Origin of the sequence: Stenomitos frigidus ULC18 (genome assembly GCF_003003795.1) — a bacterium.
GTDB classification, from domain to species: Bacteria; Cyanobacteriota; Cyanobacteriia; order Leptolyngbyales; family Leptolyngbyaceae; genus Stenomitos; species Stenomitos frigidus_A.
This window is the reverse complement of the sequence record NZ_PVWK01000158.1, coordinates 1-57,671: the sequence shown is the minus strand read 5'-3', so window position 1 is coordinate 57,671 and position 57,671 is coordinate 1. Positions and strand designations below refer to the sequence as shown.

At 51.1% G+C, this 57,671-nt stretch carries 55 protein-coding genes and 1 pseudogene (1 of these 56 running past the window's edge); 26 read left to right on the top strand and 30 right to left on the bottom strand.

From position 1 onward, the window contains the following. The 4 genes from C7B82_RS29300 to C7B82_RS29285 form a co-directional block, all read right to left on the bottom strand. On the bottom strand, positions 1 to 593 hold the beginning of the coding sequence (locus C7B82_RS29300) for an ABC1 kinase family protein (RefSeq protein WP_339375275.1). Its footprint begins 1,465 nt before the window's first position; only the first 593 of its 2,058 coding nucleotides appear in the window; the start codon lies at positions 591 to 593; its stop codon lies off the left edge, out of view. An 83-nt stretch (positions 594 to 676) separates the two neighbouring features. Then, a complete protein-coding gene (locus C7B82_RS29295) occupies positions 677 to 1,003 on the bottom strand; it encodes a DUF6825 family protein (protein WP_106260683.1) in 327 nt (108 codons plus the stop codon). A 223-nt stretch (positions 1,004 to 1,226) separates the two neighbouring features. Continuing rightward, positions 1,227 to 2,690 carry a serine/threonine-protein kinase gene (locus C7B82_RS29290; protein WP_181357762.1) on the bottom strand — a complete coding sequence of 488 codons (1,464 nt, stop codon included), beginning with the start codon at positions 2,688 to 2,690 and terminating at the stop codon, positions 1,227 to 1,229. Between the two features lie 205 nt (positions 2,691 to 2,895). Continuing rightward, positions 2,896 to 5,973: a CBS domain-containing protein gene (locus tag C7B82_RS29285; RefSeq protein WP_106260680.1), complete on the bottom strand. Its 3,078-nt coding sequence runs from the start codon at positions 5,971 to 5,973 to the stop codon at positions 2,896 to 2,898. A 111-nt stretch (positions 5,974 to 6,084) separates the two neighbouring features. Here C7B82_RS29285 and psbZ point away from each other — a divergent pair, with 111 nt between their 5' ends. From psbZ to C7B82_RS29270, 3 genes are all read left to right on the top strand, one after another. Next, positions 6,085 to 6,273, top strand: a complete 189-nt coding sequence (gene psbZ, locus C7B82_RS29280; RefSeq protein ID WP_106260678.1) for a photosystem II reaction center protein PsbZ — start codon at positions 6,085 to 6,087, stop codon at positions 6,271 to 6,273. A 133-nt stretch (positions 6,274 to 6,406) separates the two neighbouring features. Further along, positions 6,407 to 7,018: a 6,7-dimethyl-8-ribityllumazine synthase gene (ribH, locus tag C7B82_RS29275; RefSeq protein WP_106260677.1), complete on the top strand. Its 612-nt coding sequence runs from the start codon at positions 6,407 to 6,409 to the stop codon at positions 7,016 to 7,018. A 497-nt stretch (positions 7,019 to 7,515) separates the two neighbouring features. Then, complete coding sequence (locus C7B82_RS29270) at positions 7,516 to 9,369, top strand: FAD-dependent oxidoreductase (protein WP_106260675.1); 1,854 nt, start codon at positions 7,516 to 7,518, stop codon at positions 9,367 to 9,369. Between the two features lie 49 nt (positions 9,370 to 9,418). Here the strand turns inward: C7B82_RS29270 and C7B82_RS29265 are convergent, their stop codons facing one another. From C7B82_RS29265 to C7B82_RS29255, 3 genes are all read right to left on the bottom strand, one after another. Continuing rightward, positions 9,419 to 9,703, bottom strand: a complete 285-nt coding sequence (locus tag C7B82_RS29265; RefSeq protein WP_106260674.1) for a DUF1816 domain-containing protein — start codon at positions 9,701 to 9,703, stop codon at positions 9,419 to 9,421. Between the two features lie 111 nt (positions 9,704 to 9,814). After that, positions 9,815 to 11,095 carry a 23S rRNA (guanosine(2251)-2'-O)-methyltransferase RlmB gene (rlmB, locus tag C7B82_RS29260; RefSeq protein WP_106260672.1) on the bottom strand — a complete coding sequence of 427 codons (1,281 nt, stop codon included), beginning with the start codon at positions 11,093 to 11,095 and terminating at the stop codon, positions 9,815 to 9,817. Between the two features lie 38 nt (positions 11,096 to 11,133). Next, the gene (locus C7B82_RS29255; protein WP_245940155.1) at positions 11,134 to 11,637 is read right to left on the bottom strand and encodes a Mini-ribonuclease 3; all 504 of its coding nucleotides are present in this window, start codon (positions 11,635 to 11,637) and stop codon (positions 11,134 to 11,136) included. 328 nt (positions 11,638 to 11,965) lie between these two features. Here C7B82_RS29255 and C7B82_RS29250 point away from each other — a divergent pair, with 328 nt between their 5' ends. Then, positions 11,966 to 13,117, top strand: a complete 1,152-nt coding sequence (locus C7B82_RS29250; RefSeq protein ID WP_245940154.1) for a hybrid sensor histidine kinase/response regulator — start codon at positions 11,966 to 11,968, stop codon at positions 13,115 to 13,117. Between the two features lie 83 nt (positions 13,118 to 13,200). Here C7B82_RS29250 and C7B82_RS29245 read toward each other — a convergent pair whose 3' ends face one another. Next, entirely contained in the window at positions 13,201 to 13,794 is a 594-nt protein-coding gene (locus C7B82_RS29245) for a sulfite oxidase-like oxidoreductase (protein WP_106260669.1), read from the bottom strand. Between the two features lie 34 nt (positions 13,795 to 13,828). After that, a complete protein-coding gene (locus C7B82_RS29240; protein ID WP_106260667.1) occupies positions 13,829 to 14,008 on the bottom strand; it encodes a 50S ribosomal protein L32 in 180 nt (59 codons plus the stop codon). Positions 14,009 to 14,271: 263 nt separating this feature from the next. On the opposite strand from C7B82_RS29240, the gene lnt reads away from it, so the two are divergent. The 4 genes from lnt to C7B82_RS29220 all read left to right on the top strand — a co-directional run bounded on the left by lnt (position 14,272) and on the right by C7B82_RS29220 (position 17,736). Further along, on the top strand, positions 14,272 to 16,035 hold the full coding sequence (gene lnt / locus C7B82_RS29235) for an apolipoprotein N-acyltransferase (RefSeq protein WP_106260666.1): 1,764 nt from the start codon (positions 14,272 to 14,274) through the stop codon (positions 16,033 to 16,035). Between the two features lie 378 nt (positions 16,036 to 16,413). Next, entirely contained in the window at positions 16,414 to 16,740 is a 327-nt protein-coding gene (gene clpS, locus C7B82_RS29230) for an ATP-dependent Clp protease adapter ClpS (protein ID WP_106260664.1), read from the top strand. Between the two features lie 186 nt (positions 16,741 to 16,926). Next, positions 16,927 to 17,223, top strand: coding sequence for a DUF2103 domain-containing protein (locus tag C7B82_RS29225; protein WP_106260663.1), 297 nt, complete (start codon positions 16,927 to 16,929; stop codon positions 17,221 to 17,223). 9 nt (positions 17,224 to 17,232) lie between these two features. Continuing rightward, on the top strand, positions 17,233 to 17,736 hold the full coding sequence (locus tag C7B82_RS29220; RefSeq protein ID WP_106260661.1) for a GNAT family N-acetyltransferase: 504 nt from the start codon (positions 17,233 to 17,235) through the stop codon (positions 17,734 to 17,736). Between the two features lie 79 nt (positions 17,737 to 17,815). Here C7B82_RS29220 and C7B82_RS29215 read toward each other — a convergent pair whose 3' ends face one another. Both C7B82_RS29215 and C7B82_RS29210 read right to left on the bottom strand, forming a co-directional pair. Then, positions 17,816 to 18,130 (bottom strand): hypothetical protein, encoded by a 315-nt coding sequence (locus C7B82_RS29215; protein WP_106260660.1) that lies wholly within the window; start codon positions 18,128 to 18,130, stop codon positions 17,816 to 17,818. A 150-nt stretch (positions 18,131 to 18,280) separates the two neighbouring features. Beyond that, a complete protein-coding gene (locus C7B82_RS29210; protein WP_245940153.1) occupies positions 18,281 to 19,030 on the bottom strand; it encodes an MORN repeat-containing protein in 750 nt (249 codons plus the stop codon). A 436-nt stretch (positions 19,031 to 19,466) separates the two neighbouring features. Between C7B82_RS29210 and C7B82_RS29205 the strand changes: the two genes are divergently transcribed. Together C7B82_RS29205 and C7B82_RS29200 are read left to right on the top strand one after the other, a co-directional pair. Next, positions 19,467 to 20,939 carry a DUF3370 domain-containing protein gene (locus tag C7B82_RS29205; RefSeq protein WP_106260656.1) on the top strand — a complete coding sequence of 491 codons (1,473 nt, stop codon included), beginning with the start codon at positions 19,467 to 19,469 and terminating at the stop codon, positions 20,937 to 20,939. Between the two features lie 257 nt (positions 20,940 to 21,196). Next, the gene (locus C7B82_RS29200) at positions 21,197 to 21,886 is read left to right on the top strand and encodes a lysophospholipid acyltransferase family protein (protein ID WP_106260655.1); all 690 of its coding nucleotides are present in this window, start codon (positions 21,197 to 21,199) and stop codon (positions 21,884 to 21,886) included. A gap of 49 nt (positions 21,887 to 21,935) precedes the next feature. On the opposite strand, the gene C7B82_RS29195 is transcribed toward C7B82_RS29200, so the two are convergent. The 6 genes from C7B82_RS29195 to C7B82_RS29170 all read right to left on the bottom strand — a co-directional run bounded on the left by C7B82_RS29195 (position 21,936) and on the right by C7B82_RS29170 (position 28,984). Next, positions 21,936 to 22,361, bottom strand: coding sequence for a GNAT family N-acetyltransferase (locus C7B82_RS29195; protein WP_106260785.1), 426 nt, complete (start codon positions 22,359 to 22,361; stop codon positions 21,936 to 21,938). A gap of 159 nt (positions 22,362 to 22,520) precedes the next feature. Beyond that, complete coding sequence (locus C7B82_RS29190; RefSeq protein ID WP_106260653.1) at positions 22,521 to 22,757, bottom strand: hypothetical protein; 237 nt, start codon at positions 22,755 to 22,757, stop codon at positions 22,521 to 22,523. A gap of 98 nt (positions 22,758 to 22,855) precedes the next feature. Next, positions 22,856 to 24,229: an AmpG family muropeptide MFS transporter gene (locus tag C7B82_RS29185; RefSeq protein ID WP_106260652.1), complete on the bottom strand. Its 1,374-nt coding sequence runs from the start codon at positions 24,227 to 24,229 to the stop codon at positions 22,856 to 22,858. Between the two features lie 103 nt (positions 24,230 to 24,332). Further along, positions 24,333 to 24,947, bottom strand: coding sequence for a transcriptional repressor LexA (gene lexA, locus C7B82_RS29180; protein ID WP_106260650.1), 615 nt, complete (start codon positions 24,945 to 24,947; stop codon positions 24,333 to 24,335). A 204-nt stretch (positions 24,948 to 25,151) separates the two neighbouring features. Then, positions 25,152 to 27,428, bottom strand: coding sequence for an amylo-alpha-1,6-glucosidase (locus C7B82_RS29175; protein ID WP_106260648.1), 2,277 nt, complete (start codon positions 27,426 to 27,428; stop codon positions 25,152 to 25,154). 632 nt (positions 27,429 to 28,060) lie between these two features. Then, on the bottom strand, positions 28,061 to 28,984 hold the full coding sequence (locus C7B82_RS29170) for an RluA family pseudouridine synthase (RefSeq protein ID WP_245940152.1): 924 nt from the start codon (positions 28,982 to 28,984) through the stop codon (positions 28,061 to 28,063). 378 nt (positions 28,985 to 29,362) lie between these two features. Between C7B82_RS29170 and C7B82_RS29165 the strand changes: the two genes are divergently transcribed. From C7B82_RS29165 to C7B82_RS29155, 3 genes are all read left to right on the top strand, one after another. Beyond that, complete coding sequence (locus C7B82_RS29165) at positions 29,363 to 30,094, top strand: C40 family peptidase (protein ID WP_106260645.1); 732 nt, start codon at positions 29,363 to 29,365, stop codon at positions 30,092 to 30,094. A gap of 71 nt (positions 30,095 to 30,165) precedes the next feature. After that, positions 30,166 to 31,185, top strand: coding sequence for a glycosyltransferase family 2 protein (locus C7B82_RS29160; protein WP_106260643.1), 1,020 nt, complete (start codon positions 30,166 to 30,168; stop codon positions 31,183 to 31,185). A 209-nt stretch (positions 31,186 to 31,394) separates the two neighbouring features. Then, positions 31,395 to 31,664 carry a GlsB/YeaQ/YmgE family stress response membrane protein gene (locus C7B82_RS29155; RefSeq protein WP_106260642.1) on the top strand — a complete coding sequence of 90 codons (270 nt, stop codon included), beginning with the start codon at positions 31,395 to 31,397 and terminating at the stop codon, positions 31,662 to 31,664. A gap of 236 nt (positions 31,665 to 31,900) precedes the next feature. On the opposite strand, the gene C7B82_RS29150 is transcribed toward C7B82_RS29155, so the two are convergent. Beyond that, positions 31,901 to 32,092 carry a hypothetical protein gene (locus tag C7B82_RS29150; RefSeq protein ID WP_106260784.1) on the bottom strand — a complete coding sequence of 64 codons (192 nt, stop codon included), beginning with the start codon at positions 32,090 to 32,092 and terminating at the stop codon, positions 31,901 to 31,903. A 535-nt stretch (positions 32,093 to 32,627) separates the two neighbouring features. Here C7B82_RS29150 and C7B82_RS29145 point away from each other — a divergent pair. From C7B82_RS29145 to dnaA, 5 genes are all read left to right on the top strand, one after another. Beyond that, positions 32,628 to 33,575, top strand: coding sequence for a GDSL-type esterase/lipase family protein (locus C7B82_RS29145; protein WP_106260640.1), 948 nt, complete (start codon positions 32,628 to 32,630; stop codon positions 33,573 to 33,575). A gap of 72 nt (positions 33,576 to 33,647) precedes the next feature. Then, the gene (locus C7B82_RS29140; protein ID WP_106260638.1) at positions 33,648 to 34,298 is read left to right on the top strand and encodes a chromophore lyase CpcT/CpeT; all 651 of its coding nucleotides are present in this window, start codon (positions 33,648 to 33,650) and stop codon (positions 34,296 to 34,298) included. A 163-nt stretch (positions 34,299 to 34,461) separates the two neighbouring features. Further along, positions 34,462 to 36,159: a SpoIIE family protein phosphatase gene (locus tag C7B82_RS29135; RefSeq protein ID WP_106260782.1), complete on the top strand. Its 1,698-nt coding sequence runs from the start codon at positions 34,462 to 34,464 to the stop codon at positions 36,157 to 36,159. Between the two features lie 3 nt (positions 36,160 to 36,162). Continuing rightward, the gene (locus C7B82_RS29130) at positions 36,163 to 36,615 is read left to right on the top strand and encodes an ATP-binding protein (RefSeq protein ID WP_106260636.1); all 453 of its coding nucleotides are present in this window, start codon (positions 36,163 to 36,165) and stop codon (positions 36,613 to 36,615) included. Between the two features lie 477 nt (positions 36,616 to 37,092). Continuing rightward, entirely contained in the window at positions 37,093 to 38,499 is a 1,407-nt protein-coding gene (dnaA, locus tag C7B82_RS29125; protein ID WP_425443684.1) for a chromosomal replication initiator protein DnaA, read from the top strand. Between the two features lie 295 nt (positions 38,500 to 38,794). Here the strand turns inward: dnaA and C7B82_RS29120 are convergent, their stop codons facing one another. Beyond that, positions 38,795 to 39,622, bottom strand: a complete 828-nt coding sequence (locus C7B82_RS29120) for an ABC transporter permease (RefSeq protein WP_106260635.1) — start codon at positions 39,620 to 39,622, stop codon at positions 38,795 to 38,797. A 240-nt stretch (positions 39,623 to 39,862) separates the two neighbouring features. Here C7B82_RS29120 and C7B82_RS29115 point away from each other — a divergent pair, with 240 nt between their 5' ends. Next, entirely contained in the window at positions 39,863 to 40,471 is a 609-nt protein-coding gene (locus tag C7B82_RS29115) for a DUF3172 domain-containing protein (protein WP_106260633.1), read from the top strand. Between the two features lie 115 nt (positions 40,472 to 40,586). Continuing rightward, entirely contained in the window at positions 40,587 to 40,739 is a 153-nt protein-coding gene (locus C7B82_RS32845) for a hypothetical protein (RefSeq protein ID WP_181357771.1), read from the top strand. A 14-nt stretch (positions 40,740 to 40,753) separates the two neighbouring features. Here the strand turns inward: C7B82_RS32845 and C7B82_RS34865 are convergent. Beyond that, positions 40,754 to 40,831 (bottom strand): annotated as a pseudogene (locus C7B82_RS34865) (hypothetical protein); the annotation flags it as partial. 144 nt (positions 40,832 to 40,975) lie between these two features. Here C7B82_RS34865 and C7B82_RS32840 point away from each other — a divergent pair. Next, positions 40,976 to 41,149: a hypothetical protein gene (locus tag C7B82_RS32840; protein ID WP_181357760.1), complete on the top strand. Its 174-nt coding sequence runs from the start codon at positions 40,976 to 40,978 to the stop codon at positions 41,147 to 41,149. A 37-nt stretch (positions 41,150 to 41,186) separates the two neighbouring features. Here C7B82_RS32840 and C7B82_RS32835 read toward each other — a convergent pair whose 3' ends face one another. After that, positions 41,187 to 42,836: a TIR domain-containing protein gene (locus C7B82_RS32835; RefSeq protein ID WP_181357759.1), complete on the bottom strand. Its 1,650-nt coding sequence runs from the start codon at positions 42,834 to 42,836 to the stop codon at positions 41,187 to 41,189. Between the two features lie 660 nt (positions 42,837 to 43,496). Here C7B82_RS32835 and C7B82_RS29100 point away from each other — a divergent pair. Beyond that, positions 43,497 to 43,838: a transposase gene (locus C7B82_RS29100; protein ID WP_219904760.1), complete on the top strand. Its 342-nt coding sequence runs from the start codon at positions 43,497 to 43,499 to the stop codon at positions 43,836 to 43,838. 113 nt (positions 43,839 to 43,951) lie between these two features. Here C7B82_RS29100 and dapF read toward each other — a convergent pair whose 3' ends face one another. After that, positions 43,952 to 44,788, bottom strand: a complete 837-nt coding sequence (gene dapF / locus C7B82_RS29095) for a diaminopimelate epimerase (protein ID WP_106260630.1) — start codon at positions 44,786 to 44,788, stop codon at positions 43,952 to 43,954. A gap of 167 nt (positions 44,789 to 44,955) precedes the next feature. Between dapF and C7B82_RS29090 the strand changes: the two genes are divergently transcribed. After that, positions 44,956 to 45,171, top strand: a complete 216-nt coding sequence (locus C7B82_RS29090) for an Hfq-related RNA-binding protein (protein WP_106260629.1) — start codon at positions 44,956 to 44,958, stop codon at positions 45,169 to 45,171. Positions 45,172 to 45,223: 52 nt separating this feature from the next. On the opposite strand, the gene C7B82_RS29085 is transcribed toward C7B82_RS29090, so the two are convergent. Beyond that, positions 45,224 to 47,290 carry a S9 family peptidase gene (locus C7B82_RS29085; RefSeq protein WP_106260627.1) on the bottom strand — a complete coding sequence of 689 codons (2,067 nt, stop codon included), beginning with the start codon at positions 47,288 to 47,290 and terminating at the stop codon, positions 45,224 to 45,226. Positions 47,291 to 47,777: 487 nt separating this feature from the next. Between C7B82_RS29085 and fba the strand changes: the two genes are divergently transcribed. Continuing rightward, positions 47,778 to 48,857, top strand: a complete 1,080-nt coding sequence (gene fba, locus C7B82_RS29080) for a class II fructose-bisphosphate aldolase (protein WP_106260626.1) — start codon at positions 47,778 to 47,780, stop codon at positions 48,855 to 48,857. 154 nt (positions 48,858 to 49,011) lie between these two features. Next, the gene (trpB, locus tag C7B82_RS29075) at positions 49,012 to 50,268 is read left to right on the top strand and encodes a tryptophan synthase subunit beta (RefSeq protein ID WP_219904759.1); all 1,257 of its coding nucleotides are present in this window, start codon (positions 49,012 to 49,014) and stop codon (positions 50,266 to 50,268) included. A gap of 112 nt (positions 50,269 to 50,380) precedes the next feature. Here the strand turns inward: trpB and C7B82_RS29070 are convergent, their stop codons facing one another. After that, positions 50,381 to 51,004 carry a 50S ribosomal protein L25/general stress protein Ctc gene (locus tag C7B82_RS29070; protein WP_106260624.1) on the bottom strand — a complete coding sequence of 208 codons (624 nt, stop codon included), beginning with the start codon at positions 51,002 to 51,004 and terminating at the stop codon, positions 50,381 to 50,383. 98 nt (positions 51,005 to 51,102) lie between these two features. Next, on the bottom strand, positions 51,103 to 52,461 hold the full coding sequence (locus C7B82_RS29065) for an adenylosuccinate synthase (RefSeq protein WP_106260622.1): 1,359 nt from the start codon (positions 52,459 to 52,461) through the stop codon (positions 51,103 to 51,105). A gap of 249 nt (positions 52,462 to 52,710) precedes the next feature. Between C7B82_RS29065 and C7B82_RS29060 the strand changes: the two genes are divergently transcribed. Beyond that, positions 52,711 to 53,769, top strand: coding sequence for an adenosine deaminase (locus C7B82_RS29060; protein ID WP_106260621.1), 1,059 nt, complete (start codon positions 52,711 to 52,713; stop codon positions 53,767 to 53,769). 86 nt (positions 53,770 to 53,855) lie between these two features. Here the strand turns inward: C7B82_RS29060 and psb27 are convergent, their stop codons facing one another. The 5 genes from psb27 to C7B82_RS32830 form a co-directional block, all read right to left on the bottom strand. Continuing rightward, the gene (gene psb27, locus C7B82_RS29055; RefSeq protein WP_106260619.1) at positions 53,856 to 54,263 is read right to left on the bottom strand and encodes a photosystem II protein Psb27; all 408 of its coding nucleotides are present in this window, start codon (positions 54,261 to 54,263) and stop codon (positions 53,856 to 53,858) included. A gap of 269 nt (positions 54,264 to 54,532) precedes the next feature. Further along, the gene (gene pstB / locus C7B82_RS29050; RefSeq protein ID WP_106260617.1) at positions 54,533 to 55,342 is read right to left on the bottom strand and encodes a phosphate ABC transporter ATP-binding protein PstB; all 810 of its coding nucleotides are present in this window, start codon (positions 55,340 to 55,342) and stop codon (positions 54,533 to 54,535) included. Positions 55,343 to 55,506: 164 nt separating this feature from the next. Continuing rightward, the gene (gene pstA, locus C7B82_RS29045; protein WP_106260616.1) at positions 55,507 to 56,445 is read right to left on the bottom strand and encodes a phosphate ABC transporter permease PstA; all 939 of its coding nucleotides are present in this window, start codon (positions 56,443 to 56,445) and stop codon (positions 55,507 to 55,509) included. Positions 56,446 to 56,547: 102 nt separating this feature from the next. Further along, positions 56,548 to 57,474, bottom strand: a complete 927-nt coding sequence (gene pstC, locus C7B82_RS29040) for a phosphate ABC transporter permease subunit PstC (protein ID WP_245940150.1) — start codon at positions 57,472 to 57,474, stop codon at positions 56,548 to 56,550. Continuing rightward, the coding region (locus C7B82_RS32830; protein WP_219904758.1) for a hypothetical protein at positions 57,455 to 57,671 on the bottom strand (217 nt) is incomplete at its 5' end. The genes pstC and C7B82_RS32830, both read right to left, overlap by 20 nt.

Below are 57,671 nucleotides of genomic sequence, written 5' to 3'. Positions count from 1 at the left end.
GGCCCCAAATCCAGCAGGGTATCCCGAATCCAAATCGCCTGACTGCGACGACGTACTTTCTGCTTTTCCTCGGTCATGCCACCGGGGTAACTCCAGGGCTTTTTATAAAGCCATTGCGAAAAGAGCAGCAACCAGACAAACGATTGAATATCGTAAGTACGACCCAGACGAGAATAGTTTTCACGACTCCAGCGGTATGACTTATCGCCATAAGGTTTCGGCTTTGAGTTGCGATTGCCCTGTCCAAGAGGCGGTTCAGAACGTGAGCGTCCAGCTTTTTTAGCCGCTGACTCATAGCGCTCAGCCACAGCTTCTTCAGCGGCTACCGGCTCACGAGCTTGCTCGCCGAAAGGCTCTAACGGTTTTGCGAAGGGCGTAGAGTTAATCGAGGTTGATACATCGACTCGCTCAGTTAGACGATCGCCAATATGAGTTGGCGCAACCTTACCATTGACATGACTGGGCTGATCAAGAGAATAACCTGGCACCCGATGACCAGTAGAGGCACCTACACCCTTTGGGCGCGAGTTTTCACCCTCTACAGGCTCCGCAGATTGCTTAGAGGGGTCGGAGTCGTGGGAAGAAACAGACACTCGAATTCCTAAATCTTTGTTCTTAATTGTAACTGAGTGTAACTGATTTATCAGAACGAAGTCTGCTTTAAAAACGTTGGCGCTTAAGCTGGACTATTGCTGCGATAGCGCTTTAGCTCCGATCGGAGTTGGGCAACCTCTGCCCGCAGATCATCGATCGTGGCTTGCAAATCGGTTGGTTGAGTACCAAGGGGCACGATCGCGGTGGTTGTCCGCCCCTGTTTTGCGGCCTCTGCTTCCCGCTGGGCTCGTGCCAGCACATCCTCTGTAAACTGACGCAAACGCTCTCGCTGCTCTGCATCAAATTTACCCAATTCGCTTAAGGTGTCTGTCAACACGCGCTCTGTTTGCTCATAAACAGCTTCAGCCAGCGCTCTGCCAATAAAGAAAGCATCAAAGGGACTACTCATGGGAACTCTCTGCTAGAAAACTGTTGCGTTTATCCAAAATTATAGCCTGCCGATCTAGTAGACAGCTATTTTGCACAGCAAGGGACGGGCTGATTTCAAGGTTCCTGCCGGGTCGATGAGCTTGGTGTAGAAACGGGTTGCTGTACGGGGAACGGCCTGTTGTGTCTTCAGATAGCGTCTAGAAACCCGGTTTCTTTCAAGTCTCTTGTACCTGTCGCAACAGTTAACCTGGAGGCACTGGCGGTTGTACAGACGTTGCTGGGCGTGGCGCTGGGTTAGTCGGCAGTGCTGGGCTAGGGAGTGGTGATGGTGGTACAGCGGGGATGAATGGGCTAAGCGTAGGGGTTGGAGTTGCCTCGATCGGTGCTGTTGGCGAGGGGGTTGGTTTCGGTTGCGTTGGTGATGGGCGTGGCGCTGGCTGGATTGTTAGAGGGCGCTCTGGAGTAAGACTGCGCATGGGAGGGGGTTCAGGCAGGGGCGGCGCTGTCGAAAAATCAGCGGGAGCGGCTTGTAGCGGCCAATTCTGCACGGGTGGAAAGTCTTGGTTGGTTTGAAAGAACGTGGGACCAATCCCGTGAGCCGCGCTAAAGCGTAACGCCAACCCTAAACCGGCACCAAAGGCGATCGCGATCGCCGCTGTCATCATCAACGCTTTCGGCAACCGACTTTTGGACGTCGGAACAGGGCTAGCAGCAGACCATTGTGAAGGCGCAATACTTTGAGTAGTCTGAGTTACAGCTGTTGGAGCTTGCGGGGCTGGAGTTGGCGGCGCAGTTGGCGGCCCTGTGGGGTGGCTAGAGCCATTCGATGCTGCGCCTGTACGTGACAAGTCGATCGCAGCGCGCGGTTCGCCCCCATTCGTTAACCCTTGCACAGCAGGCAGCGGTTGATGCACTGGTAAGAGTGCAAACCAGTCAGCGATCGTCTGAGGCCGATCTTGTGGATTGATCGCCATGCCGCTGAGAATGGCCTGTTCGATCGCGGTACTCAGTTGTGGCTGCAGTTGGCGTGGCGGGATCAACGCTGACTGATGACGGCGCGATGCTGTCATGGGTGCCTGCCCCGTGACTAAAAAATATAGCGCTGATACAAGGCCATAAATGTCGGTGGCAGTTGTCAGGTTGACCTGCCGTTGATGCAATTCGATCGCTGCATACGGTGACAAAGACTCTGCGCGATCTGGCACCCCCAGCACTGCATAATGCGCCATGCCAAAACCCACCAGCACTACAAACGAAGCACCTTTTGGACGCACCAGGTTTTCTGGCTTGACATCCCGATGGAGTAACCCCTGACGGTGCAGCACACTAAGCGCTGCACCCGCTTGCCGGACGTACTGCACAGCCTCTAATTCTGGCAATGGTGCTCGCGATCGCACATATTCTGCCAATGTCTGACCTGCGACATAATCCATCACCACGCACGGTAGCCCAGACTCCTCAAACACCTCCAAGACTCTCGCTAGACCAGGATGCTGACATTGTGCAACCCGCCGCGCCTCTTCCACAAACCGTCGCTTCCAATGAGCGCTATCAGTTTGCGGCTGAATCTGCAATGTCTTCAGCACAACGGACTGGTTCGATGGTGCTTGAATAGCCCTAAAAGTGATCCCCAGAGTACTCTGCCCCAACAGATTTTGGAGGATATACTTGCCATTTTGCAGCGCCGTACCAGCAGTCAGGTTCATGGGCATTCGCTCCCAAGGGTCGTGACCATGCTAACGCCTCGCAGTGACCTGAGGCTAGAGAGGGGACGTGGGGAGTCGGGAATGGGGAAGCTGAGGCAGTGACCAGTGGGGCGCAACGGGAGTGGAAAAAAGGCAGAAAAGCGTGGGAGGAACTCAAAATTCTCTAGCTTGTCGGCGCAAAGCGCTACTCAAAACTCAAAACTTCTTAACGCCCCTTGTCTTTCTCCTGAGCAAACCGATCGGCTACAAATGATTCTGCTTCAGACCGGGTATGAATCACGCTATCTACAGTCGCAGCCGTCAGCGCTTCCAAGATGGCTTTAAACTGTGGCCCCGGTTTGTAACCGAGTGCCTTTAGATCGTTACCGTCTAGAAGTGGTTTGAGAGCATACCAACAAGTGAGATAGCGCCAAAGTTTACGGCGAGGTGATGCTGCCCTGTCAGCCTGTTGCAGATCAGACCGACTACGAAGAGCAATAAACGTTAATAGCAGTGGATCATACGGCTTGAGTAGTTGAATAACCTGACTGGGGCGATCGCAATGGGGTAGAGCCGTTGTCAAGGTCGTTTGGACACTGTCTAGCTGCTGCAAGCGATGGAGACTGTCAGCCGGTAGCTGGAGGTTGGCAGCAACGGCGCCACGATGCATCGGTGCAAGCTGTGCCAGCAAGACTTCGAGCCGAATCAACCACAGAGGAGGAAGGGCCGTAAGGCTAAAGGCTGAAGGCTGTAGCTTGCTTCCGCTGTGTGGTGGGCTAACGTTTTGAGTCGAATCTAACGGTGACTCGACTGAACTCGCCGATTCCTGTCTTCTGTCTCCTGCCTCCTGACCGCTGACCGCTGACCGCTCACTCCTCAACCGCCTCAGGGCACGATCGACCAACCGCAATTGCCGCCACAACGTTTCATCCATCGTCAACGTTAGGTGAATGCACTGCAAGGCGTCTAGAGCGGACAGCTTTTGTAAGGCGGGTTCCCAGTAGGGCGATTGGAGAATGTATTTGAGTTCTGCTTTGAGGCGAGTTTGTAGCGCAGGGGCAGTCAGGGGAGCGTCGGACTGTCGATCGGTTTGAATGTGAGTCGCTTGACTGTCGATCGCTTGAATGTGGGCATAGATGCCACTGTCGATCGCATAGCGAATATAGCCTTCTGTCTGAGCGTCAAGCTGGAAGCCTAACCGTACAGCAAATCTGACAGCGCGGTAGATTCGGGTGGGATCTTCGATAAAACTGTTGGCGTGGAGAACGCGGATTTGTTTTGCTTGCAGGTCGAGTTCGCCACCAAAAAAGTCGAGCAATTCGCCTGGATGTGGCTCTGTCAGACGAATTGCCATGGCGTTGATGGTGAAGTCGCGGCGATACAGATCCTGACGGATAGAGCTGGCTTCCACCTCTGGATTGGCAGCCGGATAGGGGTAAAACTCAGTGCGTGCAGTCGCCAGATCGACCCAAAGCGATTTGAATAATGGGTCGTTGTGCCAAAGTAACGCGGCAGTCTGAAACTTACCATGAACCTCTAAACGTGCATCGGGATAGAGCGTTTGCAGCGATCGCGCCATCTCCACGCCAGCGCCAACAGTCGCTGCCTGATGAAAGCCATCAACAACCAAATCCACATCCTCTAGCAGGAGTGTGCCCGTCGTTGCTTGACCCGCCGCGACTTGCCCTGCAGCGATCGTTAGCAGCAAATCCCGTACTGCGCCACCCACCAGATACAGGTGCCATCCCCGTTGTTCGGCTTCCGTTGCTGCTGCTGACAGCAATTGCCACAGTTCAGGCTTGAGACATTGACGAAGGGCAGTGAGGAGTCTAGCTTGCTTCCGCTTGGCGGTGGAGTGAGGGGTGAGGAGTAAGTTGGAAGAGAAAAGTGAGGAGTCTAGCTGGCTGTCGTTGGGCGAGGTAGAGGATGAGCCAGCGTCTCTTGTCCCCTTACTCCTCTCTTGCTCACTCCTCGCCTGATTGTGCAACTGTCGCAAAACATCCGTGCGCGTGACAATACCCACTAGTGAGTCCTGATCCAATACGGGTAGACGACCGATGTCATAGGTCACCATCAGCGACTCGATATCTGGTAGAGAGGTTTGAGGCGTGACGGTTTTAAGGTTAGTAGTCATGTAACCTTTGACGGGAGCTTGGCTGAAGCCATGATGCAGGGCAATATCCAGGTCACGACGCGAAATGATGCCGATGAGCCGTCCGTCAGCGTCTACTACTGATAAGCCTGAGTGCCCATAGCGCAGTAACAAGCGCTGTGCTGCCTCGATCGTGGTGTCGGGACGAATGGTTCGCACAGGTGATGACATCAAATCCCTTGCCACTGGGGGGTGAGGGATTTGTGCTTTGAATTGAGCTACCAGTTGCAGCAGTGTCTCCTGAGGCTCAACCGCGTGTAGATTCACTGAAGCCGCACGCGGATGTCCTCCACCGCCGATCGCACTGAAGAGCTCGTCCAGGTTCGTACCATCCAAGCGCGATCGCCCAATCACCGTTAAAGCGCTTGCGTCACTCTCGTAAGGGTGGGTATGACAGTCGCCATGCTTGCAGTAGTGTGCCGCCAGCAGCAGTGCGTCGATATCGGTCAGACTCATGAGGTGCGACGCCAAACTCGATAAACCTGGCACAAAGCTGTCTAGTGTCAGCATCACCCAGCCGATCGTCCTGCCGTGTACCGTCTCTGTCTGCAGAGACTCCAGAGCGGTTGTGAGCAACGGCTGCAGGTCGGGAGTCAAACCAGGATTGGCATACTGAGCGATCGCCCGTAAACTGGCTCCGTGTTCCATCAACCATGCCAGCGCTCTAGCATCGCGAGCGGTCGTCTGGTCAAACGTCAGCGAGCCCGTATCGACGTGAATGCCCAACGCCATTACCGTGGCTTCAGCGATCGTGAGCGTGACTTGCTGCGCCTGAAGGTGCTCCACAATCAAGGTGGTGGTTGCACCAACTGCTTCCACCTGACGTTGCGCGGTGGGAAGATCCGACTCGGCACCCAAATGATGGTCATAGACTGAAAGGGCAACGTTGGGCAAATCGAGCCACTCTGCCGTTTTTCCTAGCCGATCGCGAAACTGAGTATCGACGACTGCAATCGCCTGAATCTGTTCTGGGTTGACCGCTCGTCTCTCCATCAGCGCATACTCATCACGATGGAGTGCTAGAAAATCGCGTACAGCGGGATGTGCCCCACCCGCCAGGACGATGCGCGCTCCAGGTTGTAACCGCGTCAAGCCAACGGCAGCACCCAGCGTGTCGAAATCAGCAGTCGTGTGGCAAAGGATGAGATTCATTCCATCAGATGGGTACAGTTTTCTGATAGCTTACTAATTGGGGATGAGTGCGATCGCCAGCATTAATGCCCTTTTTGCCTAATCTATCGCTGTATCGGAGAAGCGGAAATTATGACCATCGTCTTCCAGATTTCCCTGGCTGCTCTAGTCATCCTGTCATTTGTGCTGGTTGTGGGCGCTCCTGTCGCTCTGGCAACACCACAAGGCTGGGATCAATCGAAGCGGCTCATCTTTCTTGGTTCTGCTGCATGGACCTTGTTGGTGTTGCTAGTGGGAGGACTAAACTACCTGGTTGTGTAAGCTTGTCTCCTTTGCCAATCGCTCCACAATAAAAACACTGACTTAAGATCAGCATACGCCCCATCAGCTAGAGGTGATTGTTTTATGCGCTTTAAGCTGATGGGGAAGATCTTTAACCTAACAGTAAGCAGAAATGGCAGTTTTTGAAGGAACATTCACTCAGACAAACCAGATGCGCTTTGCGATCGTCATCGGTCGCTTTAATGACCTAGTCACCAGTAAGCTTCTGGAAGGCTGCCAGGATTGCCTCAAGCGTCACGGTGTTGATACCGATCCAAATGGTACGCAAGTGGACTACGCCTGGGTTCCGGGTAGCTTTGAAGTACCTCTCGTTGCTCGCCAGCTCGCCCTGTCGAATCGCTACGATGCCATTATTTGCCTCGGTGCCATCATTAAGGGCCAAACGCCTCATTTCGATTACGTGGCGGCGGAAGTGTCCAAAGGAATTGCTGCAACAGGCTTCCAGACAGGGGTACCCGTCATCTTTGGTGTACTGACAACCGATACAATGCAGCAAGCGCTGGAACGAGCTGGCATTAAGAGTAATCTGGGTTGGAATTACGCTATGAGCGCTCTGGAGATGGCGAGCCTCATGAAGCAGGTGAAGGGTGTCAGTGCAGACCCTTACGGCAATCATCTGGGTGCCGCTTCTAGCCCGACTCTTTCTGCTGCGATGCTCAAGAGTGCGGCGGCAGAAGACACAGTTTTGCCCGGTAGCGCTTCAGCAGCGAGTGAGCAAACCTAATCGATCAGAGCCTATAGTGCTAGGACTCATGGATCAGGACTGACGCAGTATGAATGTGGGATCTTGTTCGCGCAACGTCTGTTGAGCAACCATCCCTCAGGCTTCTTTTACAAGGAATACAAGGAAATCCCTTTTTCCTCAAGGAGCGGTGCGCTTTCATAGAGACTGTATCAGTTCTCTAAATCTGAATGGCTGTAATGCTTCTGCCTGGTGAGCCTTGCTGTTCTCTAGCTGGCATGAAGAGGTAATACCAAATCAATTAGTAAAGGCTACAGATCTTGCCCTCATCCCCAACCCTTCTCCCAAGGGGAGAAGAGAGCCGGATTCAAAGTCCCTCTCCTGTGGGAGAGGGATTTAGGGTGAGAGCGTATCTGTAGTGTTTATTGCAAGATTTGGTATAACGTAGAGCGTACGATCGCTAACAAGCTTGCACCAGAAAAGAGAGCAGCGACGCCAAGGCAGCTTGCCACATTAAGGTTGTTTTTTATCGCCAGGAAATGCAAGAACTGATAGCGGATGTCTTAGTGGTGGGTGGCGGCACGGGTGGTACAGCCGCAGCGATTCAGGCAGCGCGACGGGGAGCGAAGACTATTCTCGTCAGCGAGTTTGACTGGCTAGGCGGCATGCTAACGAGTGCAGGTGTGTCGGCACCAGATGGCAATGAATTGGTCACGTTACAAACGGGGTTATGGGGAGCCTTTTTACGTGCACTGCAGCAACGACAGCCAGATGGCTTGGATCACGGTTGGGTCAGTTTCTTCACCTATGATCCTCGTCTTGGCGCTCAGGTTTTTGCAGACTGGGCGGCGGCATTGCCTTATCTACAGTGGCTTCCTGGACAAACACCAGAAGCAGTTCTCGTTCAAGAGAACCGCGTCGTTGGCGTACGGTTTCAAGCATTTACGATCCGCGCCAAAATTACCCTCGATGGCACAGAGTTGGGAGATTTGCTAGCTCTCGGTGATGTGCCGCACCGCTGGGGTTGGGAGTTACAAGCGGAGTTTGATGAACCCAGCGCGCCTGTCGCTTCCAGCCCATTAACGCAGCAGTATCCCGTACAGGCTCCAACCTGGGTCGTTGTGATGCAGGATTACGGCAAGGGTGAAACGGCTCCAGAGATTCCGGCTCCACCCAAGGATGATCCCGATCGCTTTGCAGGCGCATGGGACAACTACGGAGGCGATCGCTTTCTCAACTACGGACGCTTACCAGGAAACCGCTTTATGATCAACTGGCCGATCCACGGCAATGATTATGGTGAGGGTGTTGAGCGTCTACTGTCAGCCGAGCAGCGGGGAGAGTTTCTGCAGGAAGCACTGTGGCACACGCAAAGTTTCGCCCGCTTCATTCAGCAGCAGTTGGGTCGTCGCTATGGGGTAGCGAAGGATGTTTTTCCATTGCAGGAGACGAGAGAAGCAAGCCTCGGTGGTGGTGCGTATGCCTTGCATCCGTATTATCGAGAAAGTCGGCGCTTGTGCGGCCTGACAACCGTGCGGGAGCAGGATCTGCTCCCAATCAGCCAAGGAAGTGTGGCACCATTACCGATCGCCGTTTCTGGGCAAGGCTGTACTCAGGCAGAGGTGATCTGTGATGCGATCGCGATCGGCAATTATGCCAACGATCACCATTACCCTAGTGGCGACATCACGTTGAAACCAAAGTCGATGCGCTGGGGTGGACGCTGGACGGGCACTCCGTTCACGATTCCCTATCGCGCGTTGGTGCCTGCCAACCTGGATGGCTTACTCGTTTGCGAGAAAAATATCTCCGTTTCCCACATGGCGAATGGTGCCACGCGTCTGCAGCCACTGGTCTTGGGGATCGGGCAGGCGGCAGGCATGGCGGCAGCGCTTTGCGTTGAGCAAGGTTGTGAGCCACGTGCTTTGGCTGTGCGATCGCTCCAGGAAGCCTTGTTGAACGATCCCATTGCGCCAACGGCTGTGATCCCTTTGTTTAACGTGCCTGTTTACCATGCTGATTGGCTGTATTGGCAGCGCTATTACCTGGATCAACCAGAAGCATATCCTGCCAGTGGAAACTGCCCCACTCGACGCAGAGACGTTGCACGATCGACTCCATCGACTCATGCCCGGCCTACTGGTGTAGCGACAACGCAAACCGTAGCTGGCGTTTTCCGTCACGCGGGGGATCAAGCTTACACAATGGTAGTGGAGGAGCCGTCCACACTTAAAAATCTGACACTGGATCTGGTCACTCTTGATCCACTAATCAATGAACAACTGGCTACAGTGCCACCAGAGCAGCCAATAAGCGCATCAGGCAAACTCAATACGGCTGGCAATTGGTTTTTGGTAGAGGCGATCGAAAGACTAGGCGAAAGCACACCTTAGTTGCTCACGCTTCGTTGCAGACAATCGCGTATGGGTGAAGCCAGAGACTCTACTGAAGCTGACCGCGCAGCGTGCGCGTGATTCCCTGGCTAGATTTCTCCCCCAGGTCATCAGCAACCGTTAATCTAGTAGGTTTGAAGCGCTTCAATGTCACCTTGATGCCCTGCGCACACTCTTGTTCCAAATCTTCTACATAGCCACTCTTGGAAGCATCAGCCGCCTTAGCGCTCATGAACGGGCCAAAGTAGTAGGTACAAGGGGGCGTTTCTGTCATGACTTCAACCCACCAAGCGAACCCAAACAGATTGAGTAGATTTGCCAAAAGATCGTTCATTAATGTCTCTGCAGATTTATTAATGGGTTAGCAAGTAGCTGGTCACAACCCTATGTAACAGGATTGTAACTAATTCTTTACACTTTGTATACTTTGTATACTACCTACGGCTCACTTTTTCAACCGCATCGCCTTCTCCACTGTATCCAGGTGCAGTGTATTCGACCAGCGCTGACGAAAGATTTCATAAAGTGCCATCCCTGTGGCAACAGACGCATTCAGACTGGGAGTAGTGCCGCTTAAGGGAATCGAAACCAGGCTATCGCAAGCGCGCTGAGTTAGCATACTCAGCCCATCGCCTTCTGCCCCAACAACCAGCACAACAGGCCCTGTGAACTGCACGGTAGGCAGCGCTTGGCTGCCGCTGCTAGCAGTGCCATAGATCCAAAAGCCAGCAGTTTTTAGCTCTTCTAACGCGCGACCCAGATTGACAACGCGTGAGACTGAGAACGTTTCGAGCGCCCCAGCGGCCACCTTGACAACAGTTGAAGTGACGCCGACTGCTCGCCGTTGGGGGATCACCAGACCCTGTGCGCCTATGGCTTCTGCCGTCCGAATAATGGCACCCAGATTATGAGGATCGGTAATACTGTCGGCAACGATAATGACTGGCTGATCAGAAGCAGCTTTCGCCTGCGCGATCAAATCTTGCAAATCAATATAAGCATGGGGTGCAACTTGTGCGACAACGCCTTGATGATTTGCTCTAAAGGTGAGTTGGTCTAACCGCTGTGGTTCCACTTCATCAATGACAGTGCCGTTAGCTTTTGCCTGAGACAAGAGATCGTGAAAGCGGTGATCGTAGCGGAGCTTAGCTGTAATCCAGATGCGGTTGAGCGATCGCTCACTTTCGAGTGCTGCTAGAACCGGATGGCGACCGTAGATCAAATCGGCTTCTTCAAAAGACGTTGGCGTCGCGATCGCGGGATCTTGCCCTGTTTCAGAATGTGGCTTCGATCCTACCGGTGGTAGCGATCGTGGCTGGCGTGTTTGGGACGATCGTTCGTAGCGAGCATGCCCCGAACGTCGATGCGACGAAGCTGCACCAGCGTCTCGCGAAGGGCGTGGGCTATCAGCTCTAAAGTCAGAATTTGACTCTCGTGAAGGTTTTGGTACGCCGGACTGGCGATCGCTACTGGCTCTCCTCACTCGTGGTCTAGCAGAATGGCGATCAGAGCTGAAATCAGTAGTCTTGGAATCAGCGCTGGTTTTGCGTGCTGGACGTGGTTTGCCGGCTTGAAAATCGATACTTACTTCACGCGACAGTCGTGGCTTACCAGCTTTAATGGGTTGAGAGCGCCCTTTTGATCCCACTGGTTTAATGCGGGGTTTCGCAGAGCGAGTCGGCAGAGAGCGTTCTTGGGGATCGTCGTTACGTTTTTTAGCAGCCATGATGTTACGGAAGAAGTAAGCGAATAAGACTGAATGTCCTAAATGGGTCGGTCAAACTCTAGTTGTGCTAACAGCTGTACCAAGCGCTGTGGGTTAGTGAGATAAAGGTAGCCGATCAGGGTTTCTAGGCTTGTTGCCTGCTGGTAAACGCTGAGATCAACTCGCTTGGGGCGTCCGGTTGCCGCATTGCGCCCACGCTTCACAAATTCCAACTCGGTCTCTGTTAAGGACGGCATGAGCGATCGCAAATGGTCTGCCTGCCGCTCTGCCCTCACTTGAGCCACAACTTGACTGTGATAGGACTGAAGCCGTTTAGGTGGTAGGAGATAAAAACGTCGAACATAGAGTTCGTAAACAGCGTCTCCCAGGTATGCCAGGGCAGCAGGCGGTAACTGCTGAATGGACATCACAGCCAGGGGCGCTAAGGGCAGCATAAAGGGAAGTTCGTCAGGCAGTGCCGGGTCGGCAAGGGACTGTGAGCGATCGCCATGCTTGTCTGTATCCGTAAGCGCTACCTCACGTCTCGCTCTCTCTGCATTCACCAGCCAAGCCGCCAGATTTAGGGATACGCTAATTGAAGTTGTTGAAGAAATTAAATCAGCTTACTTATCTTAGCTGGATTTCTCATGGGTCAACAGAATCTCGCTGCTAGATTTAACGTCTCTTGTCTTGGTTTAGCGTATGACCCATACCAGAAAATCTCTCCTGAGAGTGACGTGCATAAAGGTGTCAGCGTATAAAATTGTGCCACTGTATATGTAACGCTTTGTCGCTAAGGCCATGATCCCGAACGGCGCATTGCAGCAGCATGATCTTGCTTAAATCTTGTTTGAGTTGAGTTTGTCTGTCGCTATCGTTTGTCCTACACCGATGAGTCCATCCCTTTCGCCCCGATCGATCAATATGAACCAGCCGCTCTCGCCTCGTTCCGTTAGAGTCGATCGCATTTTGGTTGTGGACGATTTGCCTGATAATTGTTTTTTGATTCAGACGCTGTTGCAGCAAGAGGGCTATCACATTGATGTCGCGAGTAGCGGTAGTGCAGCACTCAACTACATTGAGGCGACTCCGCCCGATTTGCTGCTGCTAGACGTGATGATGCCAGGTATGGATGGGTATGAAGTAACGCGTCGCATTCGCCAGAATACCGATCTGCCGTTTCTACCAATCTTATTGATCACGGCTCATGATCAACCTAGCGTTGTGCGTGGGTTAGATATTGGCGCGGATGATTTTATTCGTAAACCCGTTGAATTTGATGAACTCGTCGCACGGGTACGATCGTTGCTACGTCTCAAGCATAGTGTCGATGAGCGCGACTTGATTGCCCGCCAGCGTGAGGATTTTGTCTCTCGTCTGACGCATGATCTGCGAACACCGTTGGTTGCCGCCGATCGCATGTTAACCCTGTTTCAGCAAGGAGCGCTGGGCGAACCACCACCTGCAATGGGTGAAGCCATCGGTACGATGATTCGCAGTAATCAAAATCTGCTGACGATGGTGAATCTGTTACTGGAAGTTTACCGCTACGAAGCCGGACGGAAGACACTCAATTTTACATCGGTCAAACTGTCGGAACTTGCAGAAACGGTCATTGATGAATTACAACCACTCGCGATCGAAAAAAAACTGACGCTAACGCTCGATCAATCGGCTCTACAGAACAGTCATACCTCAGGTCTCGTGATGGGCGATCGGATCGAGTTGCGGCGTGTTCTTACTAATCTGCTGGGTAATGCGCTTAAGTTCACTGATGCGGGTTCTGTCACCGCGCGTTTGACAACCTCCAACCAGAAGAGCGCGATCGTCCTGGAGATCGCTGATACGGGGCCTGGTATTCCGATCGCTGACCAGCCCAAGCTGTTTGAAAGTTTTATTACTGGTAGCCACAGGCGCGCTGGTAGCGGTTTAGGGCTACACCTCTCGCGCCAAATCGTTGAAGCTCATCAGGGGCAGATTTACCTCACGTCAGACGTTGGCAAAGGCAGCGTCTTTACCGTCTGTCTGCCAATGCAAGCATAAACTGTAAACTCGCTATCGATAGCGAGTTTACAGTTTATGCACCACTTACTTGAAACACGACGGTTCGTTCTTAACCACTACCGTCAATTGCTGTAGCGTTCTTCAGCCCACGGCTCACCGCGCCGATGGTAGCCATTGCGTTCCCAAAAGCCTAACGCTTCATGGTCGAGAAACTCCAGACCGTTGAGCCACTTAGCGCTTTTCCAGGCATATAAATGGGGCACGACTAACCGCAAGGGCCCACCGTGTTCCGCCGGGAGTGGCTCACCAAAAAGTGTGTGCGCGAAAAAGTTCTCTTCGCGCAAAAAATCGTCGATCGCAATGTTGGTTGTGTACCCACCGTAGCAATGCTCCATCAGATGCACTGCCTTGGGGTCAAGCTCCACATGGCGCATAAAATCAGTCACTTTAACGCCTGTCCATTGCACATCCAGCTTTGACCAGGTTGTAACACAATGAAAATCAGCCGTAAAGCTACTTTGCGGCATTGACATCAGGTCATCCCAGCTAAAAATAACTGGCGTTGCCAAGCCCCATACACGCAGTTGCCAGTCATTGGACTGAACGAGAGGCGTTTCACCATACGTTAGGACTGGAAAGCCTTTAGCGAGATGCTGACCGGGCGGGACGCGATCTTGTAGCTCTGGATCTGGTTTCTGAAAAAACTTTCCCAGCATGGCAACCTATGGCTTTAGTAGAGTTTTGCGTACGTTACGACTCTTCTTCGTCTTCAGCATCAGCTTGTGGATAGATAAAGCCTTCAGCACGCCCAGTCAGGATCGACTTGCCGATCGACAGCGCCCGTTGCGCCTGCAGGTTTGCTTTACGCTTCCAGGTGGCTTTACGCTGATCGCGCTTGGAGCTAGAGGTTTTCTTCTTAGGAACAGCCATAGCAGTGGATGGTTTATTTTGACAGCTTTCCTATTCTAGGGCATTAATCCTGAATCTATACCTCGTCCAGCTTGAAAACCGTAGTTTCGAAAATATGGCTGGAAAGCCTGCCCGTTAGGATCTTCAAACTCCGTTAGACTATGCTCAAAAACTCCGGGTCTCAACATGGATGGGGTTTATGTCTCCCCAACCGAGATTGACGACCAAATCTAAGCGTCTTGGTATGGTGGTGATTGTGCTTAAACAGATGTAGAAGGTTCAAAATGTGGCACCCTTTGCGGGGCGATCGTCCCGCTTCGTTCCGCTCCAACCTATTGCCTCTGACGATCGCGGTTGGGAGCGGTCTCTTGATGGGCTTAGCGCCCGCCCCACTCAATCTGTTTCCACTGGCATGGGTCGCGTTAGCGCCGCTATGGGTACTGATTACAGAGCGGAGCATAAAGGGTAAATGGATGACGCCAGTTCTTCTTGCCCTTGCATGGGGCATAGGCTATCACGGACTGGCGCTTTCCTGGATTACAGGGCTGCACCCATTGACCTGGCTGGGCGTACCGTGGCTGGCAAGCATCGCGATCGTGCTTTTCTGTTGGGGCTTCATCACACTTTGGGGCGCAGCGCTAGTCATCGTTTGGGCATGGCTTCTACAACAGCTCGAAGGTTTTAGTAATGAAGGCCAGGCGATCGAGCACAAGCCCCCTTTTTGCCTCCTTCATCCTCTAGCCCTGGATCTTCATCGCTTTCCATTACCGTTTGCTTCGCTTCGCAGAGTGTTGGTGGGCACCGCGCTTTGGTGTGGTCTGGAATGGTTTTGGAGTTTGGGTCCGCTGGGTTGGACGTCACTTGCTTACACTCAAAGTCCAGGCAACCTGGCCTTATTGCATCTGGGTCAACTCTCTGGCACCTCTGGAGTGACAGCGGCGATCGTGGCTGTTAATGGGCTGTTAGCTGAGGTGTGGATGAGCTATCAGCTGTCAGCCGTCAGCCGTCAGCCGTTAACCACTCAAACCTCAAAACTCTCTAGCACTACTCAAAACTCAAAACTCTCTAGCGTAGCGGCGCCAAGCACTACTCAAAACTCAAAACTCAAAGCCGTTACCCTGCTATCCTTCGCTGCCATACTCCTCATTGCTGTGCATTTGCTGGGTTATGCACTCTACGCCCGTTCACTGTCATCGACAAATGGAGCAGCGCTTAAGGTGGGCATCATTCAAGGCAATGTGCCTACGCGCATCAAATTAGGGAGTGAGGGTATTCAGAAAGCAACCAAGGGGTATACCAATGGCTATGAGACGTTGGTTGCTGAGGGTGTAGATGCCGTGCTTACACCAGAGGGCGCTTTGCCGTTTTTGTGGAATGAATCGAATAGGCTCCGTAGCCCCCTCTATCAAGCGGTGTTGGAGCGCGGCACTCTGCTTTGGCTGGGAACCTTTACAGCACAGAACGGTGGCATTGCTCGTAGCTTGGTGGCTATTGCCAGTGATGGCACTACCGCAAGCCGTTACGACAAAATTAAGCTTGTGCCGTTAGGTGAATATATTCCCTTTCAGAACCTTCTGGGGGGCATGATCAGCATTCTCTCCCCGATTACGGAGAATGGACAACCAGGAGCCTTCCGACAACAGTTTGAGACGCCGTTTGGACGGGCGATCGCCAGCATTTGCTACGATTCTGCGTTCCCTGAAGTGTTTCGATCGCAGGCAGCAGCAGGGGGACAGTTCATCTTGACCGCATCGAACCTGGACCCTTACAGCGAAGTGCTGATGGCGCAGCACCAGGCGCAAGACATTATGCGAGCCATCGAGACCGATCGCTGGGCAGTCCGTGCCACCAACACAGGCTATTCTGGCTTTGTTACTCCTCATGGTCATGTAGAGTGGCGATCGCAACCACATACCTATCAAACCCATGTAGCAACCATTTTTCGCCGTCAGACACAGACACTGTATGTCCGCTGGGGCGATTGGCTCACTCCATTACTAGTGAGCTTGGGAGCGATCATGGTGCTGTTCTCACGTCAACGGGTCTAAAGCGCTCAGACCTTAACGGGCGGAGCAAAGCTGATAGCTGGCGGTTACAAGCCAAGGCGCTAGTCTCACCAGCAACCTTAGGACTTGTCAAAAAATAACTGCACATTTTGGCTGAGCGATCAGCGTTCAGCAATTAGAGAAAAGCTGACAGCTGATAGCTAACGGCTGAACGCTTAAAACTATGACGTTATTTCTTTACAGCCCCTTAGACAGGCATTCAGTACTAGGTCCAAGCGTCTTAACGAGCCTTTCTCCGTGTAGACCAACGCTTGATCATCGGCTCAGCAATTTGCACGTTTGGAAGCGAACCACTGGGTTAGGATAAAAACATAAACGCTGCTAGTGGCTAGTGGCTGGTGCTTTTTTGGTAAATTCTCTATGGCTATGACTCACTCGGCGGTTCTCTCTGCAATAGCCGCTGCGCCAACGGTGGCTCCTTCACGATCGAGCGAAGTGACTCGCCAGCATTACCCTAATTTCAAAATCATTGTGCTTAATGATGATTTCAACACCTTCCAGCATGTGTCTGAAAGTCTTCTAGAACATATTCCAGGGATGACACCCGATCGTGCTTGGGAACTGACGAACCAGATTCACTTTGAAGGACAGGCGATCGTTTGGGTTGGGCCTCAAGAACAGGCAGAACTCTACCACATGCAGCTTGGCATGGAAGGCTTGACAATGGCTCCCTTGGAGGCGGCTTAGCTTTGTTGTGGCGATGAGTCTGCAGCGATCAATGTTGAGGTCTGGATTGGCTTTCAACGGCTAACGACTAACGGCCGATCGCTTCCGTTAAACCAAAGTCTCAAGAGCAACGCAGGCTGCAGAACGCACTCAAGAACCGCTCAATCAACCTGTAAGAACGACATCCTAACCTTTTTCACCCTTCCCATGAGCAGTTCTCAAGGCGGCAGACTTGTCCTCAATCACTCCACCCATATCCCTGGACTGATTCCGCTTCTGGAACGCTTAATCCGTCAGGAAGGCATTCAGACGATCACCCCGGGGGTAATTGGCCCAGTGCGCTCTCACGCGCCCAAAATGGTGCTCAAAATATCGGTACCCATTCGCGGTGGCTTTAAGGTGATCGCACGACAAGGCAAGACAGTGCAGGAAGTCTTCATTTTGACTACCTTGCTGCAAGATCAGCTCGAAGCGGCGATTGACCACGTGATCAAACATCGGTAGCGAATCGTCATGCAAATTCGACCCGCCACTCCTGCTGATGTGCCTGCAGTGCTGCCCATGGTGGCTCAAATCTGCGCTCTGCACGAGGTGTGGGATGCTGCCAAATACGGTTTTTTGCCCAATCCCGCTGAGCGCTACAGACGCTGCTTAGCGCAGCAGGCAGCCAGCGATCGAAGTATTTTCTTGGTGGCTGAGCGAGAACCAGGCGATCGTGATCAAGTGGTTGAGCTCGTAGCTTTTCTCGTTGCTACGATCGAAGCAGAAATCCCCATTTATCGACTTCAAGCATTTGGCTTCATTCACGATCTCTCGGTAGAGCCCACTCATCCTCAATTAGGGTTGGGGCGGCCACTCGTCGAACGGGCATTACAGGCCTTTCGGGACAAAGGGATTGCACAGGTTCGACGAGAGACCGCTGTTGCCAATGAGGCCGCCCGACGATTGTTCCAGTCTTGTGGTTTTCGTATGAGCACGATCGAACTCTTAGCCGATCTGAGCCACAAGCAAAATTAAGGCTTAGTTGTTAGTTATTTACGGTCTCAAACGACTTTTAACCAACAACTAATACCACCCTTTAACCAATCAACACGTACTACTCCGGTTGGCGTATGGAAACGCGATGCAGGGGTAAGCTGAGCACACAAGCTGCTGTTAGCAAATAAGCAAGCACACCTGTTAGCTTCACGCTCCATAGCAGTACCTCCCACTGGGGCAAAATAAACTGCTGTAAGCCAGCGGTCACGCAGTAAACTAGCCAATAGGTAAAAGTCATTAACATTAATACGCGATCGGTAGTTTCCCAGTCGCTCTCATGTGCCTGACTACCTTTAAAGAGAAGCGCTATACCCACGATCGACGCAAAGAACGAAAGAATCGTTAAATAATCGTGCCAGGAAAGGTGTGGCATGTGTTTACCTAAGATGCTTAAAGGCTGAAGACAATTTAGTCTAAGGGAAGATGTGCTGTGAGATACAGCGATCCTTACAAAGAGCAATAATTGAGACGGGACGCTTCAGAAAACGCAAAAACTCTCAAGGAAAAAAACAGGTGCCCTGACTCAGCTTTGCAACCGCCCATTTTTAGGGGTTTTGAAATACTTGCCGTCTCGCCAAACACCTTCAATGCGAGTGTCATCAGCAAAAATGTAAGTACCTCTGCCATTGGGTCTGCCGTCGCGAAACTCACCCTCATAGCGGTTACCACTAGGGAAGGTGCAAGTGCCAAAGCCATTCAGCACTTCATTGCGAAAGTCCCCTTCGCAACGAATGCCGTTGGCGAAGGTAAACACGCCCTTGCCCTGGCGACGACTGTCCTGAAAGTTGCCTTCAAAGCGGTTTCCACCAGGAAACGTGCAAACGCCATTTCCATTGAGCAAATTGTTTCGAAACTCACCGCTACAACGACTGCCGTCAGCAAAACTAAAGGTGCCCTTACCGTCACGATTGCCGTCACGAAACTCGCCTTCATAACGGTTCCCGCTCGGAAAAATGCAGATTCCTTTGCCATTGAGTAAATCATTTTTAAATTCACCATCGCAGCGAGCGCCGTTGGCAAAACTAAAGGTTCCTTTGCCCTGCCGCCTACTATCGTGTAGGTCACCTTCATAACGATTGCCACTGGGAAACGTGCAGACGGCTTTGCCGTTAATTAAGCCATCACGCGATCGCCCTTGACAGTAATTGCCCGATTCAGTTGCTTGTGCGATCGCGGGTGCAAAGAGGGCATCACGGACATAACTTAAGCTAGTGATACTAACCGCGGTCAGTATCATGAGGCTCAAACGGAAAGCCGGAACATGTTCAAACAAAATTCTCTCCTCAAAGAGCTGTGCAAAATGTTGCATTAATGTCGCAGTTTGCTCGGTCTGATCGGCTAAAATGCTTACTCTGTTCAGGGTGGGTAACTGCTTGTCAGGATTCGCGCTTAAAGAGAAACTGTTAAAGCTCCTGACGATAGTCTCTGATTGGCGTATTATCGATCACGGTTTTGAACCTAGTGCATGATTTAGCGGCTCCTAAGTAAATGTTGTGTGTATAAGAAGCTCAGGTGTTGTAGCGTACATCCTGCTCATGTCATCCTTACTACCTGAAGTCTCATTTTTTAGCCAAGTAATGTCATCTCGTATTGTTTGTTGAACAGACTGCTCTCTTGGCGTTTATCTACCGCGATCGGGTCACAAAGCCCGATTCTCTTGTGCCTTTGCCAGTTAATACCTTTGCTGTAAGATTGTTTCGGGTTTACTGATGTTTTCATTGTTATCGCTCTTCACTCTCGCGCAGACGATCGCGGCTCCGATCCCATTACCATCGCCTTCAGTACCAAACTCGACGCCATCGAAAGTACCACCCGCGCAAGAAATTGTGCCATTTCAGGAGCAGCGTTTACCGCCTCAGGAATTGCTTCCGCGTCAAGAAGTGTTTGAGCCTCAAGAACTTCGCGTCTTGCCCGGACAACTGGATACCGTCCCGGTTTTTAATAGTAACAGCCCGGAGTTAGTACAAACCGACGGCATCTTGCTATCGACCTTCCCGCCAGAGGGTAAAGCCGTCGCTTCGGCGCATCTAAACTTTCCTTTCCAGGGTCGGTTTGACTTATTTTCTCACCATATCGCAAGAACAAAAGGCTTGAATGATACGCGCACGCTCTTTCAGGGTGTGCTTGTGTATAACCCGACGTATCAGCCTGTGACGATCGACATTCTGCAGGGTGCAAGCTATCTCACGCGCCCCGATGCGCTGTTTGTGGAGTTGCCCTCTTACGTAGACGATCCAACTGGCAGAGTCTATGCCGGCCCTGGAAGCCGCACGGTCAACGATGTGCTGCGTGGGCGACGACAGGGGAATTGGCCTGCTGTGATGGTCATTCCACCCCGCCAAAGCTGGATGCTGATGAATCTGCCTATCCCTGTTGGCAATGTCACGCCGTCGTCTAACGGTCGCTCGACTTTACTGCGGCTCAGGAGCAGTGGACCTATTTACATGGCTAGTTTGGCTATGTTTGCGCCGCTCAATCCTGACAAAACGGAACGTAGCCCTACCTTAGAAGAATGGCAAAACTTGCTCGTTAACGGCAATTTAGCAGGACCCCGTGATATTGCGCCAACGCCGATCGAGCGGCTGAAAGACTACGCACGGGTAATCTACGGACGGGTTTCGGGTGTCGCCCTGGGATCTGAGTGGAAAGCAAACTTAACTGATAGCCCTAAGGCTGATTCGCTGAGCATTCCTAAGCGGGGACGTGCCTTCTCCTACGGGCTGAGCACGCTTTATCAAGGTACGTTTGGGACGGGGCAAGTGCAGAGTGCCTCCTTGCTGGTACGCTACCCTGATACGGCTTACCAGGCGCACGGCAACTATGGCATTCAGTACAGCCTGACGCTACCATTACACAATGCCACCGGGCAGCGCCAAACAGTGACTGTAGCCATCCAGACTCCCTTAAAGGAAGATCGAGCCAAGGGTGGGCTACTGTTTTTCACGCCACCCGAAGACCGCATTTTCTTTCGTGGCCCGGTACGATTGCGCTATACCGACGATCGCGGCGCACCCCAGACGCGGTATATTCACCTGATTCTCCAGCGCGGGCAAGAGGGCGAACCCTTGATTTCGCTGACCATGCCAAAAGGCGATCACCGACTCGTCCAGCTAGACTTTCTTTACCCGCCCGACTCAACGCCGCCTCAGGTTTTAACGGTGAAAACGGTGAGTAACCCCTGATATGGTCAGTAGTCAGTAAGCAAGTAGTCAACGGTCAGGCTTCAACGTGAGCGTTCGACCTGAGCTTAAGCCGAAGGCCGCTCAACCGCCTATGGTCAGCATAAACTCAAAGCTTCCTTCATGGCGCTATGGACTTGTTAAAAAATAACTGCATACGTTTGGATTAGCTATCAGCTATCAGCGGTCAGCTTTTCTCTAATGGCTGACCGCTGACGGCTGACCGCTACAGTCCATGACGTTATTTCTTTACAGCCCCTATGTCTACTCCACAAGCTAGATCAGATTTACGGGCTGGATCCGAGCCACCGGTTCATACATCGGTTAAGCCCTGGCTTTACTGGCTGCTGTTGCCCCTTCACCGTTTGTTCTTGAGCCTTTTTTTCGGTTCGATCGTGATTGAAGGTAGCAAGCATCTGCCAACTCAGGGAGCGATGGTGCTGGCACCTAAACATTACAGTCGTTGGGACCCGGTTGTGCTGGCACTGCTGAGTGTCGAACCGCTCTGGTTTATGACGAATGCTAATCAGTTTTCTGGCTGGCAAGGCTGGTTACTACCTCGACTAGGTGCGTTTCCGGTTGATGTGAACCATCCTAAAATCGCCAGCTTTCGCTATGCGATCGCACTCCTAAAAAGGGGAAAAAAACTGATGCTGTTTCCTGAAGGAGGCATCGTTCGCGACCAACCTGTACGTCCACTCAAACCTGGCTTAGCGCGTCTGGTGTTGCAGGCAGAGGCCTTATCATCAGAGCCGCTACACATTCCGATCGTGCCCATTGCCATCCACTATGAACCAACACCCGTCTGGCGATCGCACATCACAATCACGATTAGCCCGCCCCTCTATGCTGCTGACTATCAACAAAGCAGCGATAAAGAAACGGCTCAAGCGATCACAGAGGCACTGGAAAAAGCGCTATTCAAAAGTTTGAAAAAAGTAAGGGCGTAGAGCGTTGGGCCGATTGTGAGAATGCTGCTTGAAACCGGGTTCCTGGGCGCTACCTCAAAGGCTTTACCATCCACAGTGACTGAGTGCCAAAACCTAAGCTATCGTACAGATTGCGTGCGGCGTGATTCGATTGAAAAACCTGTAGCCCGATTTGGCGATCGCCCCTCTCTTTTGCCCAGGCTTCGGCATGAAGCATAAGTGCTTTACCAATGCCCCGACGTCGATGCTGTGGGAGTACGTAAAGTAAAAAGATATGAGCATGGCGATCGCCGTGCAATTGGTCGATTGCCGTACCTAACCAGAGGCAAGCAACTGACTGGGATGATCGACTTGACGGTAGCTTGAGCAAATTTTCTGAGCGATCGACAGCAGCGACCCACCAGAGAGGCGTTTCGTTGGACAAATATTGATCGATCGTTTTTGCCAGATGCGCGTAGCCATCTGCTGTTTCCAACTCTTGATAGGTTCGCTGCATGAACTTAAGCAGCAGTGGTCGATCAAGACTCGAACCCACGTGCAAGCTATAACCATCAGGCAGTTGGTGCGACAAAGAGACGGCTATCCGATGGTTAACATTAATGACCGTTAAGCAGCAATAAACAGCATCTTCTGAGCACTACGAAAGCCATTTAAGCTACTGAAACAGTGCAGGGTCGTCAGGCAAACCCTTCACTAGCGCTGCAAGTGCTGGGGGCAGACCCGCAACGGATTCTGTGCTGGGCTCTAACACATTCTGCGGGCTCACTTCACTAACAGGCGCAGGAGCCGCCATATCAGAAGGCAGGAAGATACGGGCACTAACGGCTGCTAGCGCCACAAAGAAGATCAGAAAGATAAAAATGGGAGCAATGTACTGCCTGAAGAACGCCATGAACCTAGCCGTATGAATAGTATTTAATTGGAGTAGAAAATTCTGAGACTTCACTCAAGATTTATGAAGTTCCTATCATTTATCGTAACGCGACATCGTTAATTCTCATCATGCAAATTTGCAAAATTTGATCGTGTGCCATTCCAGGGTGCAAAGAGCGGTAGCAGCAACAGACCCGGCAGCGATGCCACCAGCGTGATGAGGAAGAACAATGCCCATCCCTGTTGGGTTGCACCTGCTAGATACAACGTACCAAAGGTCTCTGCATGTGCCTGGATAAAGGGCTGGAGCCGTTGTGCCAGTTCACCACTGGCGGGACCTGCCAGTAAATCTCTACCCACTGCCATCAAGCTAGACAGCAGCGCAAACTGAGTGGCTGAGAAACGGGGGTTGCAAAGACTCATCAGAAAGCCCAAAAAACCAGCCGTGCCTAACCCGCCACAGAAATTTTCAACGTTAATGGCGGCAACCATAGACGGATAGTTTTTGCCCACTACGGCTAGAAAGTAGTAACCCAGGTTGCTGAGGGCTTGCAGTCCACCAAAAGCCCACAGCGATCGATTAATGCCAAGCTTGCTCAGCACCGCTCCACCTGTGAGGCTACCGACGATCGTGGCAATGAGCCCCATGCCCTGACGAATATTGCCGATATCGGCATCGGCAAAACCAAGTCCCTTGCCCCCAAGGAATGGTACTGCCATTTTGGCGACCATCGCATCGCCGAGCTTGAACAGAATGATGAAGATTAAGGTAAAAAGTGCTTGCTGCCAGCCCAGGCGTCGAAAAAATTCTAGAAAGGGTAGTACAACCGCTTGACGCAACGATTCGGGCGGTCGATCGCGCTCCACCGGTTCTGGTGCCCAAAAGGATGTCAGCAGTCCAGCACCCATTAGTAACGCCATTAATCCATAAACCCAAGGCCAGGTAATGCGATCGGCCAGATTAAAGGCAATCCAACCCGTCAGCAATAGCGCTAAGCGATAACCCAAAATGGTCATGGACGCGCCAGCGCCCACTTCCCGCTCTGACACCACATCGGCACGGTAAGCATCGATCGCAATATCTTGCGTAGCGCTCAACAGAGCAACCCCCAAAGCCGTGAGCGCCAGCAGTTGCAAGTTGAAGGTTAGCTGCTGTGGGTCTAGAGTTGCAATCACACCCATCTGCAGCGCGATCGCCACAATGCCAGCGATGAGCCCTATTTGTGCCAGTACCATCCAGCCACGCCTGCGTCCTAAGAAGGGTGGCACAAAGCGATCGAGCAGCGGTGACCAGATAAACTTGAGCGAATATGGGAGGCTGACCAAACTAAACCAGCCGATCGTGCTGAGGCTTAGCCCTGCTTTGGTCATCCAGGCGCGAAACGCATCGTCGGTCAGCGCAAACGGCAACCCAGAGGCAAATCCCAGCAGCAAAATTGCCGCCATCTTGCGACTCTGAAAGACTTGTAAGAACGATTGAGAGGCTTTCACGGCTGAATCCAAACACTCACCAAACTGAGCGCTGCGCTTAGCATTCAGCCATCATGCCATAGACTTACCGCATTCCCCGTATTCTCAGTCAGCGCAAACGTGACTACAGCTTTTCTCGCCAAACGCCAACTAGAATGCCCTGGACGTCAATATCCTTCGCTGGCACTTCAATAGGCGGATAAGCCTCTGCATCAGGATTACCGGGCTGCAAAACGACTCTACTGCCTTTGCGGTGAAAGTATTTGAGGGTCGTTTGGCCTTCCACTCTGGCTGCCACGATCGTGCCGTTCTTCAGTGCTTTGGGGTCAGAAATCGGCTGCATGATCACGACATCCCCGTCATCAATGAGTGCCTCAATCATGCTCTGCCCACGTACCCGTAAAGCAAAAAAGCGGGGATTCAGCAGCATATTGGAGAAGTCGAGATGCTCAACCTCCGTTTCTACAAAGGTTTCTACCAGGCCACCTGCTGCGATCGCACCCAAAATAGGCACGCCGGGAGAGGATGCCTGGGTGAGACGAATGGTGCGGGCTTTACCCTCATTCCAGTCGATGTAGCCCTTCGTCCGCAAGTGTTCTAGACGGCTTTGGACGGGAGCTGGAGACTTCAAGCCCATTGCTTTCATCATCTGCCGAATGGAAGGCGAATGCTGGTACTCACGAATGTAGCCCACTAACCAGTCATAGAGCTCTTGTTGGGCGTCAGTAAGGGTTTCCATAGCAGTAATTAAACGATCGCAGTACTTAGAACACTTGTACCATCAAAATCGCAGCCTGTCCAGTACTTTTACACTAATAAAGATTGATTTTTATGTCGTGGTAGCCTAACGCTTCTTTCATCACAAGCTGCAAGTTCGACTGGCAGGCTGAGTTCGGTGAGCCGATTCCATCCAACTCAGCTTGCAGCCGACTGCTTGACTCATCTACGCTTCAATCACTACGCGCAGATTGCCGCGTTTTTTGGAAACACGGCAGGCAGTGCTAGAACCCGATCGCTCAAACTCCAGATCCAACAGCGTTGGTCCGACGCGGAGATTTTGCAGAGCAAGGTAGTTAATCGATTCTGGCAGGGCAGGATCGATAATGCGGAGGTGGTTATTGGGAGCGTCTGGTACAAGGTTGACGATCATCTGGAGGAGCTGAAAGACGCTGCCGGTTGCCCACGCTTGCGGTGAGCAAGCCACCGGATACTGAACCGGATCGTTATCTCCAGTACGTTCGTAGCCGCAAAACAGCTCTGGAGGCCGCTGATAAGGCTGGCGTTTCGTCATATCCAGAATGCCTTTGGCAACTTCAAGCGCCTGGTCAATGAGACCGAGCGATCGTAGCCCGATCGCAGTCATAGCATTATCGTGAGGCCACACAGAGCCAATGTGGTAGCCCATTGGGTTATAAGCAGGAGACAGGCTGCTGAGGGTGCGAATGCCCCAGCCGTTGAACATATCCGGTGCTCGCAGGCGTTCGGCAACGCTGTAAGCTTTTTCGGGTGTGAAGATGCCCAGATTGAGGCAATGCCCAGGATTAGACGTAATGCTGTCGACGGGCTTGCCATCCCCATCTAGTGCCAACGCGCAAAAATCCTGATCTTCCATCCAGAAATCGCGGTTAAACCGAACCTTGAGGTCTTTGGCTTCATCCTCCCAGCGATCGGCTAAGTCAATGCGCTTTTTCATACGGGCAATTTGTGCCAGCCGAATTTTTGCCGCGTAGACGTATGCCTGCACTTCACAGAGGGCGATCGCACCTTCTGCCAGGTGCCCACGTCGGTTGATGATGCAGTCGCCCGAATCTTTCCAGCCCTGGTTGGCTAGTCCACGTCGGGACGTGCGTAAGTACCTCAGGTAGCCAGTTTCTTTGCAGTTGCGATCGATCCAATCCATGGCCGCTAGAGCATGAGACCACAGGTGATCAAGGGTTTCGCGATCGGCTGTCCAGGCAAAGTGCTCGGCATAGAGCATTAGCCAGAGCGGCGTGGCATCAACGGTGCCGTAGTAAGGGGTGTGTGGAATTTCCTGACAGCGGGCCATTTCACCAAAGCGAATCTCATGTAGAATCTTGCCAGGTTGTTCATCACGCCATTCATCTTCATTTTTGCCCTGATACTGCGCCAGGATAATCAGCGTTTCACGGGCGATCTGGGGGTCGAGCATCAGCACTTGAGACGCCGCAATGATGGAATCGCGCCCAAAGAGCGTCGAGAACCAGGGCACGCCAGCCGACAGGGCTTTACCTTTGCCAAAGGACTGTCGCAGCAAGTAAATATCCTGTTCTGCGCGCTCAATAATCTGGTTAAAGGTGCTCTTATCCGATCGAATCCGGGTCACCTGTTGCCGCCAGGTCTGCTCCTCCATCAGCTCAGCGGCTTTTGCCTGAGACAGCGTGACCGGAGCGCTAACGACAGAAATAGCACTGCTGTTGTTGAACATTTGCAGGCGATAGCCCACTTTCAACGTTTCGTGAGATGGAATCGTTAACTGCCAAACAGCTGTAAAGCCTTTCAGTAAGTCGGGCTGCTGATGGACGAAGTAAATGCGCGACTCCATTAGCGAGCCGTCTAACCCTTTATAAGCCAGCGTCATCTCTGTGGCTTTGGCAACCGGGCTCGTAGCGCCGTCCATAGCAAACGTTTCGCTCTGATCGGCATTAGCCAACTCGGAGGGCACTACCCGCAACAGTTTGCCGTGGTTTTCGCGAGCATACCCCCGGATGTCGAAGAGGTCTTTGAAGTCAGCATCAAAGCTGAGGCTCATTTCAAAACTAACCGTACCAGTGGTGTAGTTGGAGATCTCAATCTCCTCGAATAAACCACCGTTAAGGACGAGTTCGCGTTTGATACCGATCGATTCGGCGCGAATGCGATCGTCGATTTGAGGATTGGTGCACAACACTGACAGAAAGAAGCCTTTATCGGCCGTGCTGCTCAAGAGAATGGGCGATCGTCCCTCAATTTGCAGTTCCAAACGGCTCAGAAAGCGAGTATCGCGGCAAAACAAACCCATGCTAGAGCTGCGATCGTTTTCCATGCAACCGCCAATGTTGCCTAGTGTGTCGGTCAGTAAAAAGAGATCATCATCCTTCAGTGTCAGGATGGGATGGGGACGCTCACTCAGCACACAGGGCCATTCAGTAGTAGCGATCTGATCAGCGGGAGCAAACTTTCGACCGTCGAGTTCAATCAGTTCAAGAGTTTCTAGTGTCATTCGATCCACAGATTTCGGGTAACGGGACAAGGTGTTTGAATAGCGACGCTCAAGGCCGTTCTTGAACGCATTTGTGAGCGATCATCATTGTGCAGGCACTTTGGGAGAGACAGTAAACGAAGAGAGATTCAAACTCACCGAGGATATTGTTTGAACAGCCTCAAGTTTTAGCGTTAACAAGCCACCGTCCCCCCTTCGTGCATTGTCTGAGAAGCGTGTTGGACGAATCGCCGACAGCGAATCGTGGCAACGTCTAGTGAAACGATCAGTCTGACAGTAGGAAGGGAACAGTCTACGAACGACGATTTTGCATGAAACTAGCCATATTCAAGGCTACAGAATTTTTGCGGCTTGTGTGGTGATTGTGGTGTTCGTTATCAAGATTCCATAAGTTCATGATGGAACTACTTTTCAGCCGTCCTGTTCATCTGCTTGCCCTGCACTAGCTTTCTGTATAAAGGTTGACTTTATTTCGAATTCATTCCTGTCGAATCTATTGTTCCAAATGGTCAGCGTTTCTAACCAATAAGCCCACCCTTTAAACAGTAAGGCATTGCTCAAATGTAAGTTGGCTTTTAAGGTGAATCTCAGGAGGCAGGAAGCGGGAGGGAATTAGTCCGATGCCCTCTGCTTTAATCGTTCCGCAGCTCAGCCGGAGGGGGACAGGTAAAGGTCATGAGTTGTCCGTTGGGATGTGTAAAGCTTAAGTGGATTGCATGCAGGTGATAGCCACAATCACCGGGTACGGCCAGCTTTCCGTTGACAGATGGGCGATCGGTCATTGGTACACCCCCGATCGTGTACAGCGGATCGCCTACGAGCGGATGCCCTGCGGCTGCTAGGTGAATGCGAATTTGGTGCGGTCTGCCCGTCAGAATGCTTACTTCAAGCAACGCTGTTTCAGCATCGCGGCGCAGCACTTGACAATCACTTTGTGCAACTGCGCCTTGGGGATGCGCTGCATAGATATAGCCCAAAACGGGATGTGCTTGCTTCCCGATCGGGGTCGTGATGGAGAAGCAATCAGGCATCGAGTTGCCCTGAGCCAGCGCTCGATAGACTTTATGCATCTGGCGATCGCGGAGTTGCTGACTGAGATGGGCACGAGCTTTGGGCGATCGCGCCAGTAACATTAACCCAGAGGTACCCCGTCCCAAACGATGAATCGGTAGCGGTGTTGTCTGTGGATAGCGCTGCTGCAGCCGCCAGAGCAGCGTGTGCTCTAGAAACCCACCGCCAGGAAGTACTGGCAGCCCAGACGGTTTTGCCACCATCATCAGTTCAGCGTCCTCATAGATTACTTCAAAGTTCAACGGCACATCTGGCTCTTGCCACGGCGGTCGCTGGTAGGTTAGCCACTGCCCTGCTAGCAGCCCCGTCTCTGGTGTCGTTTCTGCCTGATCGAGCAGCACTTGTCCTGACTGAATGCGTTGCTGCCACTCAGCCCGACTAGAGTGACGATAGCGCTGCGTGTAATAGTCTAGAACCGTCAAGCCATGCGCCGATCGATCCACCTGCTCTCGATACGTCCAACCGCTATTCACACATCCAGTCACCGACACATCTCTTGTATTCTGGACTTGATAGCGCACTTCTAGCTAGGAGACAGAAGGAGGAAGGCAGAGGGCAGAAGGAGAAAGGCAGGCGTGAAAAAGGTTGAAAATGAAGCTCTTAGATTTATGATGTGTATGCCATTTAGCGGCAAACTGCTGTCTGTTATCGCCTTGGAGGCTATCCCAAAAAAGTAAATGCCCCCAGCCGAAGCCAGGGGCAATGTCAGGGTGCATCTACCACTCTATTCTTCCCAACTGCCCAACTTGATCCGGAGGAAATGGAAGATCTGGGGGAATGGGGATTGGGAGGAGCTCCTGACGTCTGACCACTGACCATGACCGCCCAGCTTTCTCTAGCAACTCACAACCAACAACTCATTCGTGGTTTCCTTCGCCTACTTACAAGCTCAGCAGACCCTTCCCAAAGCCGATCGCACACAGTATCGGTGTGGGGCAAATTTGAATCTCTATGGGTCTGCAGCGCTACAAGGGTTGGTCACACAGGCAACGGCAGGACGTTATTTACGCCTTGTTTGTTTGCTGGACGAAACGACAGAAGGAACAATCCAGGGTGCATTAGAAGTCTGTTTATGTGAAGACGATTACCCCGGTTGGCTGGCGATCGCTGATCTCGAACAGTTAGATATAGCGGAGTCGCCCTACCGAGCGGGTGCTTTTGCGGAAGCAGAAATCAAAGACAGGGTGCAGGGTGCGATCGCCTTTGCCCAGGCTGCGATGGCGCAGCCAAACCAGTACCTTTGGGGCGGCACTGTTGGTCCCAACTACGACTGTTCGGGTTTGGTGCAAACGGCGTTTGCCTCAGTGGGCATCTGGCTTCCCAGAGATGCTTACCAGCAGGAAGCCTTCACACAGGCTATCGCGCCTTCCGAGTTGCTTCCTGGCGATCTAGTGTTCTTTGGCTCACCCACGAAAGCCACTCACGTTGGGTTGTACCTGGGAGAAAACGCCTACATCCATAGCTCCGGTAAGGATCAAGGGCGGAATGGCATTGGCATCGATCGCTTGTCTTCTGAGGGCGATCGCGTGAGTCAGTCTTACTATGCTCAACTGCGTGGTGCAGGACGCGTTGTCGCCTGTTACCAGCCTCAATGACGCTCATGGAAGTGGTCGTTTTTTGATACAGTGCTTTCAGCCTCGCTTTTCCATTGCCATCGGTATTGACCATGAGTACTTCATTACACCCTGACGAGAGCTTCATACGCGCTTCCAATGCCTCGCTCGTTCCTGAAGTCTCTGTCGTTGTGCCCATTCATAACGAGTACGATAGCTTGCCTCATTTGGTCGAGGCGATCGCCTCTAGCCTCCAGTCAGAGCAGCTTCACTACGAAATCATTTGTATTGATGATGGTTCCACCGATCACTCTGGCACCTTGCTCAAACAGATGGTGCAAGCTCGAAATGACCTGCGGGCGGTTATTTTACGCCGCAACTATGGTCAAACGGCAGCTATGGCAGCGGGCTTTAGCTGTGCTAGAGGACAAGTCATCGTCACCCTGGACGGCGATCTGCAAAATGATCCCGTCGATATTCCTCTCCTTCTGGTAAAGCTAGAAGAGGGCTATGATCTCGTCAGTGGTTGGCGAAAAAACCGACAGGATGCAGCACTCACTCGATTACTGCCCTCAAAAATTGCCAATTGGCTCATTAGCCGTGTGACGGGTGTGAAGTTGAACGATTATGGTTGTTCACTGAAGGCTTATCGGGCAGAAGTCATTGCCGACATGAACCTCTACGGTGAATTGCATCGGTTTCTGCCAGCTCTTGCTTTTATTGAAGGCGCGAGAATTACCGAAATTCCGGTACGCCATCACGCTCGTCGTTTCGGCAAGAGTAAATATGGCTTAGATCGTACCTTCCGGGTCATTATGGATTTGCTGACGGTTTGGTTCATGCGCAAGTTTCTGACTAAGCCGATGCATGCCTTTGGGCTGTTTGGTGTCGGTTCAATTGCCCTTGGGACTGCGATCGGAATCTATCTCACGGTGCTCAAAATTGCTTACAGCGTTGACATCGGCAATCGTCCGCTCTTGATTCTAGCCGTGGTGCTCATTTTGGCTGGTGTACAACTTTTCAGCGTGGGACTGTTAGCAGAACTGCTTATGCGCACCTATCATGAATCGCAAGGACGCCCAATTTATCGCATTCGAGAGACGCTTGAACCAGGCAACGGCATGGATCGTTAACCATCAATCTCTGTTCGGGGAGCCGTGTTCTAAAAGGGGAATTGGCGTTCCTCTAGCAGCGTTACTACAAGGGCATTGACTATCTTTCGACCTTGTTAGGTTTATCTATGCCTTCAGTATGTTAGGAGTTATATCCTTCGGCAGATTGGTTAGTACTACGCAGCTTGATAACTTGGTTGCATCAACTTTAAAGGCTTAGGTAAACAACCATGAACATTATTGCTTGGATCGTGTTGGGTCTAATTGCTGGTGCGATCGCGAAAGCGATTTATCCAGGTCCTCAAGGCGGTGGCATTCTCGGTACGATCGTTCTAGGTATTATCGGTGCGTTCGTCGGTGGCTCTTTGTTTAGCTTGATCAACACTGGAACATTGCAGCTAGCAGCTACAAGCTTGAGTATTCCAGGCATTTTAGTGGCTGTTATCGGCGCGATCGTTGCTATTTTCCTTTGGAGTCTGCTTACTCGTCGTGCCGTCTAAGCAATTGTCTTAGTGGTGAATCTCTTAGCGGTGATACGAGCCAATTTGTTGTAGCGATGTCGCCAGTTTAAGCGACTTCAGCGATGTACCTTTGGGTGGAACAGTTTTTGCGCTTAGCAAGTTTTTAAGCTGTTTGGCAACTATTAGAAGAGCTGTAAACGTTCAGGTTCAGTGAGAGTGTTATACCTGCTCTTACTGAACCTGAATCCTTTGAAGCATGTTTCTACTAAACTATATTACTCTTCAGGTAGAATCCATTGAGGTGGTTCCATCCGCTTTTTCCGCACAGCGTTTTCTGCCATCTCTAATATTTGATCCAATGAGGTTTCGCTAATAAATTTAGCGGCTTTAGCTTTATATTCGAGGTTTGGGCATTGGTCGCCCAGTACACATCCCTTTACACAAGCTTCAGCACAGTTGATCGTCATTTTGAGCTCCAGTATCAAAATTAGATGTCAGCAAGCTATAGCCCTTTGAGGCAAAAAAGATTCATAACGCAGTTTGCATCTGACTGCCGTAAACAGACTGATTGAGCTTTTATTTTACCTCTGTGGCTTGCCACATTAGTTGAGACGAAAGCGTAAATATTTGAGGGTAAAACAAATTTATGGTTGCAGTTTGAAGGCTACCTAACACATCGCTCTGCTTGGTGACTAAAACCGCAGTCACACCAAAAACCTGCTTTTGCGGGTTCTAAACCCTTTAGGGGAACCGAGTCTGGGGAGTCGAACCTGGTTGTCTAAGTGCGCTCGCAACCGTCAGCCATCACATCAATCAGCTGTTTGAGGCCTTTGACTTAAAATGCTTGCTTCAAAGCACTTGAGCGCGTGTCCGATCAGCAGAACCACTGTGATACTGCACCCTCAAAGCAAATTTTGCTTTAATGACGCCAATTTTGCCAAAAACTTTCCTGATTCAGTCAGGCGATCGTGACTAGAAAAGCATGAGTTTCTTGCAACGATCATGACTGACCTTTCTCTGTTGGCGACCGTATTGGCTAAGGGCTTATCCCAACAGGCTGCTATCAATGCACCGCCACGAAACGCTTTAATAGCGCTAGACCAGAAGGCAAAACGCTCTGATCGGGATCAAGTATTAGGGGACGTATCCCAGCCTAAAAGATTGCTCAAGCCAAATGTCCAACCGGACTCCAGGCAGGATGCGACCGAATTTTCTCAGCCCATGCTGGCTCAGCCCAGTTCTTGCAGCCAACTTTACTGGCAGCGTTTTGCTGCCATTCGATCGGGTCGGCTTTACACTCGCTTACCGATCGATAGCTTCCGTGAAATTTGGGTACGCGCAACCAACGAGCCTAGCTATAAGCAATGGCGCACCCTACTCGCGTTAGAGGCAAAAGCCGCGACTAGAGGGCAGGGCAACCGTCGCCTGTCCATTATGGTGGGAGATTCGCTGAGCCTCTGGTTTCCGAGCAATCGCCTTCCCACCGGACAACTCTGGCTCAATCAGGCGATTTCTGGAGAAAACACCAGTGGCATTCTGCAACGGTTGCCAGCGTTTGATGCTGCCCGTCCTCAGGCGATTTACGTCATGGCTGGCGTGAATGACTTGAAGCAAGGCGCAACCGACAACGAAATTTTGTGGAATCTACGCCTGATTGTTCGCCGCCTAAAGCAAGCACATCCAAAGGCTCAAGTGATCGTGCAATCCATTCTGCCCACCAAAACCACAATGGTTCCCGGTAACCGTATTGGATGGTTGAATCAACGACTGGCTGCGATCGCAAAACAAGATGGGGCGATCTTTCTAGATCTCTATTCTCAATTCACCGATGCAGACGGCAACCTGCGCCATGAGTTGACGACAGATGGTTTGCACTTAAATGCGAACGGTTATGCGGCCTGGCAGGCTGAATTAGCGCAGGCAGATAACTGGATTGCGCAGGGAGGGTGAACCATCTGTTCCCTCATCGCAATAGCATCTTGACAAGAACCAACGCGCTTTGTTTTCAGGTGATTGATTGTGATGTACCGAGCCGCGATCGCGCTGACGCCTCTTTTGCTTTTGATCATGGTACAGCGTTCTCCTGCAGGCACTCCGATGCCTTTGGAGCAGCAGGTTGAAGCCGTTGCTACTCGGCTGGAGGGCGTGATGGATACAGCCGCTCAGGCAAGTGTGAACCCCAAGGTCTCGAATGTCCGCATGACGTCGTGCCGGGTTCCGCTGGCAGAGGATGAAAACGCCTTGCAGAGCAAAATGATCATGCTTTATCAAGAGCAAGCGCTGGCTGACGAGTTAACAAAACCGTATCGGCAGCGCTTTTTGCAGCTTAGCGCCAGCCCTATGAGCCAGAGCGTGCGATCGCGCGCGTTCAAGCCGGCTCATCCTGCTGCGTGGGTTAACTTCTGCAACAAACTACCTGCCGATCGCACCGTAAAACCTGAAGACATGGGTACCGTTGTTTGCAACGTCTTCCTCCGACACTCCGGCGATGACTATGTTGGTAACACACCGGCCGATGGCTGCGCTGCTAATGTAAGAGGCACAGTGAGGATCAAGAACCATATCGTGTTGCGTCAGTCTGGTATGGACACGTGGGATCGAGGCTTCGACGCGGCAGGCAGGCAAGTGTGGGGCGCGAAAGCAGAATCGTATCAATTTCGCCGCAGGCTGTGAGGGTCATAGGGACGTTACATATAAAGTCCCTATGACCGTATCGCCCAAATTGATCCAGCCCAACGCCGACGCGGTACTTTACTCTAGTGAAGAGGTATCGCTAGCAGTTTGTTGGCTAGGTTTGGCGCAAGGGTATCCTTGTGCTTAACAGTGGAGTATGCGCATGGCTCAAGGAATGGGGATTAAGCTCAAATTAATGGTGGTTGATGACGAGCCAGACAACCTTGCGCTGCTTTATCGCACGTTTCGGCGTGATTTTGAGGTGATCGCGGTTGAGAGTGCGATCGCGGCACTACAAATCCTTGAGCAGCAGGGAGAAATGGCAATCATCATTTCAGACCAGCGCATGCCCGAAATGCTGGGGACAGAGTTTCTGAGTAAAACGGTCGATCGCTACCCCGACACAATCCGCATCGTGTTGACTGGTTATACCGATGTCGAAGATTTAGTAGAAGCCATCAACGCTGGAAAAGTATTTAAATACATCACAAAGCCATGGAACCCTGACCAATTGAAGGGGGTGGTGCAGCAGGCCGCCGAAACCTACCAGGTTTTGAAGCAGCGCACCAACGAATTGCGACGAGCTCTACGGCGCGAATCGCTCTTTAATGCCATGACCACTGCGATTCGCGAATCATTGGCTTATGGTAGTATCCTGCATACAGTAGCCAAGACGCTGGGTCAAACGTTTGCTGCAAGCCACTGTGTGCTGCGTCCTGTCGAGAGCGATCGCTTGATGTCAGAGGTATTCATCTATCAGAAAGGCACGCAGGAACAACCAGACGGGCAGCAGGCTCTAAGCGACACGCAGGATGATCCCCTCATTCAAGCGACCTTGCAAACGCGTCAGATTCAGATGGCACCAGCAGTTTCTGAGAAGGGCTTTCAGTTGGTTGTACCCTTTGTCTATCAGCAAGAGTTTTTGGCGGTGCTCTCACTGTATCGTGACGCGATCGATCAACCCTGGTCGGTGGAAGACATCGAGCTCATTCAAGGTGTGGCAGACCAGGCAGCACTTGCCCTGTCGCAAGCAAAGCTTTATCAGCGCACCCAAGACCAGGCAGAGCAGATGCGGGCAGAGCTCGCTGTGGCCCGTCAGATTCAAGGCAACCTCTTACGCCAAAGCTTGCCCGATCTGGATGGGATGAAAGTCCAGGCATGCTGTTTCCCGGCTCGTGAGGTCGGTGGTGACTTTTTTGAAGTGTATGCCCATCCTCAAGGTGATATCTGGTTGGCAGTCGGCGATGTCTCTGGTAAAGGGGTTCCTGCTGCGCTCTTTATGGCAAGCGCCATCTCAGTCTTGCGGCGGGAGCTTTCTCAAGAATCACCACCCGAACCACATCTGGTGATGCAAAACTTAAACCGCAGCCTTTCTGAGGATCTGGTGAGCACTAACTGCTTCATCACGATGGTGCTGGTACGCTACAACCCCTCTACCCGGCAGCTTGTTTATGCAAACGCTGGACACATCTATCCCCTAGTGTGGTCGAGTCGCAACGTCGCCGCTCAGGTCGCTGCTGAGGGATCATCCGTTGTCGAACCGCATTATCTGAAGGTGCGCGGCGTACCGTTGGGCATTTTACCTAACTGGAAAGCGGCGTCCGGTCGTGTGGAGCTGAATTCAGGCGAGGTCATGCTGTTGACCAGCGATGGCATTACAGAAGCAACGATCGCTACTGCTGGTAATGGCAGTGCAGGGACACCTCCAACGGTCACCTCAATGCTGCAGCAGGCTGGCTTATGGCAAATGCTGATGCAAGAACATGCACCGCTGGATCTGAGCCATTTGCTTTCACGGATTCGATCGCACAATACGATTCAAGAAGACGACCAGACTATTCTCTCTCTGGAGGTTCTGTAGTTGATGAGAACTGAGCTTAACGTGCCTAGCGACCTGAAGTTTTTGTCGATTGTTGAAAATTGGCTCTTGGGCAGTCTCGAAGTCGAGCTGGGCAATCACGTCGATTGGCCCCGACAATCGAATCGTCTGCGGCTGGTACTGGTCGAGGCATACTCTAACGTGGTGCGTCATGCTCACAAAGATCAGCCTGCACTGCCCGTGCTGATTCGGCTGGAATTGCAAGAACGCGATATTGCCCTCGAAATTTGGGATCACGGCACTGGCTATGATGTGGCTGCTTACATGGAGCCCACCCCAGAGTTAATGCAAGAAGGCGGCTACGGCTGGCTCATCTTGAATCGCCTGATGGATCGTGTCGAATATCAGCTTCAGGTCGATGGACAAAACTGCCTCAAAATGGAAGCCAGCCTGCCTGAATCCGTTCAGACTGCGGAAGCGGGAAAGGCTAAAGGCTAAAGGCTAAACTCAAAACTCCTCACCCAAATTCTAAAGATGGTCTAAGTGCAGTCGCGCGCTTATGGAAAATCAGGTAGACTGCTCTTCTGCCAATCGATCGAGGGACTGCTTTCGCCTTCGACTACTCTGACTTTGTTCCTGTTAGGGGTAGCCAGATCGGGGTTCGTGTGCTTCCATCTGACGGTCAGGACGGACTCGTAAAACGGGGCACGATCGTCCTAAGGCAGGATCTGATACGCTACTAGTAAATCAACTGATTAAACTAAACGCTATATGTAGAGCTACATTGCTAAATCTGACGGTCTGAGCAGATGATCAATTTGCTCATTTTAGACTTGCGATTAATCTAATTTCGGTGCATCTTCTTAGGTCAGGACAACGATTTTAGGGCAGTGCAATGATTGCAGCCCAGGCAAGGGATTCGGAATCTCCGGTTCACTTTGTCTCATGTCGCCATTCATTGGCAAGGGGTAACGGTTGGTGGTCGAAATTACGCTTGAAAACCTTTGGACACAGGTGCTGGAACGGTTGCAGATTCAGCTCAGTCGCCCTACCTTTGAAACCTGGATTAAAACGGCAGTCGCAGAGCAGTTGGATGACAATTGTCTGGTCATTCGCACCCCTAATCCCTTTGCGCGTAATTGGCTCCAGAAGTACTACATCAAGACGATCGCCGAAGTGGTGCAGGAAGTCGTGGGACACCCGATCGACATTCACATTACGATCGCGCAAGGTGACGATGCCACCACCGATAATCCAGACATGTTCTGGCCGCTGCCGTCTCAGGCAAACCTTTCAGACGCGCCACCAGAGCCTCAAGCAGTCGCTAGCACCTCCAGTAGCAACGGTGCGCGGAGTGATTTGAACTCTAAATACGTGTTCTCGCGGTTAGTCGTCGGCTCCAATAACCGCATGGCTCACGCAGCCTCACTGGCAGTCGCAGAATCGCCTGGACGAGAGTTCAATCCTCTCTTTCTGTGTGGTGGGGTTGGGCTAGGCAAAACGCACCTGATGCAAGCGATCGGGCATTATCGGTTAGAAATTTGCTCCACCTCGCGCATTGTCTACGTCTCTACCGAGCAGTTCACTAATGATCTGATTACCGCCATTCGTAAGGACAGTCGGCAGAGCTTTCAGGAGCGGTATCGCGCCGTTGATGTACTGCTGGTCGATGACATCCAGTTCATTGAAGGGAAGGAATATACGCAAGAAGAGTTTTTTCACACCTTCAATACCTTGCATGAGACCGGGAAGCAGGTCGTGCTGGCCTCCGATCGCCCACCCAACCAGATCCCGCGACTTCAGGAACGGCTGTGTTCTCGCTTCTCAATGGGTTTAATCGCTGACATTCAGCCTCCTGACCTGGAAACGCGTATGGCCATTCTGCAAAAGAAAGCAGAATATGAAAATATGCGTTTACCCCGCGAAGTCATTGAATACATCGCGTCTAGCTACACCAACAACATTCGCGAACTGGAAGGGGCGCTGATTCGGGCAGTTGCCTATATCTCTATTTCGGGGCTGCCCATGACGGTGGAGAATATTTCTCCAGTGCTCAATCCCCCGGTAGAGAAAGTCGAAGCCTCACCAGAAGCCGTGATTCTAGCGATCGCCGAAACCTTTGATGTCTCTGTAGACGACTTGAAAGGCAGCTCTCGTCGTCGCGAAATCAGCGTCGCCCGCCAAATCGGCATGTACCTGATGCGGCACCACACCGACCTGAGCTTGCCCAAAATTGGCGAAGAGTTCGGCGGCAAAGACCATACCACTGTTATGTATAGCTGCGACAAAATCGCTCAGCTCAAAGAAAATGATCCCAGCATGGCGCAAACGCTACGGCAGTTGGGCGATCGGATTAACCACGCTAGTCAAACGCGGAAGTAAAGAGCGGTCAGCCATCAGCTATCAGCCATCAGCTATCAGCCGTCATCAGCAAATCTTTTCCTCCCGGCGGTTGAAACTGCTGCTACAGAAACAAAACCCGCTGAGGCGGGTTAAAGCTATCCTGTTTCAGTCTGCGGAGGCAGACTTTGCTCTTGTAGGCGCAGTTTCAACCGCCAGCAACGAATGTTTTGTCAGTTAACTAGGGTCAGTAGTCTTCAAGCAACCGAACTCAGTAAGATGAGTAGCCAGTGTGAAATTTAAAGCTAACAGCTGATAGCTGACCGCTATTAGCTACTCAATCTTGCTGAGTCGAAAACTGACGCGCCCCGATCGCCGACAGCACGATCGCTGACACTAATAGCACTGGAATAACGTACCAGGGGAACTGCGCAAGCGGCAGGTAGGCTGCTGCCCGTAGACCCAGACTGGTGTAAGTGAGCGGTAGCAGATACACAATAACTTTCAGAGCGATCGGCAGCGTCACGGGGTCAAAAAAGGTTGCTCCCAAGAACGACATCGGCACGATTACAAAGTTGTTGTAGATGCCCACGCTCTCCAGGGACTTGACATTTAAGCCAACAATCACGCCGAGCGCTGAAAAGACCGCACAGTTGAGCAGTAGCACCAGCAGAAAAAGTGGATTCAGAAAGCTCCACACCTTACCCGTGCAGAGAATAGCAACCAAGATCACCGATCCGGCTGTTAGCATCCCTCGCACGATGCCTGCCATCATCTTGCCAAGATGCAGTGCTAGCGGATGCACAGGCATTAACAGCATTTCTTCAAAGGTTTTGGTAAAAAGGCGATCGCCGCAGATCGAAAAGGTCGTACCACCAAAGCTGATGACCATTGATGACAGCGCCACCATACCTGGCAGAATAAACTGTAGGTAATTGGCTCCAGCCGAGGGCTTCATCGCCGTATCCATCGCGCTCCCCAGGCCCAAACCAAAACCTACGATGTAAATTAATGGCGACACTAGTCCAGAAGCGATCACTTGCACCAACCGGACGCGTAAGTCCAGCCAATCACCCCAAAAAACAGTCAAGCAATCGCTCCACAGTGTCTGTAGCGTAGAACTTGAAGAAAACTTATGGATCGGCAGTCGTGTTTGAAGGCTCACAAGCTTAACTAATCGATAGCGCTCAACTATTGTGACACTTTGCTTGCTTCTGCGACGGCTTTGGAGTCGGAGATACGGGACGATCGCCTGTAGGCTCCTTGTTGCTGTTGAGGGTGAGAATACGCTAAGGTGAGGCCCAGAGAACACTAAAATTCTCTCTGTTCAGACCGCATCCCATTAGCGGCATACTGAGAAAAGAAGGGCACTTTTTTAACGCTTTCCAAACCGGGTCAGATGACTATGAAACGTAAATCCAGGAACTCAGGCTCTAGCTACGACCGTGATGTCGATCGCGACTACGATCGTGATTACGATAGCTATGCTGCGACCGATGCCCCCAAGCAAAAGCCTGCAAAAGGAACGATCGCGTCTCTTTTTAACGCAACCGCTCTGGCAGTGCTGGCAGGTGTTTTCATCCTCGGTATTGGCATTGGTCTTGGCTTTAGCTCGGTTTCAAGTTCTGGTGCAGGCAAAATTGTGACTGACCTTGACCTGAGTCAACGAGCACCCAACGCTGAACTCTGTGCTCAGTTTGGTTCCGCCGCCATCACAATGGATACCCGCGTTTTTGTCACGCTGAATCCACTCAATGTGTATGTCTCTCAGCCCAGCACCCAACCGGGATGCGTGCTGCGTACCAATAACTGGTCGATCTTAGAGCAAAAAGGCTTGGTTAAGTCTGAACAGGTGCGTGACTGCAAAAACCGCATGAATACCTTCGGGTTTACGGATGCCTTGGAGCGATCGCCCAAGATTGACTGTATTTATCAGAATGATGCTGCCAAAAACCTCTTCCTGGATCAACAGGGCACAGGCGGAGCGCCAAAACCAGAGAACCAGAAATATTAATTTGACCCCTTTCTCGGAACACAGTGAGCGGTTTTCCCGCGACCAACTCAATCGATTTCTTGGTGGGGAGAAAATTACACTTCGCTTGGTGTAGAGAAACGTCATCAGCCAAGTCGTGACAACGCCAACGGGCGACTGGGTGTTTGACGTTATGGGCTGGATCATATACGCGCGATGTAACAGCCCAGACTGGCTCTGCACAACGGTTTCGTCTGGCAAGTCATCCACTCCAGTCACCGTCACGCGCACTGTGTTGACAGCACTCTGACTCACTTCAACAACTGCAATCCCAGGAGCCGGATTCTCGCGCCGAAAGGTTTGCCCCTCGGTTAACTGCAACTGAGCATTCGGGATCTCCACTACTAAGCTGTTTCTCTGCGTCAATGTTGCCCATAGAGGCTGGCTTCTCTTCAAGCTTGTGCTGAACAGCAACGGCTGTTCCAAGCGTTACAGCCGTTGTTCAAGTGTCGTTTTGTTTAACACAGCCTTCTTTCCTTCACAGCAATGAGCAATTGCGTTCGCAAATGGTTTGAGTACAACGCTGAGCTAAAGCGGAGAGTCTGGCGTTTTGATCACAACTACCACAAAAAATATCAGAACGTTGAGCCAACGCGATCGCTTGTCTTTGTGATGGAGAGTATTGTGCTTAACCCAGTAGGCAGTAAATGTAATGGCTGAACTGAGCGGCAGTGAGCTTTAGTTCAAATGTCGTTGCTTAAGGTTGTTGCTGGCGAGCAACACAAGCCTGTAAAGACCTGATCAAACGATCAAAACCTTGCTTTTGAAAAAGGTCTACCCAGTGTTTTCCACTCAGTTGATCAGGAAGCGAGCATTCTTCTAGTTTTGCGGGTATGAGGAAAATAGAGCCTTCAGGCTTTTCATCAGCTACGTCAAGAGCATATTTAATTTCCTTCTGAACAAAACCAGACTTACTAACTGAGCTGCTCGATAAACAAACTATAACTACATCACTTGCACGAACTGCTCTTGTAATTTCGTATTTCCTATCTTGTCCAGGCAACAAATTTTCTTCATCTAGCCAAGGCTCAATACCAGAGGCTAAAAGTCGGTAATAGATTTGCCGCACCGCAGGCTTATCTTCATTGCCATGACACAAAAAAACTTTTAGGTTTTTACCAGAGATGGAAAAGCTCTGTCGAATTTTGCTCAACTCACGCGCATATGATAATGCTCCTGCAAAATCAGGCATATTTGTCCAAATTTTGCTCTGCATATGGTCAAGCCAATCCAGTTCATCAACTCTACTCATCTCAATTGAGTAGTATGTGGAAAGGCATTCCACTCCATAGGTGGTTACAGCCCAAGTGCCATAATGTTTAATAATGGGTGCCACATCAAATCTTTTTATAGCCTCTTCAAGAGTAACGATTTCTGAAGAATACGCCAAAAGCACTTCTTCAAGGTTACTACTCTGACCTTCTTTTGAAGATGTAGGCACTTGGGTAAGTAAAGCTTGTGACTGCTGGAGAGTTTCCGCTGCCATAACTGGAGAACTTATATCATCTTTTATATAAAGAACAGGGGTAAGATTTTCTGAAATCCCCTCTAATTTCATCTCTACTTGAGCAAATTTATAGGCTTTTTCGAATGAACGACCTGCTCCTAGTGCTTTATAAAAACCAACAGCAAATGTAATTGCAGCCTTGTCTCCAATCGCTGTATTCATCCCCACAACGAAAGGGATATGCTTTGAAATAGCTTTAGCTTGAGTTTCTGAATAACAAGCATTTAAGACCACGCAGCTAACTTCTTCAGCAATTAATTCAAAAAGATCGGCTAATGCGTCAGGTTCTACTAACTGCGCCTTTCCTAAAACATTTTCAAAACATAATTCGCCTGTATTTGCGCCATGCCCAGAGAAATGAACAATCTGAGGAGCAACATCATGAATCGCTTGAGTTATATCTCCTGGGCGAACAGATTCTCGTGAATCGAGTACAAAACTATCTCTTTGCTTAGAAAGCTGTAGCTTTTCTCTAATATCTCGTAATTCTTGCCCTAAGCGTAGCCGGGTAACATCACTTGGATCGGCTGCAAAAAACAGAATTTTAATTTTATTCATACGACTAAACTCAGAGTCAACCATCTCATAAGCTCGATTAGTCAAAGCACATTTATATTGATGCTCTCGACTACGATCGCAAATAAGATAGCCGCTTTCTTGCATTGCATCGAGAGTAATTGTTTTTATTTCAGGGGCGTGACCTTCATAATTCACAATACTTGTTCCATTGAAACTCCAAGTAATCCAGATTTCTTCTTCATCTAATTTCCCAGCCCGAACTTCTTGAACCACCCAGTTCAAGAGACTCTTCTGATTTTTTGTCAATTTGTCAGCCTGCATTTGAGCAAAACCTTCTAGAAAACAGTTTTACTAGGTGCTAAATTGTGATTTACACATCTATATCCTAGCGCCCACTCAGCGAGATCAAGGAGCTAGTACCAATCACCCCGCCGAAAGTTTGAAAGCCTACTTCTTGTTCTCGTTCCATTAAGAACTTTACGCTATACCAATTTATCGAACTAGCTGTGCCGTGCAAACACCTGATAACAAGAGATAAGCAGACTTCCTACCTTCTTATCCCCTCAGAAGCGACAATAAGCGGTAATTGTCGCATATTAGCTTTCCTGTGGGTAGATAAGCTGCAAGCTTCTGTAGAGCTTCGGAACTCATGCAATGAAAGGTGAGGCAGCATTACTCGTCCTGAACGAGCTGTATCCTGGTTGAGTCGCTTTGCCCAGTTAGCAGTGAACTTGACCCAAAAAGGAGGAACAGGAGGATAAGTCAAGATGCATCAGCGAGCAAAAGCAAGGGTGGCTGAGATGTTAAGTCGTTGGCAGGTGTGGGGAAGAAAGACGATCGCTTGCGATGAGTTGATGGGAATTTTATGAGGATAAAGGCACCGTTCTGGCTGGTTGTCGATCGGTTATATGCTCGATCTATTTTGTTACCTTTTGTACCTGGGAACGGCTGGAGCTAACTTTTGCAGCACAGCAGGTTGTAATGGAAGCTTGTCAATATTTTCATGGGGAGCGGTACACCATTTTTGCGGGTGTTATTATGCTCGACCACGTGAATTTGTTAATTCAACCGTGGCTAAAAGATACAGGAAAATTTTGGACGATCGGCAGCATCTTGCATAGTATTAAAGGCTTCAGTGCAAGGCAAGTTCCACTTGTGATGCCTCACATCGGCTTATGGCAAGATGGTCGCCATGACAGGCTCATTTTGAGCGATCGTCATTTCCACTCCACTGTGACATCTATCGATCAAAATCCAGTGGCAGCTTATCTTGTTAAACCTTCAGAAGTCTATCCCTATGCTTGGAGTCATCTCTTCCATTGAAAACAGTGCGAGCGAGACGCTCGCGTTCAAGCAGCACAGGCTCTAGAAACGCTCCTTACCAACCAGCCAACTATTGTGCGATCGCATAGTGGCTCCTAGCAAATCGCTCCACCTCACCGTGTCCCCACAAACGCTTTCTCTGCGGGACCTGTCATATAGAGGCGATCGTCCGTTTCAGACCATTCAATTTGCAAGGGGCCACCGGGAAGTTCAACCGTCGCGCGCCGATCGCACAGACCATTTAGCACGCCCGCAACCAGTGAAGCACATGCACCTGTACCGCATGCCAGGGTAATCCCAGCGCCTCGTTCCCAGACGCGCATTTTCAGGTAATCCGATCGCACCACCTGAATGAACTCGGTATTGATCTTCTTGAGAAAAACGGAATGACATTCAAACTGAGAACCCAGGGTTTCCAGCGGAATCGCGTCTACATCGTCTACAAAAGTGACGCAGTGAGGATTGCCCATGTTAACGCAGGTGACTTGCCAGGTTTTTCCGGCGACCTCCAGCGGTTGATTCACCACTTTTTCGTCAGCTCCCGTCAGCGTTGTGGGAATTTCGGCTGCCAGCAAACGAGGTTCGCCCATATCGACCGTGACCAAGCCATTCGCTTCCAGTTTGGGTGTAATTAGTCCGCCCAGCGTGTGGATTTTGTATGCCTGGGGTGCCGTAAGGCCCTCTAGCTCGGCAATAAACTTGGCAAGACAGCGAATGCCGTTGCCGCACATTTCAGGCTCAGAGCCGTCGTTGTTGAAGATGCGCATGGTGTAATCGGTGCCGTCTTGTCCTGGCAAAGCGAAGATCACGCCATCTGCACCGATGCCAAAATGCCGATCGCACCACTGGATGGCGTCCTCTGGCGTGAGACGCGGTTCTGTTGAGGCACGGTTATCGATCAGAATGAAGTCGTTACCCAAACCGTGGTATTTGGTGAATTCCATTGCCATAGATTCTGCAAATGTGTGGTGTGAAAAAGACTCAGGTGCGGAATGATAGAAGGGGAAAAGAAAATGATCAGTGATGAAGGATAAAGGATAAAAAGTCAGGAGTTGTGAACTTTCTGATTTCCGTTTTAGCCTTTAGCCCTTAGCCTTTAGAAGCAAGGATAACTACGATGGCGATTGAACTAGAAACCGGGCTACCAAGCGTACGTCAGATTCAGAATCTGATTCGGGAAGAGACAGAGGTTGAGCTCAAGCTTGTGACAGGTGATTTGTTGGCTGGGAAGGTCCGTTGGCAAGATAGCGATTGTCTGGCGATGGTCGATCAGTATGACCAAAGCACCATTGTTTGGCGGCAAGCGATCGTCTATCTCAAGCCTAGACCCTAAGCTGACCTTCAAGCAGCAGCTTCGGTTGAACGATCCTGTTGAGCCTGTGCTTTTAAGCTAGCCCCCACTGATCCACAAGGAACGCATACTCAAAGGCGGTCTCTTTTAGGCTATCGTACCGCCCTGAGGCACCGCCATGTCCAGCGCCCATGTTGGTTTTGAGCAACAGACAGTTTTGGTCAGTCTTGAGCGATCGCAGCTTTGCCGTCCACTTCGCAGGCTCCCAGTACGCCACGCGAGAGTCGTTTAACCCCCCTGTAATCAACAGATTGGGATAGCCCTTCGCTTCGACGTTGTCGTAGGGCGAGTACGACTTCATGTAAGCGTAGAACGTCTTGTCGTTTGGGTCGCCCCATTCTTCCCGCTCGATGACGGAAAGCGGTAAATGATCGTCCAAAATGGTGGTCACCACATCCACAAACGGGACGTGTGCGACAACCGCTTTGAACAAATCAGGACGTAAGTTAATCACTGCACCCATCAGCAGGCCGCCTGCGCTACCGCCCTGAATCGCTAGATGTGCAGCCGATGTCCACCCCTGCGCGATGAGATGCTCACTGCAGGCAATGAAGTCAGTGAACGTATTTTTCTTTTTAAGGAATTTTCCGTCTTCGTACCACTGACGACCCATTTCTGAACCACCACGAATATGGGCGATCGCGACCACAGCACCGCGTTCTAACAGCGATAAGCGAGTGGATGAAAACGTGGCTGGATAGCTGAAGCCATAGGAGCCATAACCAGTGAGCAGCAACGGATTAGCGCCATTTTTCGCCACCCCTTTCTTGTACACGATCGAAATCGGTACCTGCGTACCATCACTTGCCTTTGCTAGCAGACGTTCGCTGGCGTACTGATGGCGATCGTATCCACCCAGCACCGGCGTTTCTTTCTTCAATTCCCGCTCTTGAGTTTCCAGGTTGTAATCGAAGACCGATCGGGGTGTGACAAGAGACGCGTAGTTGAATCGCAACGTTTCGGTATCAAACTCTGGGTTGCTGCCCTCATCAACGTCGTAAGTTGGATCGGGAAAATCGATGTAGTGCTCCTCACCACTGGCAAGCTGACGCACGCGAATCGTCGGTAGCCCAGCCTCGCGTTCATAGATCACCAGATGCTTCGCAAAGGCACTCACACCCTCCAGCAGCACCGCGTCACGATGAGGAATGACTAGACGCCAGTGGTCTTTCGCAGGAGCCGTCACAGGCGTTTGCATCAGCTTAAAATTGAGCGCGCCATCGTTGGTCACGATGTAGAACGAATCGCTGTGATGCTCAACCTGATATTCGATCCCCGGCGATCGTGGCTGAACGACCTGAAACTTACCCTCTGGTTGGTTAGCATCCAGGTAGTGGATTTCGGAGGTAATTTTGCTCTGCAGCTCTAACAGAATGTAGGCATCGCTGCGCGTTTTACCCACAGTGAGGTAGTAGAACTCATCCGTTTCGTGGTAGACCAATTCATCATCACTAACCGCACTTCCTAGATGATGTCGCAGCAGCTTAAACGGACGATTGGCTTCATCCACCAACGTATAAAACACGGTTTGGTTATCGTTACCCCACGCAAACCCATAGCCTGTTTCGAGAATCGTCTCTGGATAAAGCTGCCCTGTCGCCAGATTCAAAAACAATAGGGTATAACGCTCAGACCCAGTTGTATCAACTGAGTACGCCAGAATCTGGTGATTAGGACTCACCGCAAACAGACCTAAATCAAAGAACGCATGTCCTTCTGCCAGGGCGTTCTGGTCTAGGAGTAAGGCTTCCGGTGCGTCTAAAGTGCCAGCTTTGCGGCAGTAGATAGGATACGCCTTGCCTGTTTCTGTACGGGAGTAATAATAATAATTACCCTTGCGGTAGGGCACTGACAGATCTGTTTCTTGGATGCGGGCAAGCATCTCGTCATATAACGTCGTTTGTAGCGCTTCTGTATGCGCCATCATCGCTTCGGTGTAGGCGTTCTCCGCTTCGAGGTAGGCGATCGTTTTAGGATCATCGCGGTAACGCAACCAAAAGTAGTCGTCGACGCGATCGTCCCCATGCAGTGATAAAGTCTTTGGCTGTTTGTCAGCGAGTGGTAGTGATGCAATTGGAGTCACGGTGCTATTTTGATCCATCGTTCAGTTGATTCAGAGCTTGGTTAAGTGACGGAACTGTAGGCTAACAGGGAACAGCCGACTAAAACTAGAGTCGCAGAGGGTTTAACAAGGTGAGGAAACGCTGCAAGGGCTATAAGAGCATTTGGCATAATGTCCAAAACGTCCGTACTGCAGGCGATCAATCACATCACTGCATACTCTGCCTCAAATTAAGAGCAAGGAGGCAATGTTGCAACGCCCTTTTTGCAACAGTTCTCTTTCCAGCTTAGGAGAAAAGTTTAGGCGGGATTCGCTTCTCTGGAGAAGTCGGCGATCAAGCAAACAAGTTATTGCCTGACTTACCCGAAGTATGGCGACTCATAAGTAAATTAAATAGTGATTTATACTCATAATTGGGCTTAAACTGTCAGATCTTGATCAATGTGGAGCAAAAAGTATCTTAAGATTATCGTAAGAATTAAGCTGAACTATAAAAGCTAATCACCAATAACCAGGAGGACTGTCTATGGCGCTCGTACCACTGCGGCTGCTGCTCGATCACGCAGCAGAGAATGGCTACGGCATCCCTGCCTATAACGTCAATAATATGGAGCAGATTCGTGCAATCATGAATGCTGCTCATGAAACCGATAGCCCTGTGATCTTGCAAGCGTCTCGTGGTGCACGCACGTACGCTGGTGAGAACTTCCTCCGTCACCTGATTTTGGCTGCGATCGAGACCTATCCTGGCATTCCCATCGTGATGCACCAGGATCACGGTAATGCCCCCTCTACCTGCTACTCTGCCATGAAGAACGGCTTCAGCAGCGTCATGATGGACGGTTCCTTGGAGGCAGATGCTAAGACTCCGGCTAGCTTCGAATACAACGTCAACACGACTCGTGAAGTGGTCAAGGTGGCTCACGCGATCGGCGTTAGCGTCGAAGGTGAATTAGGTTGCCTGGGTTCTTTAGAAACCGGTAAAGGCGAAGCAGAAGATGGTCATGGCTTTGAGGGTGCGCTCTCTCACGACCAACTGTTGACCGATCCCGATGAAGCGGTCGAATTCGTGGAGCAAACCCAGGTGGATGCTCTGGCTGTGGCGATCGGCACCAGCCACGGCGCTTACAAGTTCACCCGCAAACCCACAGGCGAAATTTTGGCAATCAGCCGGATCGAAGAAATCCACCGCCGTCTGCCTAATACCCACCTGGTGATGCACGGCTCCTCTTCTGTACCCGAAGACCTGATTGCAATCATCAACCAGTACGGTGGTGCCATTCCTGAAACCTACGGTGTTCCCGTTGAAGAAATTCAGAAGGGGATCAAGAGCGGTGTGCGGAAAGTCAACATTGACACCGACAACCGTTTGGCAATAACCGCTGCAGTGCGCGAAGCGTTGGCGAAGGATCCCAAGGAGTTCGATCCCCGTCACTTCCTGAAGCCTTCGATCAAGTATATGCAAAAAGTCTGCGCCGATCGCTACCAGCAATTTGGTACCGCTGGCAACGCCAGCAAGATCAAGCAAATCGGCTTGGATGAATACGCCGCTAAGTACGCCAAAGGCGAACTAGCGGCTGTGACGAAGAAGGCTGTCGGTGTATAACCCTCCTGCCTGACGATCCGCTAACGAAAAGAACCGGGGTAGCCAACGCTACCCCGGTTTTTCTCTTTTTTGCACAGGTGCAATCTATGCCATCAGCTGAAAGCCTAACAGTCCCAGACGTATAATAAGGGATGTTCCATATTCTTATAGGCTTGTGACTACGACGCCCCGCCCCGCCAGTCTTCTGCAAACGACAAACGCTTTACCTCATAATCGTCCTGATGCACTTGGGCGGTTTGGCAAATTCGGTGGCAAGTATGTTCCCGAAACCTTAATGCCTGCCTTGAGTGAATTGGAGACAGCGTTTTACCAGTACCGCACCGATCCCGACTTTCAGCAGGAACTGCAGGGGCTTTTGCGTGATTATGTGGGGCGACCCAGTCCGCTCTATTTTGCCGAACGGCTGACTACCCACTACGCACGACCCGATGGTTCAGGGGCGCAAATTTATCTGAAGCGCGAAGACTTGAACCATACGGGCGCTCATAAGATTAACAATGCGCTGGCGCAGGTATTGTTGGCAAAGCGCATGGGTAAACAGCGCGTGATCGCGGAGACAGGTGCGGGGCAGCATGGTGTGGCTACTGCAACCGTCTGTGCGCGCTTTGGGCTGAAATGTGTCATCTACATGGGCGTCCAGGACATGGAGCGGCAAGCGCTCAACGTCTTTCGGATGCGGCTTATGGGTGCAGAGGTGTCGCCCGTGTCAGCCGGTACTGGTACGTTGAAGGATGCAACCTCCGAAGCGATTCGGGATTGGGTGACAAATGTAGAAAACACACACTACATTCTGGGTTCCGTCGCTGGACCTCACCCCTATCCCATGATTGTGCGAGATTTCCACGCCGTGATTGGGCAAGAAACGCGCGCTCAATGTCAGGAAAAATGGGGCGGTTTGCCTGATATTTTGCTGGCGTGCGTGGGCGGTGGTTCCAACGCGATCGGTCTGTTTCATGAATTCATCAACGAGCCAACGATTCGCTTGATTGGTGTAGAGGCAGCAGGCGAAGGTGTAAATACAGAAAAACACGCGGCAACGCTAACGCAAGGACGAGTGGGTGTACTACATGGTGCCATGAGCTATCTGCTGCAAGACGACGATGGTCAGGTGACAGAAGCGCACTCCATCAGCGCCGGCTTGGACTATCCCGGTGTAGGACCGGAACACAGCTATCTCAAAGATTTAGGTCGGGCGGAATACTACAGCATTACCGACGCAGAAGCCCTTGCAGCCTTTCAGCGGTTATCGCAACTAGAAGGCATTATTCCAGCGCTGGAAACCGCACACGCGATCGCCTATCTTGAAATGCTCTGCCCTCAGCTTTCTGGCAATCCTCGTATTGTCATCAACTGCTCTGGGCGTGGCGACAAAGATGTACAGACAGTAGCGAAAGTCTTAAATTTCACCTGATGGATGATGGTGAACGCTGCAAAGTGCTGTCGTCTGACGCTTTAATAACTAAAAAGGGCATCCATTACAGAATGGATGCCCTTTTTTAAAAGAGTCGTACAATCTGACGCATTTAAGCCCCAGAGGTAGAGGCTGCTGCTGCCGCTGCTTCTTCTGCTGCTGCCTCGGCGGCAACAGCACTTGATGGCAATAGAACGGTAACAACCACACGATCGGGCTCGCCCAGTGCTACGACACCTTCAGGCAGAGAAAGCTCGTGAACGTGGAGTGAGTCACCAACGTCCAGATCAGTCACATCAATTTCAATGACTTCTGGAATGAGATCGGGCGCGCAACGAACATGTAGCTCGGTCAAGCCCTGGTCGATCGAACCACCACTATTTTTCACGCCTGCCGCTTCGCCAACCAGATGGATGGGCACATCCACATCCAGTGAATCTTGAGAACCAACTGAGAAAAAGCTCAGGTGATAGACATAGCCGCGCCAGGGATGAGAATGCACTTCTCGCAGCAGAGCCTTACCCTTCCAGGGCAGTTCAGGCACGTTTACCTGAATGAGCGTATTGTTTACTGAAGCATCGCGTACTAACAGTTCAGCCTTCTTGGCTGGAACCGTCAACGAAACCGATTCTGCGCCTTTGTGACCGTAGAGCACAGCGGGAATTAAGCCAGCACGACGGAGGGCATTTGCCTTGCTACCAGCAGGGCGAGTTTGACATTCAAGCGTAAGTTCCATAGTGAGTCAAGGGGAGTAAAGGGAAAGGCTAAAGGCTAAAGGATGAAGGCCAAGTAACGGATTTTTATCCTTTGGCCTTCATCCTTAGCGTTTCAAATTCAAACTTCTAGCGTATACATTTGCGCGTCAGTCGGCGTTGCGCCATTGGTGTACAACAATGCGCGTTTGGGACCATGAATGGGGTCTTCAACAATAATAGTCTGATCGCGGCTGGCACCGAGGGAGACGATCGCAATGGGCACCTCCATCAGCTCTGCCAAAACTTTGAGGTAGTCTAGCGCCTGCTGAGGTAAATCATTCAGCGATCGACAGTCAGCGGTAGACTGTTTCCAGCCAGGCACCGTTTTGTAAATCGGTTGACAGCGAGCGAATTTGCGCGAGTTGCTGGGGAAGTCATAGCAGGTTGCGCCATCCACTTCGTAAGCGACGCAGATTTTAATTTCCTCCAGTTCATCCAGCACGTCGAGCTTAGTGATTGCCAGACAGTCAAGCCCGTTAATGCGAACAGCATAACGACCAATCACCGCGTCAAACCAGCCACAGCGACGCTTACGTCCAGTAGTGGTACCGAACTCTGCCCCGCGATCGCACAACAGCTCCCCCATTGTGCCATGAAGTTCGGTCGGGAAGGGGCCTTCGCCAACACGGGTTGTGTAAGCTTTCGCCACCCCGATCACCCGATCGATCATCGTAGGGCCAACCCCTGTACCGACACAAGCACCGCCAGCTACTGGGTTGGATGAGGTGACATAGGGATACGTACCATGATCCAAATCAAGTAGAGTGCCCTGTGCACCTTCAAAGAGGATGTTGCGTTTGCGCTGGATGGCATCGTAGATCCGAAGAGAGCTGTCAATGACATGTGGACGAAGGCGATCGGCGTATTCCAGATACTCGGCAATAATGGCATCCGGTTCTAGCGGCGGCAACTCGTAAAGCTTTTCTAGAATGACGTTCTTGTATTCCACCGTCCAGCGCAGCTTCTTCCGCAGAGAATCAGGATCCATCAGGTCAATCACCCGAATGCCTGTGCGTTCGGATTTATCGGCATAGGTGGGACCAATGCCCCGTCCAGTCGTACCGATTTTATGATCGCCTCGACGTTCTTCCGATGCCTGGTCAATGAGCCGATGATACGGCATCGTCACGTGGGCGGTCTCTGAAATCAACAGATTGCGGGTAGAAACGTTGAGCGTCTCCAGCTGATCCAACTCCCTGATCAACACGTTAGGGTCAATCACAGTGCCAGAGCCAATAATGCATTCCGTATCGGGATAAAGAATGCCTGAAGGGATCAGATGCAGCTTAAAAATCTGATCATCTACAACAACGGTATGCCCTGCGTTCACACCACCCTGGTAGCGAACAACAACATCTGCCGACTTGCTAAGCAGATCCGTGATCTTTCCTTTACCTTCATCGCCCCACTGGGCACCGATGACAACAACGTTAGCCAAGAGTTTTGATCAGTACGAGAGTTTGCACAAACATTCATTATCACCATCTGCGTACACGGGTGTCAATGCTAAAGACTAAAAGAATAGTGATCCGCAACACTCAGCGAGATGGCTGAATTTAGTTTGCTGAGGCTTCAAGATGGCTCGACTTCAATGAGTCCGCTAGGATATCACAAATGGTTTTTGTGGTCCACTGTTTTTCCACTGACTTCGTTCTGACCCCTTTAATTTATTCCTGAAGAGGTGCTTGTGGCTTTATACGCTGAACTACACCGTCACCTCGGAGGCTCTGTTGTCCCCCGGATTTTGTGGCGGTATTTACAACGTAATGATTCTGACCTGGCGCAACGTTTTCCTGCTTACCCTGAGTTTGAAGATTTTTACACCCGTCCTCGCAGCACTCTAGATGAATATTTAGAATTGCATACATTGGTGGAATCAGTTCAAACAGCAGAGGCGTTGCCCTACTTTATCTACCGCCTCGTGCGGGGCGCTTATATTTTTGAAAATTTGGCTTATCTGGAGTTACGCTATACGCCCTTCCTAAGAACGCCTGATCATCTGACGCAATCGCAGCGGATTGATTTGATGGCAGAGATTGTTGCGATCGTAGGTAAAGCGAGTCAGCTCAACGAATACCCCATTGTCACCAGCCAAATTCTGTGTATGCACTCTCGCTTACCCTACGCGGTCAACCGGGCGATCGTCGATCTAGCAGCACAATCACGAGAGTATGTCTGCGCGATCGATGTGGCAGGCGGCGACAACCACTATGGCGAACGTCTGGACGAGTTTGTCGAGCTGTATGCGTATGCGCGCTCGTTGGGGCTGAAGACCACCGGGCACCTTTATGAAACGAGAGATGGCGCCTATCCCGAACTACTGCCTTACCTGATGCGGATTGGGCACGGCATCCAGATTCCGTTAGAGCATCCCCACTTGCTGAAAGAAGTGGCCGAACGCGGACAATGCCTCGAAGTCTGTCCGACAACCTATTTACAAACGGGGACTCTGGACGACATTTCGCAGTTGAAGCTTGTGTTCGATCGCTGCTTTGATGCCGGTGTTGACATTGCCATCTGCACTGATAACGCTGGTCTACACAATGTCCGTCTGCCATTTGAGTATGAAAACCTGCTGACTCACAACATTATCGATTTCGAGCAACTGCAAGCCTGCCAGGATGCTGCTTTCCGTCATGCCTTTGCATGGCCCTACCAACAGCGTCCGGCTTCATTGCTCAATGGCTTGCTTAAAGTTGAATCCGACAGAGACAGTGCTAACGCCTATGAGATCGCTCAGCGTTAAAGACAAATTAAGCGCCAAAAAACGGCCTGAAAGAATCCGTGGCTCACGCTTCTCTCAGGCCGTTTCAAGCAAGAACAAAACTAGAATTACGAACCCCGGCTTAAGGAAAGCTCAATCTGCTTAAACTCTTGCTCTAGTCGATCGCGCAACTTTTGAGGCACAGGGCGATTTGGATACGAGCTATAGTGACCTGCCAGCGAATTTAATGCTGTTCGCATGGTAGTGTAAGACGTCAGTTTTGCCACAGACCCGTTACGTCTGTAGCGCGCCGTGAAATCGTTGATCAACTGACGGGCTTCTGTTTGCAATGCGCTCCGGTCAGGAGCATCATCCGGTAGCTGAATGGAGGTTCTCAGAGCATCAACTACTGCTGCCGTATCCTGACGATAGTCTCCACTCAGGGCTGTGGCTGCTCTTGCGGCTGGGGCAAATCCCATCAAGCCGATCAAAACGACTAGGACTAAGGAAAAAAAGCTTGATAGATAGCGCTTCATAAGCATTCGCGAAGAGGAGTAAATAACGTTTCAGCCTTCTTTTAAAGTGGCAGACATCACTTATCCTACCGCGATCAGGCGCAGGGATCATAGGCCTTCGGAAGGGTGCGCTGTCTTTGGGTAATTCAATAAAACCGACTCCAAGCCTGATTCAGGCATGCCGTTACATGGTGAAACAGCAACCAGTCATCAAACCTTACTGAAGCATCAGGGCTGCTTGCTAATGACTCCCTGAAACGTGGTTCTTTGAGCTGTTTTTTGAGCTTGTCTTAACCGAAGCGACCGCTAACATACTCTTGCGTTGCTTGATGCTGAGGAGTCTGAAAGATGACTTCAGTACGATCGTATTCTACGATGTAGCCTGTGCGCTGCCCTTTCGCATTCGCCTCAACGTTATAGAAGGCGGTGAAATCTGATGCACGCGATGCCTGCTGCATGTTGTGGGTCACAATCACGATCGTGTAGCGTTCTTTCAACTCTTGCAGCAAATCCTCAACCTTCAGGGTAGAAATAGGGTCAAGAGCCGCACACGGCTCATCCATCAAAATGACATCAGGCTGTACCGCTACAGCACGAGCAATACAGAGACGCTGCTGCTGTCCACCCGACAAATCAGTCCCCATTGCATTAAGCTTATCCTTCACGTCTTCCCAAAGGGCGGCTTGCTTGAGCGCACGTTCTACCAGTTCATCCATATCGCCCTTATAGCCAACCAGACGAGGGCCAAACGCAATATTTTCATAGATGGACTTGGGAAAGGGATTCGGCTTTTGAAATACCATCCCAATCTGGCGTCGTACTTCTACAGGGTCAATTTCTGGTGCGTAAAGATCCTGATCCCGGTAAAAGATCTTGCCGTCAATATGAAAGGTTTTAATAAGGTCGTTTAAGCGATTAAAGCACCGGAGCACCGTGCTCTTGCCGCAGCCAGAGGGACCAATAAAGGCCGTAATGCTGTTCTTTGCAATCTCGATTGAGACATCCTTCACTGCCAGAAAATTACCGTAGTAAATATTGAGATCTTGAGTGCGAAAGATGGTCTCAGTCTGGCGGGCGGTGCTCTGCATGTTCGTCGTCATACATCTAGATGGGGTGAGTGGTTACTGTTTCAATAAGACTTGAAGTCACTAAAATTAAAGCGTTACAGCGTCGTCAAAACGGTGAGGAGTAATCAAGAATGACGATCGCAGACTTTCAACACATCAACATTGCTGTAGCCAAGAATTGTCTGCTTTCTTACACGTTACTTGCGCCGTTTTGTGATCCACCGAGAAAGAATACTAGTGATCAAAACTAACGCCACAAGCACTAGCGAACCAGCCCACGCAAGCTCTTGTTGGTTTTTGTAAGGAGCCGTTGCAAAGTCAAACACCAACCTTGACATTGTAGCGGTTGGCTCCCAAATACCGTTCGTGAGGTAGGTAGCAGGATTCACATTGACCGGATTTAAGCTCAAGCCCGAATTCCAGTAACGACTAAAAGAGGCAGTGAAGAGAACAGGCGCAGTTTCACCCGCAGCACGAGCCACTGCTAGCATGACCCCGGTCAAGATGGATGGAATCGCCGCGGGTAGAACAATCTGCAACGTTGTTTGAATCCGTGTTGCGCCAAGCCCAACCGCTGCCTGCCGATAGTCATTGGACACGGCTTCTAACGCTTCCGCTGATGTTCGCACGATCGTCGGCAACATGAGCACCGACAGCGCGATACCGCCAGCCACTGCTGAGAACCGACCCGTTGCCAGCACCACCAGCGAGTAGGCAAAAGCCCCAACGACGATCGAGGGCACACCACTCAGAACATTCGTGAAAAAGTCAATTACATCTGCCAGTTTCGTGCCTCTGGCAAATTCCGAAAGGTAGATGGCGGCCATCACGCCAAACGGAATACTGAGAGCAGCAGAGATACCGACAGTCGTCAGGGTACCAAGAAAGGCATTACCAAAGCCGCCACCCGCAAGACCAGGAGCAGGCGGTAGCTGAACGAACAGAGCCGGACCTAACCGTGCAAAGCCATTAATCAGCACGTAAGAAAGCACTGCCACTAAGGGAACGAGGGCAATAGCGGCACAGACACAGGCAACGACGGTCATCACCGACGAAAACAACGTCCGGGGTGACGTTGGAGCGCGCCTCATATTACGCTCTGCTAAAGGGTCATTCGCCAAGTCTGGATTCGTCATCTTAAGCTTTTCTCAACTCCTATCAACCGATTGATTCCGTTAGCCCCATTACTTCAGATCAAACTGAGGCAGATCTGATTCCAAAACCTTTGACGGCTCGCACTAAAGCTTCAAGCTAAAGCGACGCACGATAATCTCAGCTAAAACATTCACAACCAGCGTCAAGGCAAACAGTACAAGCGCTGCATACATCAGTGAAGCTACTTGCAGTCCACCCGCTTCAGCGAACTGGTTGGCCAGAAGCGAAGCCACAGTCGAGCCTTGGGACAAAATTGAAGCTGACTTGATTGTGTCAGAATTACCGATCACCATCGTGACTGCCATCGTCTCACCCATGGCTCGTCCTAGCGCCAGCATGATGCCACCAACAATGCCAGAGAAGGCAGCAGGCAGCATAATCTGAAAGATGGTTTCCCAGCGGGTTGCACCCAACCCGTAGGCTGCTTGTCGCAATTCTGCAGGCACCGCTGTTAAGGCATCGCGGGAAATCGCAGCAATAATAGGCAGGATCATGATTGAAAGGATGATACCCGCCACATAAATGCCAGGTCCCGATGGTGCTGTGCTGAAGATTGGAAGCCATCCTAAGGTACTATTGAGCCCATCACCGATCGGCTTCAAAATGGGAATCAGCACAAAGATGGCCCACAACCCATAGACCACACTAGGGATCGCAGCCAGCAGCTCAACGAGAAACACGATCGGCTGTTGGATACGCTGTGGCAGAAAGTCTTCACTCAGAAACAGGGCAACACCAATGCCGATCGGCACCGCAAGCAAAAGCGCCATAAACGATGTCACCAAAGTGCCATAAATCTGTGTGAGAGCACCAAAAACCTCGTCGTTGACGCTCCAACGACTGGTAGTCAAAAAGCCGAGACCAAACTTCTGAATCGCTGGAATAGCATCAGTCCCCACTCTCAAGGCGATCACCAGCAGTATCAAGGCAACCCCAATGCCGAAGGCTGCCGTAACCCAAACAAAACCCTGATCAATCCAGCGCGATGTTTTAGAGCGCTGCCAAGCCATAGGAGAAGGCTGATTTGTTGAAGCCATATATAACCAACTCAGTAATAAAGTCAAACAAGCGATCGCAGAAAGCCTGAAACAGGTTTGGCACCAATAAAAGAGAGAAGCTGATGTCTAGAGCTAGTGGTCTGTCAATTTTCAGTTGATGGGTAAAGTCGCTGTAGTTTGATGCGTGCATCGGCTGTCGTAAACCGCCA

Coding starts and splice junctions, on each gene's coding strand:
- C7B82_RS29295 (WP_106260683.1), bottom strand. CDS start 1,003: ATGAGTAGTCCCTTTGATGCTTTCTTTATTGGCAGAGCGCTGGCTGAA.
- C7B82_RS29290 (WP_181357762.1), bottom strand. CDS start 2,690: ATGAACCTGACTGCTGGTACGGCGCTGCAAAATGGCAAGTATATCCTC.
- C7B82_RS29285 (WP_106260680.1), bottom strand. CDS start 5,973: ATGAATCTCATCCTTTGCCACACGACTGCTGATTTCGACACGCTGGGT.
- psbZ (WP_106260678.1), top strand. CDS start 6,085: ATGACCATCGTCTTCCAGATTTCCCTGGCTGCTCTAGTCATCCTGTCA.
- ribH (WP_106260677.1), top strand. CDS start 6,407: ATGGCAGTTTTTGAAGGAACATTCACTCAGACAAACCAGATGCGCTTT.
- C7B82_RS29270 (WP_106260675.1), top strand. CDS start 7,516: ATGCAAGAACTGATAGCGGATGTCTTAGTGGTGGGTGGCGGCACGGGT.
- C7B82_RS29265 (WP_106260674.1), bottom strand. CDS start 9,703: ATGAACGATCTTTTGGCAAATCTACTCAATCTGTTTGGGTTCGCTTGG.
- rlmB (WP_106260672.1), bottom strand. CDS start 11,095: ATGGCTGCTAAAAAACGTAACGACGATCCCCAAGAACGCTCTCTGCCG.
- C7B82_RS29250 (WP_245940154.1), top strand. CDS start 11,966: ATGAGTCCATCCCTTTCGCCCCGATCGATCAATATGAACCAGCCGCTC.
- C7B82_RS29245 (WP_106260669.1), bottom strand. CDS start 13,794: ATGCTGGGAAAGTTTTTTCAGAAACCAGATCCAGAGCTACAAGATCGC.
- C7B82_RS29240 (WP_106260667.1), bottom strand. CDS start 14,008: ATGGCTGTTCCTAAGAAGAAAACCTCTAGCTCCAAGCGCGATCAGCGT.
- lnt (WP_106260666.1), top strand. CDS start 14,272: ATGTGGCACCCTTTGCGGGGCGATCGTCCCGCTTCGTTCCGCTCCAAC.
- clpS (WP_106260664.1), top strand. CDS start 16,414: ATGGCTATGACTCACTCGGCGGTTCTCTCTGCAATAGCCGCTGCGCCA.
- C7B82_RS29225 (WP_106260663.1), top strand. CDS start 16,927: ATGAGCAGTTCTCAAGGCGGCAGACTTGTCCTCAATCACTCCACCCAT.
- C7B82_RS29220 (WP_106260661.1), top strand. CDS start 17,233: ATGCAAATTCGACCCGCCACTCCTGCTGATGTGCCTGCAGTGCTGCCC.
- C7B82_RS29215 (WP_106260660.1), bottom strand. CDS start 18,130: ATGCCACACCTTTCCTGGCACGATTATTTAACGATTCTTTCGTTCTTT.
- C7B82_RS29205 (WP_106260656.1), top strand. CDS start 19,467: ATGTTTTCATTGTTATCGCTCTTCACTCTCGCGCAGACGATCGCGGCT.
- C7B82_RS29200 (WP_106260655.1), top strand. CDS start 21,197: ATGTCTACTCCACAAGCTAGATCAGATTTACGGGCTGGATCCGAGCCA.
- C7B82_RS29195 (WP_106260785.1), bottom strand. CDS start 22,361: ATGCAGCGAACCTATCAAGAGTTGGAAACAGCAGATGGCTACGCGCAT.
- C7B82_RS29190 (WP_106260653.1), bottom strand. CDS start 22,757: ATGGCGTTCTTCAGGCAGTACATTGCTCCCATTTTTATCTTTCTGATC.
- lexA (WP_106260650.1), bottom strand. CDS start 24,947: ATGGAAACCCTTACTGACGCCCAACAAGAGCTCTATGACTGGTTAGTG.
- C7B82_RS29175 (WP_106260648.1), bottom strand. CDS start 27,428: ATGACACTAGAAACTCTTGAACTGATTGAACTCGACGGTCGAAAGTTT.
- C7B82_RS29160 (WP_106260643.1), top strand. CDS start 30,166: ATGAGTACTTCATTACACCCTGACGAGAGCTTCATACGCGCTTCCAAT.
- C7B82_RS29155 (WP_106260642.1), top strand. CDS start 31,395: ATGAACATTATTGCTTGGATCGTGTTGGGTCTAATTGCTGGTGCGATC.
- C7B82_RS29150 (WP_106260784.1), bottom strand. CDS start 32,092: ATGACGATCAACTGTGCTGAAGCTTGTGTAAAGGGATGTGTACTGGGC.
- C7B82_RS29145 (WP_106260640.1), top strand. CDS start 32,628: ATGACTGACCTTTCTCTGTTGGCGACCGTATTGGCTAAGGGCTTATCC.
- C7B82_RS29140 (WP_106260638.1), top strand. CDS start 33,648: ATGTACCGAGCCGCGATCGCGCTGACGCCTCTTTTGCTTTTGATCATG.
- C7B82_RS29135 (WP_106260782.1), top strand. CDS start 34,462: ATGGCTCAAGGAATGGGGATTAAGCTCAAATTAATGGTGGTTGATGAC.
- C7B82_RS29130 (WP_106260636.1), top strand. CDS start 36,163: ATGAGAACTGAGCTTAACGTGCCTAGCGACCTGAAGTTTTTGTCGATT.
- C7B82_RS29115 (WP_106260633.1), top strand. CDS start 39,863: ATGAAACGTAAATCCAGGAACTCAGGCTCTAGCTACGACCGTGATGTC.
- C7B82_RS32840 (WP_181357760.1), top strand. CDS start 40,976: ATGAGCAATTGCGTTCGCAAATGGTTTGAGTACAACGCTGAGCTAAAG.
- C7B82_RS32835 (WP_181357759.1), bottom strand. CDS start 42,836: ATGCAGGCTGACAAATTGACAAAAAATCAGAAGAGTCTCTTGAACTGG.
- C7B82_RS29100 (WP_219904760.1), top strand. CDS start 43,497: ATGGAAGCTTGTCAATATTTTCATGGGGAGCGGTACACCATTTTTGCG.
- dapF (WP_106260630.1), bottom strand. CDS start 44,788: ATGGCAATGGAATTCACCAAATACCACGGTTTGGGTAACGACTTCATT.
- C7B82_RS29090 (WP_106260629.1), top strand. CDS start 44,956: ATGGCGATTGAACTAGAAACCGGGCTACCAAGCGTACGTCAGATTCAG.
- C7B82_RS29085 (WP_106260627.1), bottom strand. CDS start 47,290: ATGGATCAAAATAGCACCGTGACTCCAATTGCATCACTACCACTCGCT.
- fba (WP_106260626.1), top strand. CDS start 47,778: ATGGCGCTCGTACCACTGCGGCTGCTGCTCGATCACGCAGCAGAGAAT.
- C7B82_RS29070 (WP_106260624.1), bottom strand. CDS start 51,004: ATGGAACTTACGCTTGAATGTCAAACTCGCCCTGCTGGTAGCAAGGCA.
- psb27 (WP_106260619.1), bottom strand. CDS start 54,263: ATGAAGCGCTATCTATCAAGCTTTTTTTCCTTAGTCCTAGTCGTTTTG.
- pstB (WP_106260617.1), bottom strand. CDS start 55,342: ATGACGACGAACATGCAGAGCACCGCCCGCCAGACTGAGACCATCTTT.
- pstA (WP_106260616.1), bottom strand. CDS start 56,445: ATGACGAATCCAGACTTGGCGAATGACCCTTTAGCAGAGCGTAATATG.
- pstC (WP_245940150.1), bottom strand. CDS start 57,474: ATGGCTTGGCAGCGCTCTAAAACATCGCGCTGGATTGATCAGGGTTTT.